Raw genomic sequence first — 56,831 nt, 5'->3', positions numbered from 1 at the left:
CGTCGCGGAGGAGAACACCGCCGTCGGCGAGGCGCTCACGATGCAGGACATCTCCACGCTGCCCTGGGCGATGCATTACCAGTCCCGCTCGGCGTTCACATCGGCGGAGCGCCAGGTGCAGCAGGTGGGTGTCGAGCCTCGCGTGGAGGTCGTGGTCGAGAGCTTCATGTCGCTGCCCCTTTTCGTCGCCGGCACCAGCCGCATCGGCCTCGTGCAGGCGGCGCTTGCACCGATCGTGGAGCGGATCGGGGGCCTTCGCATCGTCAGCCTGCCGTTCGAAGCCACGCCGCTGACGAATGCGCTGTGGTGGCATCCCGTTCACGGCCGCGACCCGGAGCACGCCTGGATGCGGGCGTTGTTCGTCGAAGCGGGGCGCATCGTCGAAGCCCAAGCGCAGCTCCCCTGAGCCGACAGGGACGTGGAGGAGACGGGTGCCGGCGGCCGCGGCATCCGTCATCGCCCGCCTCAGCGCGACTGGTAGATCTGCGAGATGTTCTCGATGAGCCGCTGCTCGTCGCTCGAGGTGCGCGCGAGGATCGCCGCCAGCTCGAAGGCGCTGACCTTCTCGCCGCTGAGGCCGTACGCGTCGCCCATCGGGTCGGCCGACGCCGCATACTCCGCGAGGCGGTCCATCTGCGCCTCGGTGAACGTCAGGGCGACGGTGTCGCCCGCCGAGACCTGACCCGGGACTGCGCCCTGCGGGAACCAGTCGCCGCTGTTGAGGTACTGCGCGGTCAGGTCGTTGGCCGTGACCTCGTAGGTGTAGGTGCGGGCCGACATGTCTTCGGCTCCCGAGGAGTCGTAGGTCTGCTGCATCCGGAAGTCGCCGGTCTCACCGTAGTTCGCCGTGGTGAGCTGCTCGGAGGTGCCGTCGGGGTAGGTCGTCATGACCTTCGAGCCGGTGTTCTGTCCCAGCTGCACCTCGGCACCGCCGACGGGCGTGTCGAAGCCGGCCTTCGCCGTGGAGTCGTAGTCGAGTCGCTCGATGCGGGTGGTGCCCGAGACGCCCGTCGACGGGTCGCTGGGCAGCTCGCCCGTGACGAGGTAGTGGTCGTACGCCGCCTGCCCCTCGGAGGTGGACAGGTCGAAGTCGGCGGTGCGCAGCGACTGGCCGCCCATCGTCGTCGTTCCGCTCAGCATGGCCTTGACGGCGTCGAAGTCGACGCCGAGGCCCGCGCTGTTCGTCAGCGCCTCGGTGGGCCCCGCGGTGACGCGCACCGTGCTGTCGTCGACGCGCTCGATGACGCTGCTCACACCGCTGGCGTCCTTGACCGACGACTCGATCGCGATGTGGTGGTACGCCGCGTTCAGGTCGGTCTTGGTGTAGTCGCCGCCGTTCATGGTCACCGACGAGCCGACCGGCATGCTGCGCGGGTCGAACGGGTTGATCGAACCGGGATCCACATCGCCGGCGCTGTCGGGAACCTTCACCTGGTACTCCGAGGTCAGGCCGGTGCTGTAGCCCCCGCTGACGCCGGTGCCGTTCTTCGAGATGCCGCCCTCGACGCCGATGGAGACGTCGGACTTCGACGTGTACGTGGTGAAGCCGTCGTCGGACTTCTCCCCCGTCGTGTACTCGGCGCCGCCCTTGACGCCGAACGAGATCTTCGAGCCGTCGGTGGTCTTCATCCAGTCCTGAAGCGAGCCGGAGCCCGAGTAGGTCGTCTCGCCCGTCTCGGGATCGTAGGTGACGCCGCCGCCGATCTTGGAGCCGCTGCCCTCCGTCGCCGGGCTGCCGGGCAGACCGTTGTCGGAGCCGGAGTCGCTGCTGCCCTTGACAGTGACCTTCGGGCCACTCGGGGCATCGTCGCCGCCGGCGTCCGACCCGCCGCCGTGGGACCCGCCGCCGTGAGAGCCGCCGTGGGAGCCACCGCCCTGCGAACCGCCTCCGCCGTGCCAGCCGCCGCCATGCGAGCCTCCGCCATCGGTGCTGGTGCGCTCCTGGTCGTCGGCGTTCGCGCGGATCCGCTGGGCCGCGGTGCGCAGGCTGCCGGCGACGTCCGCCAGCGCCGGCGCGAGCTCGCTCGACCAGCGGCCGCGCAGGTCTTCGCCGTCAGGCCCGCGCCACGGGGCGCTCGTCACCGAGGACTGCAGCGCTCGGCGCGCGTTCTCGAGCGAGTCGGAGCCGGCCGAGAGCTGCCGGGCGAACTCGCGCAGCTCGCCGATGTCAGCGCCGTAGTACGCCATGCTCTCCCCCGGGTCGGCACGTGAGCGTGCACTCGGGAGCGTAGCAGCGGGCCCGTCGCGCCCCCATGGGCCGAATTCCCCATCGGTGCGGCCGTCGACGCGGCGGCGCGGCATCCGCACCCGCCCCTCGCCCAGGCCAGAAGTCGGGTCCGTCGCGCAACACGCCGCCCGGCACGGGGCCGCCACGGCGCGGCGTCGTCACCGACCCGACTTCGCGCCGACGCGCCGCGACACGGCAGAATCGAACGGTGCCCGCCTCGCCGAATCTGAAGCCCGACCACGCCTGCCTCATCGTCCACGGCAGCGACCAGCCCGGAATCGTCGCGGCCGTTTCGGCGATGATCACCCGCATCGGCGGCAACATCGTCGCGTTCGACCAGTACTCCGACGACCCCATCGGCGGCGCGTACTTCCAGCGCGTCGTGTTCCACCGGCCCGGCTTCGCCGCCGAGCGTCCGGGGATCGAGACCGAGATCGCCGCGACCCTCGCCGGGTTCGAGCTGGAGTGGTCGCTGACCGACCAGTCGGTGCCGAAGCGCATGGCCATCCTCGCGTCGAAGCAGGACCACTGCCTGCTCGACCTGCTGTGGCGTCACCGCCGCGGCGACCTGCCGGTGACGATCCCGATGGTCATCTCGAACCACACCACGTCTGCCGAGGACGTGCGCTCCTTCGGCGTCCCGTTCTTCCACGTCCCGGGTGTGCCGGGCCCCGACAAGTCGGCGTCCGAGGCGAAGATCCTGGAGCTGCTGCGCGGCAACGTCGACGTGGTGGTGCTCGCGCGGTACATGCAGATCCTGTCCGGCGACTTCCTCCAGCAGCTCGGCGTGCCCGTCATCAACATCCACCACTCGTTCCTGCCCGCGTTCATCGGCGCGGAGCCGTACAAGAAGGCCAAGGAACGAGGCGTCAAGCTCATCGGCGCCACGTCGCACTACGTCACCGACGATCTCGACGAGGGCCCGATCATCGAGCAGGACACCGTCCGCGTGACCCACGCCGATTCCGCGGCCGAGCTCGCCCGCCGCGGCGCCGATGTGGAGCGGCAGGTGCTCTCGCGCGCCGTGCTGTGGCATGCCGAGGACCGCGTGATCCGCCACGGCAACCACACGATCGTCTTCTGAGGACGGATGCCGGGGCGGCGGCTGCCAGCCTCGTTCGGCGACGTCGAGGATTCAGGAGACACGCCGTCGCTTCGGGCGTACGGGCCGTCGCCGACGCGGAGTTTTCCTGAATTCTCGACGGCAGGCGACCGCGCCTCGCGTCAGACCAGGCGCAGCTCCGCGTCGATCTCGGCGGCCGTCGCGCGCAGCGGCGGCAGGTAGCGCTCGACGACGTGGTCGACGCTGTCGCGCGTGGCGCTGGTCGAGACGTTGACGGCCGCGACGACGTTCCCGCGGCGATCGTGCAGCGGCACGGCGACCGAGCGCAGTCCGGGCTCCAGTTCCCCGTCCACCAGCGCCCAGCCCTGCTCGGCCACCCGTGCGAGCTCGTCGCGCAGCGCGCTGGGGTTCGTCAAGGTGCGGTCGGTGAGGGCGGGGAGAGCGGATGCCTCGAGCATCGCGTCGCGCGCGGGAGCCGGCATCCCGGCCAGCAGCGCGCGTCCCATCGACGTCGCGAAGGCGGGGAACCTCGTGCCGATGGTGATGCGCACGCTCATGATGCGGCGCGTGGGCACGCGGGCGATGTAGACGATCTCGTCGCCGTCGAGCACTGCCGACGACACGCTCTCGTCGACCTCGCGGGACAGCCGCTCGAGATGAGGCTGCACGATCTCGGGGATCGACAGCGCCGACAGGTAGCTGAAGCCGAGCTCGAGCACGCGAGGGGTGAGCCCGAAGAGCCTGTCGTGGCCGCGCACGTAGCCCAGTTCCTCGAGCGTGCGGAGGAACCGCCCGGCCGCCGCACGGGTGATGTCCGCGCGTCGCGCGACCTCGCTGAGCGTGAGCTGCGGGTGGTCGGCGTCGAAAGCGCGGATCACGGCGAGCCCGCGCACGAGCGACTGCACCGTGTCGCGGCCCGAGACGGGGTCGCTGGTCACGGTCACCGGCTCACCCTATCCGTCACCCCGCCGTGCCTCGGGCGACGGCGACGCGAGCGCTGCAGTTTCGTGCGAGCGCTGCGCCGAACGACGCGGCGCTCGCAGCAAACTGCAGCGCTCGTGCCACCACTCCTCCTGGTCACCGTTCGAGCACGACCGCGAGGCCCTGGCCGACGCCGATGCAGATCGCCGCGACGGCGACGCCTCCCCCGCGGCGGCGGAGCTCGTGCGCGGCGTGGCCGATGATGCGCCCGCCCGACGCGCCCAGCGGGTGGCCGATGGCGAGCGCGCCGCCGTGGATGTTGACGCGCTCGGGGTCGAGATCGCCCCAGCCGCGGATGTCGGCGAGCGACTGCGACGCGAACGCCTCGTTCAGCTCGACGAGGTCGACGTCGGCCCAGGTGCGGCCGGCTAGCGCGAGCGCCTTGTTGGCCGCCTCGATCGGTGCCAGCGGGAAGACGTCGGGATCGACGCCGTGCGCGGCGCGCGCGGTGATGCGCGCGAGCGGCTCGGTGGGCAGGGCACCCTCGCGCCCCAGCAGCACCGCCGAGGCGCCGTCGTTGATCGGCGACGAGTTGCCCGCGGTCACGGAGCCGTCGCCGTCGGCGGCGAACAGCGCCTTGAGCCCGGCGAGCTTCTCCACCGACGTGTCGTCGCGAATGCCCTCGTCGCGGGCCAGCTCCGCGCCCGGCACCTGCACGATCTCGTCGTCGTAGACACCGGCGGCCCAGGCCGCAGCGGCGAGGCGGTGGGAGCGCACCGCGAACTCGTCCTGGTCCCGGCGCGAGATGCCCTGCTCCCGCGCGATCTTCTCGGCGGACTCGCCGTTCGAGATCGTCCAGTGCTTCGGCAGCTTCGGATTGGTCATGCGCCAGCCGATCGACGTGTTCCACAGCGTCTGGTTGCCGACGCTCGGCCACGGGCGCGCCGACTTCTCGACGACGAACGGCGCGCGGCTCATGGACTCCACGCCGCCGGCCAGCACGATGTCGGCATCGCCCGCCTCGATCGCCCGCGATCCCTGGACGACGGCCTCGACCGACGACGCACACAGGCGGTTGACCGTGACCCCGGTCACCGACGTCGGGAATCCGGCGAGAAGCGCGGCCATGCGCGCGACATTGCGGTTGTCCTCGCCGGCCTGATTGGCGTCGCCGAAGATCACATCGTCGATGCGCGCGGGGTCGAGGCCGGTGCGCTCGAGCGTCGCCTTCATGACGACGGCGGCGAGATCGTCGGGCCGGACGCCCGACAGCGCACCGCCGGCGCGTCCGAACGGCGTGCGCACGGCGTCATAGATGTAAGTGGACGACATGTCAGTTCCCTTCGACGGGGGCCGCTTCCCGCAGTTCGAGCCCGGTGAGTTCGGCGAGCGAGGCGACGGTGTTGTCGCCGAACGCCTCGCGCACGGCGAAGCCCCCGGGCGTCACATCGAAGATCGCGTGGTCGGTGTAGACACGGGTCACGCACGCGACGCCCGTGAGCGGATAGGTGCACGCTTCGACGAGCTTGGACTCGCCCGTCTTCGTGAGCAGGTCGGTCATGACGTAGACGTTCTTCGCGCCGATGGCGAGGTCCATGGCGCCGCCGACGGCGGGGATCGCGCCGGGCGCGCCGGTGGACCAGTTCGCCAGGTCGCCACCCTCGGAGACCTGGAAGGCGCCGAGCACGCAGACGTCGAGGTGACCGCCGCGCATCATGCCGAACGAGTCGCCGTGGTGGAAGTACGCCGCCCCCGGCAGTGCGGTGACCGGCTGCTTGCCGGCGTTGATCAGGTCGGGATCGATGCGGTCCGGCTCGGGCGCCGGCCCCATGCCGAGCAGCCCGTTCTCCGTGTGCAGGATGATCTCGAGCGTCTCCGGCAGGAAGTTCGCCACGAGCGTGGGCGCCCCGATGCCGAGGTTGACGTACGAGCCCTCGGGGATGTCCTGCGCGATGCGCGCCGCGAGCTGCTCGCGGCTGATGCGTGTGCCCTGCGCGTTCGGTTCGCTGACGCTCACTGGTCGACCTCGATTCCGGATGCCGCTTCCCTCGCGAGCGGACGACCTTCGATGTCCACTCCCCCGACGAATGCGCCGTCGCGCAGCCAGTCGCGCTCGCCGACGGCGACGACCCGGTCGACGAAGATGCCGGGCGTCACGACCGACTCGGGGTCGATCGACCCCAGCGGCACGAGCTCATCGACCTGCACGATCGTGGTGGTCGCGGCGGCCGCCATGATGGGGCCGAAGTTGCGTGCCGTCTCGCGGTAGACCAGGTTGCCCCAGCGGTCGGCGCGGTAGGCGCTCACGAGGGCGACATCGGCCCGGATCGGGTACTCGAGCGCATAGGTGCGCCCGTCGATCTCGCGAAGCTCCTTGCCGTCGGCCAGCTCCGTGCCGACGCCGGTCGGCGAGAAGAACGCGCCGATGCCGGCGCCTGCGGCGCGGATGCGCTCGGCGAGGTTGCCCTGCGGCACGAGCTCGAGCTCGATCTCGCCGGCGCGGTAGAGCCCGTCGAAGACCCACGAGTCGTGCTGGCGCGGAAACGAGCAGAGGATCTTGCGCACCCGCTTCTTCGCGAGCAGCGCGGCCAGGCCGACGTCGCCGTTGCCGGCGTTGTTGTTCACGACGGTGAGATCCTTGGCGCCCTGAGCGATGAGGGCGTCGATCAGCTCGACCGGCTGCCCGGCACGCCCGAAGCCGCCGATCATGACGGTCGCTCCGTCCGGGATGCCGGCCACGGCGTCCGCGACCGAGCCCACGGTCTTGTCGATCATGCGACCTCCTGGTTGGTGCGGCGTCTGTTCGCTCTGCGAACATCTGTCCGTTCTACGGCCAGTGTATCGCAGCACGCCGCGCCGCGGCATCCGTTCCGGTGTCACGAAGCGTGGCGTCGCACCGGGCGTAGCCACGCGTCGTGACACCCGAACCACCGACGCCGAGCGAGCGCGGGCGAGGCCGCACCCGGCGTTCGGGTGCGGCCTCGCTCGGCGATCGGTGCGGGTCAGCGCAGATCGCGGTCGGCGAGGAACTCGCCGGGCTTGGTCTGCACGAAGGCCGATCCGCTCTCATCCAGCGATGCCGCGAGGCGGTTCGTGAGCTCGGCCGACTGGCCACCCCAGTGTCCGCTCTCGACACGGTTCATCAGCGTCTCGATGCCGGCCGCGATCTCCGCCGGCGTGAAGTTGCAGTGCCCGACGTGGTCGACGAAGTACTGCCGGAGCAGGTTGTTGTCACCGGCCGCACGGACATCCTCCGCGTACTCCTGCTCGACCTGCACCGGAGCGAGCACGTCATCGAGCGTGTGAAGCGACAGCACGGGCATCTCGAGGTCGCCGGTGAGTCCCGACGACGCACGCAGCGTCTCGACGGAGCCCGGGTCGGCGACGACGTCCGCCGTCGCCGTCAGCGCGGCCAAGTCGGCGTTGAGATCGAGCCCGGCCTGCCGGTACAGCTCCTGGATCAGCGCGCGGTCCGCCGACTGGGCGAAGAGCTTCTGGTAGTCGACGCCCACGTTCCACGTCGCGTTGCCGCCCGCGGTCGACTCGATGTCGAAGCGCCCGGGCGTGACGAATCCGATGGTGCCGACGAGCTGGGAGAAGAGCGCCTCCTGTGCGACGGCGGGGTCGGTGGGTGCGTCCGCGGCCACGACGCCGTCCGAGAGGTGGAACAGCGCTGCTGCCAGCGCCACTCGGGCACGCCCCTCCGGAGTCTGCTGGCCGGCCTGCACCGCGGCGCTCAGCTGCGACGACGCGGCGAACGCGTCGCCGAGGGTCGCGTAGCCCTCGATGTCGATGTCCTGCGCCGGAGCGAGCAGCTGGTCGATCGCGTGCGCCCCGTCGAGCTGGTAGTTGTTCAGGTCGACGCCGCCCTCCATGAGCCCGCACGTCGGCATCGCGCCCTCGATGACGTCGCCCGCGGATTCCGCGATCCGGCCGGTGACGAGGCCGCCCATCGACGTGCCGTAGGCCAGGATGTGGTCGGGATCGAGCCCGGTCTGGTCGAGCATCGCGTCGAGCGACTGCAGCTGGTCGTCGACCGCGGTGGGCACGGCCCACCCGCTCGCGGCGTACGACGAGCCGACGAGCGCGTAGCCCTCCTCGAGCAGCAGTGCCTTCGTGGCATCGCTGGGCGCGACGGATGCCGGGTTGCCGGGGACGAACGAGGGGCGATAGCCGTGGCTGTACAGCAGGACGGTGCCGTTCCAGTCCGAAGGCACCGAGGCCAGCCACGTCGTTCCGGTGGGAAGCGAACCGGAGTACTCGCCCGGGGTGGCTGCGGCGGCGGCGGGGGCGACGAGACCGGCGGAGACCAGCGCGCCGGCGGCGACGGCTGCGGCTCCGAGAATGCGTGTGCGGACGTGCGGGGACATGGGGAAGGTCCTTCCGTTGTCATCATCGACAGTGACTCCGACGACGGCGACGGAGCTAGGACCATTATCAAGTTTCCTGATGGTGAGTCAATGGGTCAGTGCGATTCCTCCAGCGCGCGCCGGGCATCCTGCAGCCAGGTGCCCAGCCGGACGCGCTCCGACGCCGACAGTCCGGCGAACGCCTCCGCCTCGATGCGGTCGACGTCGCTGCGGCACGCCGCGAGCAGCGCGACGCCCGCAGGGGTGAGCGAGATCGTCATGCGCCGGCGGTTGTCGGTGTCGCGCACGCGCGCGATCAGGCCCGCGTCGCCGAGCGCGCGCACGATCCCCTCCATCGCCTGCGCCGACACGAACGCGTGCCGGGCGAGCTGGGCGGAGCTCATTCCGGGATGCTGCTCCAGCACGGTGAGCGCCGTGTACTGGGTGACCGTGATGCCGTGCGGTCGGACGACCGCATCGAGGCGCCCTCGCACCGCCAGCTCGACCTGCTTGACCTGATAGAGGATGCGGGGCGCGTGCTCGGCCGTCATGCGGTCCCCGGGTCCGTCATGCGATGAAGCCTACGACGTGCGAGGTTCGACCGCGGTTCACGCCGGCCGGCGGCATCCGTTCGCGTGTCACGAAGCGAGGGATCACCGACCGCGTCGCCGCGTGTCGTGACACCTGAAGCGTCACGCCGGCTCGGCGAAGACCTCGCTCGCGATGCGGAAGGCCGTGTTGGCCGCGGGGACGCCGCAGTAGACGCCGGCCTGCAGGATCACTTCCGTGATCTCGTCCACGGTCAGTCCGTTGCGCAGGGCCGCGCGCAGGTGCATCGCGAGCTCCTCGTGGTGCCCGAGTGCGATGAGCGCCGTCAGCACCGCGACCGACCGCGACCGCCGGTCGAGCCCCGGCCGCGACCAGACATCGCCCCACGCGACGCGGGTGATGAAGTCCTGGAAGTCGCCGGTGAGCGCGGTGGTGCCCGCGATCGCCCGGTCGACGTGCGCGTCTGAGAGCACCTCGCGGCGTACGACCATGCCTTGCTCGTAGCGCTCCTCGTCGGTGAGGCCCTCGCCCGCCGGGCGGCTCACGCGGCACGCTCCTGGGCGACGGCGTCGAAGAACTCCGTCAGCGTCGCGGCCGTGGCGGCCGGATCGTCCACCGGAGGCAGGTGCGAGGCATCCGGGATGCCGATGGCGCGACCGCGCCGCACGCCGTCCGCGATCTCGCGAGCGGATGCCTCGGGCGTGACGGCGTCGCGATGGCCCCACACGGCGAGCACCGGCGTCTCGATCTCGGCCAGCCGGTCGCGCACGTCGAACGCGGCGAGCGCCTCGCAGCACAGCGCGTAGCACTCGTCGTCGGTGTCCTGCAGCACGTGCAGCAGACGGCCGGTGAGGTCGGGGTCGCGCGCGATCGTGTCGGGTGCGAACCACCGCTGCGCGGATCCGACGACGAGGCTCGACGTGCTCTGCGCCCGCACCTGAGCCGCGCGGTCGTGCCACCCCTCGGGGGTGCCGATCACGGCGCCGGAGGCGATGATCGCGGCCCCCTCGATGCGATCGCCGTGGCGCAGCAGGAGTTCGAGCCCGACGCAGCCGCCGAACGAGACGCCGGCGTAGTGGAACGGGCCTTCCACGGCCGCGGCGACGGCGTCGGCAAGGTCGGCCGCCGTGAACGGCTCCGTCGTGGGTGCCGCCGCGCCGTGGCCGGGCAGGTCCCAGGCGACGACGCGGAAGCGCTCCGCGAGCAGCGGGATGACGCGCGACCACAGCAGCGTCGACGTCCCGATCGACGGGCCGAGCACGAGCGTGGGAGCGTCGGTCTCTGAGCTCGTCGAAGGGCCGACGGGCGGGCTCACGGCGATGGCGGGGATGGTCACGCGTTCTCCTCAGGGTCCGAGAGCGGGGATTGGGGCGCGTCCCGTGCGTTCGGGGCGTGCGTCGCGCGCCCCGAACGGACGTGGTGCGCCCCGAGCCGGGGACGGGCGCCGGCGCCGGCGCCGGTCAGTCCGGACAGAGCGACCGCGTCGTCCACGAGTACCCCGGCCAGGCCGGTGTAGTTCGCCGGGTCGAGCAGGTCGGCGACGAATGCCTCGGGCGTCTTTCCGCGCTCGGCGGCGAGCGCGGCGACCTCCGGCATGCCGGCCAGTGCCGACGCCAAGTGGTCGGGATCGAAGCCGTCGCCGCCCGCGGCCGCGTCCGACACGAGCCGCGACACGGCCTCGGCACCCGCCACGGGGCCGAGCACGAGCGACAGCCGCTCGGCCACGACGAGCCCGCCGGTCGCCGCGAGATTGCGGGCGACGGCGTCGGTGTCGACGTGCAGGTCGGCCACGAGCGCGGCCGCGTGGGCCGTCGCACCCAGGGCGAGACGCAGCAGCTCCCGCAGCGTCGGCCACTCCGCGTGCCACGCGCCGTCGGGCCGCTCGTCCACGGCGAGCGCGGCGGCGAGGTGCAGCGTCGCCCCCAGCTGCGGTGCGCGCAGCGCGGCGGAGCGGATGAGCACGGATGCCGCGGGGTTGCGCTTCTGCGGCATCGCCGACGACCCGCCGCCCGAGCCCTCGGCGAGCTCGCCGATCTCGGTGCGGCTGAGGGTGGCGACATCGCCCGCGATCTTGCCCACCGCGTCGATCGCCTGCACGAGCGCGTCGCCGAGCTCGGTGATGGGCCAGCGCGTCGTGTGCCAGGGCGCGTCGGGCACTGCGAGCCCGAGCTCGCGGGCGAACGCGGCGGGCAGATCTGCCGCGGCATCCGATCCGGCGATCTCGGAGAACGACGCGAGCGTGCCGGCGGCTCCGCCCAGCTGTGCCGGAAGCTGCTGCTCCACGACCTGGACGCGCTCCTTGGCACGCGTAACGCCGCGGAGCCACACGGCGGCGCGCAGGCCCACGGTCGTCGGCACGGCGTGCTGCGTGAGCGTCCGGGCGGCCGCGACCTCGTCGCGGCGGGAGCGCGCGAGCGAGCGCAGCGAGACCTCGGTATGCGCGAGCGCGGCGACCACCTTGCTGGTCGCGGTGCGGGCGAGCAGCATCAGGGCCGTGTCGACGATGTCCTGGCTGGTCGCGCCGCGGTGCACCCACGCGCGGGCGTCGTCCGACACCCGCTCCTTGAGCCGGCCGACGAGCGGGATCACGGGGTTCCCACCCGCCACGGATGCGGAAACCAGCGCCGTCAGATCGACGCCGTGGTCGCGGCATCCGCGGAGTCCGCCCCGCCAGCCGAACTCCGTCTCGATCTCATCCACGACCGCCGCGGGCGCGAGGCCGAGCTCGCCGTACGCCCGGGCCAGCGCGACCTCGGCGGTCACCAGTGCGTCGAGGTACGCGGCATCCGTCACCGTCTCGTCGTGACCCACGGTCACCGGCGAGAGCAGGCCCTCATCGAGTGGGGGCCGGTCACGGTCAGAAGGCAAGGAACACGGTCTCCTTCTCGCCCTGCAGGTGGATGTCGTGGTGCAGGTGTCCGTTCGGCAGGCGCGTCGCGATGAGCGTAGCGCGCTCGCCCTCGTCGAGCGAGGAGAGCAGCGGGTCGGCCGCGAGCAGATCGTCGTGCTCGGGAAGGTAGATGCGGGTGACGAGCTTGTCGGGAAGCCCGCGCGCGAAGACGACGACCGAGTAGAACGGGGCGCCGCCGTCGAGCGGACCGGGGTTGCGCGTCCAGAACTCGTAACGGCCGACATCCGTCGTCGCGGCACGGCCGAAGCCGGTGAAGGAGTGGTCGTCGCGGCGGAACGCGCCGTGGGCGCGCGGGATCTCGCCGTTCTCGTCGGCGCTCCAGATCTCGACGACGGCATCGGGGATCGGCGCACCGGCGCCGTCGAACACCGTGCCGCCGAGCACGATCGCACCGGGGCTGTGAGGGAAGACGACCTCGTGCTTCTTCGGATAGTCCAGGCCGAAGGCGAAGAACGGGCCGACAGTCTGCCCGCCGGTGGCCTCGTGGGTCTTCGTGCCCAGGTCGCGCTTCACGCGCGCCCCACGCTGGTTCGGCGCGGCGGCCATCAGTGCTCTCCTTCTTCGGGCTCGAACCAGGTCGCGTCGGGGCCGTCGACCACGATGTCGAAGCGGTAGCCCATCGAGAACTCCGGCACCGAGAGGTCGTGGTCGTACAGCCCGATGAGCCGGTCGCGGTCCTTCTGTCGCCAGATGGTGTTGTAGATCGGGTCGAGCGGGAACAGCGGGTCGCCGGGGAAGTACATCTGCGTCACGAGGCGCTGCGTGAAGCCGGAGCCGAAGATCGAGAAGTGGATGTGCGCGGGACGCCACGCGTTCACGTGGTTCTTCCACGGGTACGCGCCGGGCTTGATCGTCGTGAACTTGTAGAAGCCGTCGTCATCGGTCACGGTGCGGCCGGCGCCGGTGAAGTTGGGGTCGAGGGGTGCGGGATGCTGGTCCCGCTGGTGGATGTAACGGCCCGCGGCGTTCGCCTGCCAGATCTCGACGAGCTGGTTGGCGACCGGGCGCCCCCACGAATCGAGGACGCGGCCCTCGACGGTCATGCGCTCGCCCTGGGGCTCACCGAGGTGCTGCAGCGTCAGGTCGGACTCGATGGCGGCGACATCCCGCTGGCCGAAGGCCGGCGACCACAGCTCGATCGTCTCGGGGTCGACGAGCTTCGGGTTCTTGGTCGGGTGACGCAGGACGCTCGACCGGTACGGCGGGAAGTCGTGCAGGCTGATGTTCTGCCGCTCACCCGCCTCCTCGCGTCGCGCCGCGGCGGCGTGGTAGTCGACGATCTCCTGCGTGATCTCGTTCTGTGTCAGCTGGTCGGGCGAGGCGAGCAGCGACTCCGGCGCCGCTGCGTTCTGCTCGAGCACCACCGATGACGAGAACGCCTCCTCGCCCCGGGGATCGGGCTGGGTCGCGGTCATGAGGTCTCCTTCGACGACTCGGGTGGTCCCAGGTTCGCACCGCCCCGTTTCTCCTGCGTCGGTGATTCCCATCCAGTGGGAATAGCGGATGCCGCGGGCCGCGGCATCCGATGCCATCTCCCGTTTGGGGCGCGCCACGTGCGTTCGGGGCGTGCGGGGTCCGCCCCGAACGCACGGCATGCGCCCCAAACCCGGGGGGACACCGGGCGCACGGGACCGGGCGCGCGGGACCGGGCGACGCTGGCGCGGCACCGAAGCGGCACCGGCCGCTCGCGCAGCGATCCGGATCGGACGGATGGCGCGGGCCGCGGCATCCGTCGCCTCAGACGTGGCGGAGATCGCGGTGCAGCTCGGCAGCCGCCTGCACCACCAGCGGGCCGAGCCGCCGTTCGTCGGCGCGCTCGAGGTGCACGACGAGGCCGAGGGCGATGGCCGGGAGGCCCTCGACCCGCGGCAGCGCGGCCGCGACCGAGACGTTGCCGAGGGTCATCTCCTCGCGGGTCGTGGCGTAGCCGAGGGCGCGGGTGCGGGCGATGTCGGCGCGGAGTTCCGGCTCGGTCGTGATGGAGTGCACGGTCTCCCGCTCCAGCGGCGCGCGGAAGTACTCCCGCAGCCAGCCCTCGTCGCGCGTGGCGAGGAGGGCCTTGCCGACCCCCGTCACGTGCAGCGGGCCGCGTCCGCCCATGCGGCTGAGGGTCGGGATCGACTGACGGCCGGTGAGGCGCCCGACGTACAGCGCGCTCGTCGTCTCAGGCGTCGCACCGTCGAGCACGGCGAGATGGACGTTCTCGCCGGTCGCCTCGTACAGCCGCACCATGTGGGGCAGCGCCGTCTCGCGCAGGCGCAGCGACAGCGGCGACAGCTCGCCGAGCTCCCACAGGCGCGGGCCGATGGCGTAGGTGTGACCGGGACCCCGCGTCAGCAAGCCCTCGGCCACGAGTGTCGCGAGCAGGCGGTGCAGCGTCGATGAGGCGAGCCCGGTCCGCGCCGCGAGCGTCGTGGCGGTGACGGCAGGCTCGTCGTCGGTGAAGCATCCGAGCACCCGCAGTGTGCGCTCGAGCACTCCCTCGCCGTCCGCCATGGATCCTCCCCTGGCGACGTTACCCGCCTGATCAGGGTCGTCGAGAGGGCTCGGGCCGAATGGAGCCACCTCACTCCCGGTCGTTGAGCGAGCGAGGAACGAGCGAGACGAAACGCCGCACCCCGCGCATCACCTCGGCGCGCGCGTTTCGTCTCGGTCGCTGGCGTCCCGTCGCTCAACGACCGGCAACCCCGGGTCCGGTCGTTGAGCGAGGGAGGAACGAGCGAGACGAAACGCGCGGCGGGCACTCGGATGGCAGAGTGGGCGCATGGCCAACTCGCCCTCCGGCGACTCGATGACCGACCGCATCGTGCGCGTGCTGGAGACGTTCACGGCGGAGCGTTCGATGCAGTCGGCGGCCGAGATCGGGCGGCGCGCGGGACTCCCGTCGTCGACGGCGCACCGCATCGTCGACGAGCTCGTCGCCGCCGGGCTGCTCGAGCGCGACGAGGACCGCCGCGTGCACCTCGGCCTGCGCCTGTGGGAGCTCGCCCTGCGTGGTTCGACCGCGCTCCGCCTGCGTCAGGCAGCACTCCCGTACATGGAGCAGGTGCAGGCCCGCATCCGGGAGCACACGCAGCTGGCGGTGCTCGAGCAGGACGAGGCGCTCTTCCTCGAGCGCCTCTCCCATCCCGACGCCGGCGCCAACATCACCCGCATCGCCGGCCGCCTGCCCCTGCACGCGTCGTCGTCGGGCCTGGTGCTCCTCGCCTACGCCCCCTCGTCGCTGCGCGAGCGCGTGCTCACGGGGCCGTTGCGCGCCCTGGCTCCCGAGACGGTGACGGATGCCGCACGCCTGCGCCGCCTGCTCACCGAGGTCCGCCGCACCGGAGTGGTGGTGGCGCCGGGTTCGATCGAGGCGGTCTCGACCGGCGTGGCCGTGCCGATCCGCGACGCCGGAGCGGTGGTCGCCGCGCTGTCGGTGGTGCTGCCGCGAGAGACCGACCCGGATGCCGCCGTCGCCGCCCTGCGCGACGCCGCCGCGGGCATCGAGGCCGCGCTCCGCGCCGACCGCCGCTGATCCCGTCACCAGCGGAGGAGATGTGAGGAGCGGAGGACGAATTCCCGCGTTTCCCTCCTCCGCTCCTCACATCTCCTCCCCTCGTCGCACCGCGCAGGGGCATACGTCGTCCCTCAATCGGGCAGCGGCGGCGGGTCCTCAACTGAGGAGCTGCGTGCCTCGTCCTCAGCTGAGGAAAGAAGCCACCCGTCGTCGAGGGAGGAAACCGGCGCGCATCCTCAGTTGAGGAAACAAGCGGAGATGAGGAACGAGACCGCGATAAGGCTCCTCATCTCGGCGCGGGTCCTCATCTGAGGACGCGGGGACTCCCGGTCGCGGGGTGGCGAAGGACCGCCGACCGCCGCTGATCCCGTCACCAGCGGAGGAGATGTCACGGGCGGAGGACCGATCCCGCGGTTTCCCTCCTCCGCTCCTCACATCCCCTCCGCTCGTCGCACCGGAGTCGACGACGTGCACGTCCCGATCAACGGGAATCCGGCGCAACTCCGGCGCCGCGGGGCCACACTGGGGCGCAGCATCCCACACCCGGAACGTCGAAGGAGACGCTCATGTCCACGATCCGCACCCGCGTCGCCATCGTCGGGGCCGGACCCGCCGGCCTCCTGCTCTCGCACCTGCTCGGGATCGCGGGCATCGAGTCGATCGTCATCGACCAGCGCTCCCGCGACGAGATCGAGACCACGATCCGCGCCGGCATCCTCGAGCAGGGCACCGTCGAGGTGCTCGACTCCTCCGGCGCCTCGAGCCGCGTGCGCACGGTCGGCAACCGCCACGACGGCATCGAGCTCCGCTTCGCGGGCGCCGGCCACCGCATCGACTTCGCCGACCTCGTCGGCCGCGGGGTGTGGCTGTATCCGCAGCATGAGGTGCTCAAGGACCTCATCGCCGTGCGCCTCGGCAAAGGCCAGGACCTCCGCTTCGGGGTGACGGCGGTGCGCGTCGAGGACGCGGCATCCGATCGCCCCCGTCTCATCGCGACGGACGCCGACGGCGCGCCGCTCGAGATCGAGGCCGACTTCGTCGTCGGCGCCGACGGCTCCCGCAGCGTCGTGCGCGAGGCGGTCACCGGCTCGCACACCGGCGGCTACTTCCGCGAGTACCCGTTCGCGTGGTTCGGCATCCTGTGCGAAGCGCCGCCGAGTGCCGACGAGCTCATCTACAGCAACTCGCCGGACGGCTTCGCGCTCATCAGTCAGCGCAGTGCGACGGTGCAGCGCATGTACTTCCAGTGCGATCCGGATGCCGACCCCGGCGCCCTGAGCGAGGCGCAGCTGTGGGAGGCGCTGCAGGCCCGCGTGCCCGGCACGACGCTGAAGGAGGGCCCGATCTTCCAGCGCGACGTGCTGCGCTTCCGCAGCTTCGTCGCCCACCAGCTGCTCAACAATCGCGTCGCCCTCATCGGCGACGCCGCGCACACCGTGCCGCCCACCGGCGCGAAGGGCATGAACCTCGCGGTCGCCGACGTGCTGGTGCTCGAGCGGGCGCTGCGGGCGCTGCTGCTCGAGAACGACGATCGCCTCATCGAGGCGTTCCCCGAGAAGGCGCTGCACCGCATCTGGAAGGCGCAGCACTTCTCGTGGTGGATGACCAACATGCTGCACGTGGCCCCCGACGCCTCCGACTTCGACCGCCTGCGCCAGCTCGGCGAGCTCCGCTCTGTCGTCGAGTCCGAAGCCGGGCGCCGCTTCCTCGCCGAGGCCTACACCGGATGGCCGCTCGAGGGCCTGGCTTGACGACGGACGCGCCCCGCGCCACTGCCGCTCATCGGGAATCAACGGATGCCGCAGCCGCCGCTCGGCTATAGTCCGAGCCCTATGGCCCCATCGTCGCGGACTGCACCGCCCGAGCCGTCGCGTACGGCGTCGGTCGCGATGCTGCTCGTGGCCGTGTGCCTCGTCGCGGCGAACATGCGGCCGGCGATCACCGGCCTCGGACCGCTGCTGGATCAGATCGGCGCCGACACCGGCCTGTCCGTCTCGGCGCTGGGTGTACTCGCGGCCGTGCCGCTGGTCGCGTGGGCGCTGTTCTCGCCGCTCGCGCACGACCTGAGTCGGCGGTTCGGGCAGCCGCGCGTGCTGATGTGGTCGCTCATCGTCCTGCTGGCGGGCACGCTGGTGCGTTCGATCCCCGGGCCCGTGGTCAGCCTGTGGGTCGGCACGGCGATCATCGGCATCGGCATCGCGATCATCAACGTGCTGATGCCGGCCGTGGTGAAGCGCGACTTCCCCTCGCGGGTCGCGGCGGTGACGGCGGCCTACACGGCTCTCCTCGCGGGACTCGGCGCGGTGTCGTCGGGCGTCGTGGTGCCGATCTCCCACATCACCGTGGGCGGGGATCCCGCCGGCTGGCGCTTCGCGCTCCTCGTGACAGGCGCCGCTCTGCTGCCGTTCGCGATCGGCGGGTGGGGGGGGGCGCACCGGGGCGCGGAGCACGCCCACGTGCGGGCGTCCGTGCCGCGCGGCCGCACCGGAATCTGGAGCGACCCGATCGCGTGGCTGGTCGCGGTGTACATGGGCCTTCAGGCATCCATGTTCTACATGTTCGTGACCTGGCTCGCCCCGCTGTCGATGTCGATAGGCCGCAGCGAGGTGGTCGCCGGCATCGACGTCATGGTCTACCAGCTGTTCTCCCTGGCCGGCTGCCTGCTGCTGCCGCTGATCCTGCGCGGCGGACTGGAGCGGTGGGCGCCCGCCCTCATCCCCTCGCTCGCGATCGTGGGCGTGGCGGGTCTCATGCTCGCGCCGAGCGCCCTGCTGTTGTGGGCATCGCTCATCGGACTCACGGGCGGCGCGACGCTGGCGATGTCGCTCACGCTGATGGCCCAGCGGGCCCGCGACCACGACGCGTCGGCGGCGCTGTCGGGCATGTCGCAGTCCGTCGGCTACGTGATCGCCGCCCTCGGGCCGATCGCCTTCGGCTCCCTCCACAGCCTGACGGGCGACTGGATCGCCTCGCTCGCGCTGGTGCTCGCCGTGCTCGCAGCGCTCACGGTGGTCGGGCTGTTCGCGGGGCGCAACCGCTACGTGCTCGACCGCTCCTGACCCCCGCGTCGGTTCGGGGTGTCACGACACGCGGCAACGACGACCGCGTTCTCGCGCATCGCGACCCCCGAACCGCAGCTTGCAGCCTTCAGGTGTCACGACACGCGGCAACCACCCCCGCATTCGCACACATCGCGTCCCGCGAACGCAGTCACCGACACGGATGCCGCGGCCCGCGCCCCGGCCCGAGACGACGTTGCAGGCGCCCCGAATGCCGCACCTCGACGTTCGGGTGTCACGACACGCGGCAACGACGACCGCGTTCCCACACATCGCGTCCCCCGAACCTCGGCCTGCGCACTTCGGGTGTCACGACACGCCGCAACGACGACCGCGTTCCCACACATCGCGTCCCCCGAACCCACACCGGACACGGATGCCGCGGCCCGCGCCGAACCCCGAGTCGGCGTTCGGCGTGACGAACGACCGGGGCTACTCCTCGGGGAAGGCCAGCGCGCGCAGCAGCGCGCTCAGGGTCTCGCGATCCTCGGCACTGAGCTGACCGTGGACGCGCTCCTCCGCGGCGCGGGCGGACTCGCGCGCGATCACGACGAGCGAGCGCCCGGCATCCGTCGCCACGACGACGTTCGCGCGGCGGTCGGACGGATCCGGCCGACGTTCGACCAGACCGCGGGACTGCAGCTCGTCGACGAGGCTGACGACCTGGCTCGGGTCGAGACGGAGGAACTCGGCGAGCTCGCGCTGCGACGGCCGGGCATCCCCCGACGCGAGCACGAGCACGGAGTACGACCGGGCCTTGAGTCCGTGCTCGGCGAGCGCGGCGTTGCCGGCGGCGAGCGCGATGGCGTTCGCGCGGGCCAGCAGGAAGCTCACATCGTCGGTCAGCGCCGACGACCGGAGCCCTGAAGGCGCGACGGCGTCGGCGGGTTTCGGCATGGCCACGATGCTACTCGACTTCATAGACGAACGGAATGATTGACTTCTTCAACGATTAGGGATTCAATGGACCCGACACGAAGGAGTTCACGCATGTCTTCGCACGCCCCCCTCGACGGCAAGGTCGCCATCGTCACCGGCTCGGGCCGCGGCCTCGGCCTCGCCTATGCCCAGGAGCTCGCCCGGCAGGGCGCGGCCGTGGTCGTCAACGATGTCGACGACGCCACCGCTGCCGAGGCCGTCGCCTCGATCGAGGCCGAGGGCGGCCGGGCTGTCGCCGTCGTCGCCCCCGTCGGCTCCACCGAGACCGCGAAGCAGCTGGTGCAGACTGCGGTCGACACGTTCGGGCGGCTCGACATCCTGGTCACGAACGCCGGCGTCCTGCGCGACACCGTGCTGTGGAAGATGACCGACGACGACTTCGACACCGTCATCAACGTGCACCTGCGCGGCACCTTCACGTGCGTCCGTGAGGCCGCCACGTACATGCGCGAGAACCAGATCCCCGGCCGCATCATCTGCATCGGCTCGCCCACCGGTCAGCGCGGCAACTTCGGGCAGACGAACTACGCTGCCGCGAAGGCGGGCATCGTCGGCATGGTGCGCACGTGGGCGCTCGAGCTCAAGAAGGCCGGCATCACCGCCAACGCGGTCATCCCGGTCGCCGCGACGGCGATGACCGCGACCGTGCCCTATTTCGCCGCCGCCGTCGAAGCCGACGAAAAGGGCGAGCCGATGCCCGCGTTCTTCCGGCACGACCTCGGGTTCGGCACGTCGGACGACGTCGCGGGTCTGATCGCCTACCTCGCATCGGATGCCGCAGCCGGCGTCACCGGGCAGGCCATCGGCATCGGGGGCGACCGTCTGCAGGTGTGGTCGCACCCGGAGGCCGTCGCGACCGCGTACCACGACGGCGGCTGGTCGTACGACGACCTCGCGTCCGGGTTCGCGGACGCCGCCGGCGACCTGCAGACCGTCGGCGAGAAGTTCCCGCCGCTCCCGGAAGAGCTGCAGCGGCCCGCGGCGACGGCCTGAGCCGCGGCGCGCCGAGCCCAGGAGCCGCCATGACCCGCTACGAACCCGCGATCGACGTCGACGCGCTCACCGCGATCGACGTGCACGTGCACATCGAGGTCGACCATCACGGCCACTCGTCGCTGCCCGACGACCTCCGCGACGCGGCGGCGAAGTACTTCAGCACCGACAGCCCGAACCCCGACCTCGACGGCGTCGCCGCGTACTACCGGGAGCGGAACATGGCGGCCGTCGTGTTCACGGTCGACGCCGAGTCGAATCTCGGCCAGTCGCCGATCTCGAGCGCGGACATCGCCGAGGGCGCCGCCCGCAACAACGACGTCCTCATCCCGTTCGGCTCGGTCGATCCGCTCAAGCCGACCGCCGTCGACGACGCCCGCCGCCTCATCGACGAACACGGCGTGCGCGGGTTCAAGTTCCATCCCACCGTGCAGGGGTTCGACCCGTCCGACGCCGCGCACTCCGCACTGTACGAGACGCTGCAGGAAGCGGGTGTCGTCGCACTCTTCCACACCGGACAAACCGGGATCGGCGCGGGCCTTCCCGGCGGACGCGGGCTGCTGCTCGGCCTGTCCAACCCGATGCTGCTCGACCCGGTCGCCGCACGGTTCCCCGAGCTGCAGATCATCATGGCGCATCCGTCGGTCCCCTGGCAGGACGAAGCCCTCTCGGTCGCGACCCACAAGCACAACACGTGGATCGACCTGTCCGGCTGGAGCCCGAAGTACTTCCCCGACTCGCTCGTCCGCGCCGCGAACTCCTACCTGAAGAACCGTGTGCTCTTCGGCTCGGACTTCCCGCTGCTCACGCCCGACCGGTGGCTGCGCGATGTCGAGCAGACCAGTCTCAAGCCCGAAGTGATGCCCGGCATCCTCACGGCCAACGCCGTACGACTGCTGGGGCTCGGCTGACGCCGGGCCGCAGCATCCCTCATCGTCCTCACCCAAGGAGAGAAACCATGACCACCACCGTCGACTACGCCGACGTCGCCGGGCTCGCCGGCACCGACCTCGGCTTCACCGAGTGGCTCGAGGTCACGCAGGACCGCGTCAACCTCTTCGCCGACGCCACCGACGACCACCAGTGGATCCACGTCGACCCCGAGCGGGCGGCCGAGGGCCCCTTCGGCGGACCCATCGCCCACGGCTTCCTGAGCCTGTCGCTCACCGTGAAGTTCTGGTCGGAGCTGTTCGACGTCACCGGCGTCAGCACGAAGGTCAACTACGGCCTCGACAAGGTGCGTTTCGTCTCTCCGGTGAAGGTCGGCGCCCGCGTGCGCGGCGGCGCGGTCATCGCCGAGGTCACCGAGGTGCGCGGAGGCTTCCAGTTCGCCGTCGATCAGACCATCGAGATCGAGGGCGCCGACAAGCCCGCGGTGGTCGCCCGGGGGCTGTACCGCTTCTACGCCTGAGAACGCGTTTCGTCTCGCTTCGCTCGCGCAACGACCGAGACCCGGTCGTTGCGCGAGGGAGCGAAGCGACCGAGACGAAACGCCGCACCGATCACCATCCTCGAAGGAGAGGACACCGCAACGATGCACACGCAGGGAATCGGGTTCTGGCTCGCCCGGCGACGGCTCAAGAACCCGGACAAGACGGCGGTCGTCTTCGGTGACGACGAACTCACCTATCGACAGCTGGCGGATGCCGCGGACCACGTCGCGGCCGCGCTCTGGCATCGCGGCATCCGTCGTGGCGATGCCGTCGCCTACATCGGCGAGAACAGCCCGCAGTTCCTGCAGGTGATGTTCGCCGTCGCACAGCTCGGAGCCGTCTTCGTGCCGGTGAACACCCGGCTGGCGGGGCCCGAGATGGAGCACGTGCTGGTCGACTCGGGAGCCCGCGCCCTCATCCTCGACCCGGAGTTCCTCGACCGCGCGATGGCCGGCGTCCAGACCGGCCGGATCGCCCACGTCATCGTCACCGGCGAAGGCCTGCCGGAGCACCCTGGTCTCGCCCGCCTCGTCGCCGACGCCCCGGTGGGCCACACCGTCGCCGAGGTGAGCCTCGACGATCCGGCCGCGATCATCTACACATCGGGCACCACCGGACGTCCGAAGGGCGCGGTGCTGAGCCACGGCAACCTCACGTGGGTGGCGCTGAACTGCATCGTCGACTACGACGTCGTCTCGACCGACGTGTCGCTCATGATCTCGCCGCTGTTCCACGTCGCCTCGCTCGGCATGGGTGCGCTGCCGGTGGTGCTCAAGGGGGCGACGCTCGTCCTCGAGAAGGGGTTCGAGCCCGGACGCGCGCTGGCACAGATCCAGCGGCACGGCGTCACGATGCTGAGCGGCGTCCCCACCACTTACCAGATGCTGGCCGACCATCCCGACTGGGCCGCGACCGACCTCTCGACGCTGCAGAAGCTGACGTGCGGCGGCTCGGCCGTGCCCACCCGCATCCTCAACGCCTACGAGGAGCGCGGGCTGTCGTTCTCGCAGGGCTACGGCATGACCGAGACCTCGCCGGGTGCGACCTCGCTCGCCCCGTCGATGACGCGCGAGAAGCAGGGCAGCGTGGGCCTCCCGCATTTCTTCACGGAGGTGCGCATCACCGACGAGCACGGCGACGTCGTGCCGCGCGGCACCGTCGGCGAGATCGAGATCTCGGGCCCCAATGTGTTCCTCGGCTATCACGGCCAGCCCGAGGCGACGGCGGCCGCGTTCACCGACGACGAATGGTTCCGCTCCGGCGACCTCGGCTACCTGGATGCCGACGGCTACCTCTACATCGCCGACCGGCTGAAGGACATGATCATCTCGGGCGGGGAGAACATCTATCCCGCCGAGGTGGAGAACCTCATCTCCGATATCGAGGGGATCTCGGGCGTGGCCGTCGTCGGCGTGCCCGACGACCGCTGGGGCGAGGTGCCGTGGGCCGTCGTGACCGTCAAAGAGGGTGCCGAGGTCGACACCGAGATCGTGCGCTCCCGCCTCGACGGCGTGCTCGCCCGCTACAAGCTGCCCAAGAACGTCGTCGTCGTGGAGGACCTGCCGCGGACCGCGTCCGGCAAGGTGCGCAAGGCCGATCTGCGGGCGCGGTTCGGCGAGGGCCGATGACGCGCGTCCCGCCGGTGCCGTCGCTCGTGCCGGCGTTCGAGGTCACCGCCGAGCTCGGTCCGCTGGAGGACCACGGCATGACGCGCGCCGGCCATCGCCGCATCATCCCGGTGGTCGGCGGCACCATCGCCGGCGAGTTCACCGGCACGATTCTCGCCGGCGGCGCCGACTGGCAGCTCGTGCGGGCGGACGGGTCCATCGAGATCGACGGCCGCTACAGCGCCCGCGGCGACGACGGGTCGCTGCTCTACATCCGCGCCCGCGGCGTGCGCAGCGGCGATCCCGCCGTGCTCGAGGCGCTGCTGCGCGGCGACGACGTCGACCCCGACGCCTACTACTTCCGCGCCGCACTGACGCTGGAATCGGCCTCGCGTCCCGAGTTCGAGCGCGCGGTCTACGTCGCGTCGTACATCCGCGAGGCGAGCCGCGTCCGCTACGTCGCCTACCGCGTCACCTGAGGGTCCTGTCCCCCCGGCAGGACTCACGAAAGGGTAGGTCTCCGCGCGGTTCCGTGCGGAGACCTACCCTTTCGCGAATCCGCGAGCTCAGCCGAGGGCGGCGAGCCGACGCCCCGGCATCCGCGGGACGGATGCCGGGGACCTCACTGGGAGCGCGGGATCACTGTCATCCGCCGTACGAGCCCCAGTCGTCGGCATCCCACATCCGCGCGGGCATGCCGCCATGCAGTGAAGCCGTGAAGCGGGCCTCCCCCAGCGTCAGACCGCTCTGCTGGTCGATGGCGGCCGCCCTTCCCGCGAGCGCATTCGGGGACGTAGCCGGCCAACTGCCGTCGGCGATCCTCGTGAAGATCGTCTCGAACACGGCCGCCTCTTCTGCCGCGGTGAATGTGCAATGCCCTTCGGCCTGGACGAACGCCTGCCGCAGCTGCGCTCGCTCACCCGCCTCGCGCACCGTCGTGGCGTAGGCCTCGTCATCCTGGGTGGAGCCGGCACCGTCCCCGGCGGTGCTCAGCGACAGCACCGGCACCGTGAGTTCGCCCGTGAACGACGCCGTGCGCTCGACGAACCCGACAACCTCGGGGTCGGCCTCCAGCCTGTCGGCTTGAGCGAGCGTGCGCAGATCATCGTCGAGGGAGAGCCCGGCGTCCCGGTACGCGGCCGAGACCTCGCTCCACCTCCCGGAGTCGCGCAATGCGCGCTCGTAGTCGACGCCGGTGTTCCACGAGAAGGTCCCGCCGACCGTGGCTTCATAGCCCGCGCGCACGAATGAGCCGACCGCGAACGGCATGTATGCGAGGTAGCGGTCGATCCGCGCCTCGCGGTCCACGATGTCCGCACCCGTTGCCGGGTCGAGGGCGGGGATCTTGCTGAGCGCTGCCGCGAAGCTCGCCCGGGCTCGTCCTTCCGCGCTGCCCGAGGCCTTCGCCACGAGCGCGTCCAGCTCAGCCAGCTCTGCACTGAGATCCGCGATTCCGGTGATCCGCATCGACGAGGCCGGGTCGACGAGCTCGCGCAGGACGAAGGCCGTGTCGAGTTTGTAGTTCCATGTGCTCACCGCTCCGGCGCCCCCGCCGCACATCGGCACGGCGCCGTCGAGCCAGTCGGGCGCGGAATCAGCGACGATGCGGGTGACGAGTCCGCCCTGCGACCGGCCGGCCAGCACGACGTCTTCGGGTGCGCCCGCGATGTCGGTGAACGCGGCGACGGCGGCACTGGCGTTGTCTCGGTCGCGCACCAGGTCCCAGCCGTCGGAGAGGTCGTATCCGATCACCGCCGTGCCTCGCTGCAGCAGCCATCCCGCCGACGCGAAGTCCGCGGTGGGGCGACCTGGCACGACGACGAGCGATCCGTTCCAGGCGCCGGGGGCGATGGCGGTGTATGCCGTGCCGTCCGGAAGAGCACCCGAGCGGGCGGTGCGCTCTTCCGGCTGCGGCGCGAAGACGTCCGGCTCGCGCTCGGGTCGCAGCAGCGAGTCGGGCTGATGACGGGCGAACGTGCCGCCGCGCTCGAGTCCGCTGCTCTCGGCGATGTCGTCGGCACGATGGTTGAGGGCTGGCGGGCTCGCGAGGTTCTTCCACGTGCCGGAGTCGAGCCGGTCCTGCAGGGCGGTGACCAGCGCCGCCACCTCCGCGTCGGAGTATGCGCAGTGCCCCGGGCGATCGACGAAAGCCTGCTGCAGGAGCGCGGTCTGTCCGTGGGCGCGCACGCGGTCCGCGTAGGTTCCGGCCTGCGCGACCACCGGCGCCGCGTCACCCGTCTCGTGGAGCGAGAGGACGGGCCCGCGGATATCGCCGGTCGGCGTGGCGTTGCGCTGCATGTAGACGACAGCCTGTTCGTCGGCGGCGATACGCTCCCCGGCGTTGAGCGCCGTGAGATCGTCGTCGAGCGAGAGTCCGGCCTCGCGATACAGCTGACGGACGAGCTGCAGGTTGCCGGACTGCCGGAGGGCGTCGGTGTAGTCCACGCCGGTGTTCCACGAGAAGTTCCCGCCGGCCCGCTGCTCCAGCGGCTGCCGCGGCGATACGGCGCCCCACATGAAGATGCGGTAAAACTGCTCCTGCTGCGCGTCGATGTCGTGCCTGTCCGGCTGGTCGGTGCCGGGCTGCGACCATGTCGGCATCTGGGCGAGACTGGCCGCGAGTGCTATCCGCGCTCGCCCTTCCGTCGTCTGCTGTGCGGTGTCGAGCACCTCCTTGAAGGCAGCCTGCCGTGCGGGCTCGTTCGTCACATCGACGAGTTCCAGCCGCGCATCCTCGGGGGCGAGGAGCGTCTTCAGCGCGTACGTGCCGTCGAGCGAACCATTGAGCATGGGGATGGCGCCCGCGATCGACCCGCAGAGCGGAAGCGCGGCGTCGAAGATGTCGGCCTGCTGCTCCAGCAGAGCGACCGAGACCTGACCTCCCATCGAGGCGCCCCACGCGACGACGTGCTCGGGCTCACCCAGCGCCGCGGTGACGGCTTCGACGACCTGTGGCTGCGCCACGAGGAGGTCCTCGACCGCCCATCCGGTGCCGGCCGCCGCGCCGGCGAGGGCGTACCCCTGGCCGGTGAGCCACGACACGACCTCGTTCGACGGCCCGGCTGACGCTGTTCCTCCTCCACCGCCATAACCGGGGCTCCACGTCAGCAGCGTGCCGTTCCATTGCGCGGGCTCGTGGAGGACGTACTGACCGCCGCCGGGCAGCGGTCCGCGGATCTCCGCGGGCTGCGACAGCGGCGCCGCGGCCGCCGGGACGGCGGCCAGGACGAGAGCGGCGGAAGCGGCGAGGCCGATTCCGACGCGGATCGAGCGTGATGACATCGTTCCCTTTCCGCGACGCGCGCGAGCCGGGCTCACCGTCGAGCGTCGCACCATCAGGTCTTCGTCGACCGAGCACACGACACTTATGGCGCCGTGCGCAGCGGGAGGTGTAGCGGTTTGACTTTGACACGATCGATTGACGATGTCAACGGTTGCGAAACAGATCCGTTGACAATCGCAACGATGCGTGGTTTCGTTTAAAGACCACACCTCCAACGACGGACGTTGTTCAATGTGTTTCTCACCAATGTGGGTGCGAAGCGTCGCGGCCGTCTTCCCGAAGTCGAAAGGTGCCGACATGAAGAAGACCCTGGTTCTGGCCGCGAGCGTCATGGCGGCCGGGCTGCTCCTCAGCGCCTGCGGCGCGAGCCCCAACGCCCGACCGGATGACGGGGACTCGCCGTCGGATGCGCCTGCGGAACTGGTGTTCGCCGTCGTGCCGACGGATGACAGTGAAGAGCTGGAGAACAGCTTCCTGCCGCTCGTCGCGGCGATCGAGGAGACCACCGGCATCCCCACGCGCATCGAGGCCGTGAGCAGCAACGCCGGCGTCATCGAGGCGCAGGTGGCGGAGCGTGTCGACATCGCGACGTACGGCGCCTTCTCTTACTACCTGGCGGCAGACGTCGCGGATGTAGAACCCATCGCGAAGGACCAGCGCACCCCCGAAGCCGGTTCGGGCGCGGTGAACTCGGTCGGCGTCGTCGCCCCCGGCTCGGACATCTCCTCGATCGAGGACGTCGCGGGCAAGAACGTCTGCTTCACCGACCCCGCGTCCACGACCGGATACCTCACCGCCGCGGCGGCCATGACGGAGGCGGGTATGGACCCCGAATCCGACATCAACCCGCTCTTCGTCGGATCGCACGACGTCGCCGTGACGCAGATGCTGGCCGGCGACTGCGACATCGCCTTCGTGGCGGAGACCTTCGTGACGACGATCCTGCCGGATCGCGGCATCATCGCGGAGGGTGACACCGAGACGGTGTGGACTTCGGATCCGATCCCCGGCACCCCGATCGTGGTCGGCACCTGGCTGGATGAGAAGCTCCGCGACCAGATCGTCACTGCGGTGACGGAGTACAACGCCGTCTCGGCGTCCGAGGCCGGCCTCTGCGAAGAGCAGAACCGCGAAGCGCCCGCCGAATGGGGCGAGCAGTTCGCCGGGAAGACGGCATGCAAGTGGGGCGGAACCGGGGCCTTCGCGTTCGAGCCGGCAACCGCATCCGACTACGAGGTGATCAGCGCCATCTGCCAGACGCTCAAGACCGACGTCTGCCGCGGTGAGGAATGACCCGATGACGGTTCCGGTCGGGCCGAAGGCGCCTCGTAGGCCCCACAAGTCAACCGCTCCGATCGACACGGGGGCCGTGAGTGTCGCGCTCAGCGATGTCAGCATGCGCTTCGGCGACAAGACGGTCCTGAAGGGTGTCGATCTGGAGGTCGCCGCCGGGCAGTTCGTCGCCCTGGTCGGGCCGTCCGGCGCGGGGAAGTCGACACTGCTGCGTCTCATCAACGGCAGCCACCGGCCGACCGGTGGGACCTTGTCGGTCCTCGGCGTGAACCCGGCGACGTGCGGCCGGGGCGCCCTCCAGCGACTTCGCACCCGCGTGGGATTCGTGTTCCAACAGTTCGGCCTCGTCGGGCGGCTGAGCGCGATGGAGAACGTGCTCATGGGCGCGCTCGGCTCCCTGCGGATGCCGCGCTACGGCATCTCGAGCTACCCCAAGGAGCTGCGCGAGCGGGCGGCGGCGAATCTGGAGCGAGTAGGACTCCTCGACGAGCGCTACCAGCGCTGCGACACCCTCTCCGGCGGCCAGCAGCAGCGGGTTGCCATCGCACGCACGCTCATGCAGGAGGCCGAGCTCGTGCTCGCAGACGAACCGGTCGCGTCGCTCGACCCCAACGCGAGCGTCTCGGTGCTGCAGACACTGAAGAAGCTGAGTAGCGAGGACGGCTTCACCGTGATCTGCTCTCTGCACCAAGTCGAGCTCGCTCTTGCCGTGTCGGATCGCGTCGTTGCGGTGCGGCATGGCTCCTTCGTCCACGACGCCCTGACCGCGGACACCACCGAGGAGCAGATCCGCGCCGTCTACGAGCAGCCGGGATCGGCCTGACATGTCGTTGACCGTCGACCGACCCCCGGTGAAGGCGGCCCCGCGCCCGGGCTCCGGCCGTCCACGCGCATCGGCCGCGACGGTGGGAATCCCGCTCGCCTACCTGGCCGTCACGCTGTTCGGCATGTGGTGGCTCGACATCCGTCCGGCTGCCCTCATCGCCGGGCTGGAAGACATCGCAGCGCTGCTGCAGCGCATGGTGCCGCCCACCGTCGGCGACCCCGCGAACCTCGTCACGCTCGCTCTCGAGACGCTGTGGATCGCCATCGCAGGAACCGGACTCGCCACGATCGCGTCGGTCTTCTTGGGCGCAGCCGCCTCGCGGAACTTCACCGGACCGCGGGTCCTCGCCTGGCTGGCTCGCGGTGTGATCGTCGTGACCCGCGCTGTCCCCTCGCTCGTCTTCGCCCTGATCCTCGTGCGCATCGTCGGGCTCGGCCCCCTGGCCGGCGGGCTGGCCATCGCGTTCCACTCGGTCGGCATGATCGGCAAGATGTTCGCCGACGTCTTCGAAGAGCAGGATCCTGCCCCGCGGGAGGCCGTGGCGGCCGTGGGAGCGAGCCGGGCACAGAACTTCGTCGCGACGACGTTCAGCCGAGCGCTGCCGAGCATCACGTCGATCGTGCTGTACCGCCTCGACATCAACATTCGCGCCTCCGCGGTGCTCGGCCTCGTCGGTGCAGGAGGCATCGGAGTGGCGCTCCAGACTGCCATCGGATCCCTCGACTACCACCGGGCACTCGGCATCATCCTCGTCATCGTGGTGATGCTGCTCCTGCTCGAAGCCGTCGCCTACGTAGCCCAGCGTGCCCTGGCCGAGCACGCCGAAGAGCACACCACCGCCCAGCTGTACGGAGCCGGGCGCGCGCCGGCCACACCGGGATGGAACCGTTCGCGCATCCTGCGCGTGGGCTCCGGCGTCGCAGCGCTCGCCCTCTTCGTCTTCTCACTCACTCAGCTGTTCGCCGACTCTCCTCGCCTGGCGCGGATCTGGGAGAACGCGCTCGCCGTGATCTCGGGGTTCTTCCCGCCCGTCTTCACGCTGGACATCGCGTACGGGATCTTCGAGAGCGTCATCATGGCCATCTCGGCGACCACCTTCGGCGTGATCATCGGCCTCGTCATCGCCGTACTGTCGACGCGCCATCTGATCCGCTTCGCGCCGTTGTCCCTCGCACTGCGCGGGCTGATGGTGCTCGTGCGCGGCGTGCCGGACATCATCTACGCGCTTCTGTTCGTCGCCGCACTCGGCCTCGGACCGTTCGCGGGATTCCTGGCGCTCGCGATCTCGTGCACAGCGCTCGCGGCGAAGTTCTTCACGGATTCGCTCATCAAGGTCGACCCCGCGCCGCTGCGCAGCCTCGAGGCGACGGGCGCCAATCGCGTGCAAGTGTTCGTCAGCGGTGTGTGGCCCCAGTTCGTGCCGAGCTTCATCGGGAACAGCCTGTTCACCTCCGATCTCGCGCTGCGCGAGTCAGCCGTGCTCGGCATCGTCGGTGCGGGCGGCATCGGCTTCCTGCTCGAGGAGTCGGTGGCCACTCTCCACTACCAGACGACCGCCGGCATCCTCATCGGGCTCATCGCCGTCGTCGTGAGCCTCGAGTCCGTCGCGCGCTGGGCGCGCAGGAAGGTGATCTGATGGCCACCTGCCCCTTCGGCTTCACGACGCAGGACGAGAACATCTCGTCGTCCGCGGATGTGGACACGCGCACGCGCTCCGAGCGCCCCAGCGAGTGGTCGCCCGCCCTCGACGAGACATTCGGCAGCGCACACCGCGATTACGCCGAACTGCGGCTGACGGATCCCTTCCCCTGGAGCGAGGACTTCGGTGGCTTCTGGGCGGCGATGACCTACGACGACGTGGTCGCCATCGCGCAGGACGAGCGTTTCGTCACGTCGGTGCAGAATGTCGTGCCTCACGTCCCGCGGTCAGCGCGGCGCCCGCCACTGCACTTCGATCCTCCCGAGCACACCGCCTATCGTGAGGCGATCGACCCCGTGATGCGCCGGGCGGTCGTCAAGACGCACGAGTCCACCTTCCGCGCGAGCGCCGATGAGCTGGTGAGCGAGATGCTCGCCCGGGGCAACGCCGACGGCGTCGCCGACTTCGCCGCACCTTTCGTCGTCGACTGCTTCGCGGCGTTCCTCGGCGTTCCGGTGGTGCTCACCCGTCACGTGCGGGAGATCGGGGTGCGCTACGGATTCGCCATCCAGGACATGGACGACGACGTCATCGCCGCGTGCAGCACCGAGCTCTACGACATCGCGGAACGCGTGTATCGCGAGCGTCTCGCCGTCGACCCCGACCCCTCACACGACCTCGTCGCCAGCCTGCACGCCGCCGCCGTGGACCCTGCGAACCACATCACCGAGCGGACGGCGATCGCAACGATCCGTCAGATGATCGTCGCAGGCATGGGGGCGCCCCAGGCCGTACTCGGCAGCTGCGTCGTCCACCTCGCGCAGGACCGTGACCTGCAGGACCACCTGCGTCACCACCCGGAGGACCTCCCCGCGGCCATCGAGGAATTCCTGCGCCTCCACGCCCCCTACCGCGTCTTCGCGCGCACGCCGAAGGAAGACACCGTGGTGCACGGCCGCATGGTGCGCACGAGCGAACCGGTGGCCCTCGTGTTCCCTTCGGCGAACCGGGATGCCGCGGCCTTCGACCGGCCGGACGAATTCGTCCTGCATCGCAAGAACAACTCGCACCTCGCCTTCGGGCGCGGCGCACACCGATGCCCGGCCGCCACGATGGGCCGTGTCGAACTGCTCATCGCGCTGCAGACGCTCCTGGAGCGGACGACCTCGTTCGAGCCGGCCGGCGAAGTCCGGATGATGAACTGGCTCGAGTACGGCCCGCGCGCCGTTCCGCTCGCCCTCGCGCCGGCGAACGTCGCGTGACCGCCTGACTGGCACAATCGCTCCATGAGGCCAGCCGACGATCTGCTCCCGCGCGACCAGCAGGGCGCCCGCTCGCAGCAGCTTCTCATCGTCCTTCTGGGCGACTATTGGCACCTCCGCGCGGAGCCGATCCCGTCCGCGGCGCTGGTCGCGTTGCTGGAGCTGTTCGACGTGACTCCCGCCGGCGCCCGTGCGGCGATCCAGCGCCTCGCGAAGCGGGGATTCCTGGTCAGCGTCAAGAGGGGGCGGACCACCGCGTACTCCGTCTCCCCGATGAGCCAGGAGTCGGTCGACGCCCACGTGGAGCTGCTCTTCCGCAGCCACATCCCCCGTCCGTGGGACGGCTCATGGACCGTCGTCGGGTACTCCCTGGGGGAGGACCAGCGAGGCGCACGCAACACCCTGCGAGAGCGGCTGCGCCAATCGGGCTTCGGCAACGTGCACGACGGCCTGTGGATCCGGCCGGGAGATCGCCGGTCGGAGGTGGAGTCGATCGTCGGAGAACTCGCGGTGCGACCGTCAGTCGGTCAGTTGACGGTCTTCGTCGGTGCGCATCTGCCCGATGAGAGTGTCACGGTCATCGCACGCGACGCATTCGGACTGGACGGCATCGCCGCGGCGTACCGCGATTTCCTCGACCGATGGGAACCGGTCGCGGCGGAGATCCAGGCGAGTGGGCGCACACGACGTCCGGATACCCGTGACGAGCGGATGCCTCATGATGGCGATGCGCTGCGACTGCGCACCTCGATCATGCGCGAGTGGCGCGAGCTTCGCCACGCCGATCCGATGCTGCCACAGTCGCTCGTCGGCGATGACTTCCCCTTCGGGCAGGCATTGTCCGTCTGTTCGACGATCTACGACTCGACCGGGCCGGCTGCCGAGGCGGAGTTCCGCCGCCTCCTCGAGCCGCACTCGGCGGAGCTGGCGGAGCGGGTGTCGCACCACACCTTCGCCGCCTATGCGGACGCCCCCGCGCCTCGGAACACCTGACGGCTCCGTCCTCGCGAGCGCTCAGCCGACGATCGCGGCGAAGTCCCGCACCGCGGGGAAGGCGAACGCGCGGTGGCGCTGCGTGAACAGCTCCGCCGAGCGGTCTGCGGGCCAGTCCTCGCCCATGTACTGCCGGGGCAGGCGCGGGTCGGCGCGCAGCAGCGCGAGCCAGTCGGCGACCAGCAGGGTGCGCGCGGTGAGCGGAGGGAGATCGGATGCCGCATCCTCACGCTCCCAGTGCGCGATGAACTCGTCGTGGGCCTCGCGGATGCGCTCCACGTCCCACGCGACGCGCACCGCCTCGGCCATCGGGAACCCGTCCAGCTCGCCGGCCGAGAACGCGTTGACCGATCCCGGCGGCAGATCCGGGATGATCGCCCCCAGCGCGGCGGCGAGGTCGACGGCGCCGGGCGCGATCCAGAGCCCGTCGCGGAGCACCGCGAACCCCGACCAGGTCAGGGCGGCGCGCAGGCGATGGCGGAGGTCGCGGAGGTGCTCGGGCACCGTATAGGTGACGAGGGTCCAGCCTTCGCCCTGCGGCTCGAACGGCGCCGGGCCATTGACGCGGCCGGATGCCTCGCGCAGCACCTCGCTGCCGTGCGCGGTGAGCACGAAGCCGATCTCACGGCCGAGCCGGCGGCGTTCGAGCAGGCCGCTGTGCACCATGCGGTCGAGGTTGGTCCGCACCGCCGAAGCCGCGACGCCGGCGCTCTCGAGCGCGCCGATCAGCACGCTCGCGCGCAGCGGCTCGAAGTACCGGTCGCATACGTACTCGCCGAAGAACGCCAGCAGCAGCTGCCGCGGCTTGCGGGTGAGCACGGACGTCTCGACGGCCGAGAGAGGGGGCATCGCGACGGTGGTCCGCGCAGCTGCGACGCTCACGCGGCCTCCGGGCGCACGGCCTCGCCGCGCTTGGCGCGCTGGATCTGCTCGTACACGTGGGTGCGCAGCTCGGTGAAGCGCGGCAGCGCGCGCGTCGTGATCTGGTCGCGCTCGGGCGCGAGGTCGATGGCGAGGTCCTCCTGCACCCACGTCGGCGACTTCGACAGCACGATGACCCGCTCGCCGAGGTAGACGGACTCGTCGATGTCGTGGGTCACGAACAGGATCGACATCCCGCGATCGCGGTGGAGCGTGCGCACGAGGTCTTCGAGGTCGGCACGCGTCTGCGCATCGACCGCGGCGAAGGGCTCGTCCATGATGAGCACCTCCGGCTGGTACGCGACGGCGCGGGCGATGGCGACACGCTGCTGCATGCCCCCGGAGAGCTGCCACGGGTAGCTCTTGGTCGCGTGCTCGAGCCCGACTGCGGCGAGCGCGTCATCGACGAGCCGATCCCGCTCGGGGCGGCTGAGCTTCTTGTGCTTCAGCGGCAGCTCGACGTTGCCGCGGACGGTGAGCCACGGGTACAGGCTGCGGCCGTACTCCTGGAAGACCAGCGCCATATTGGGCGGCGGGGCGGTGACCTTCCGGCCGCCGAGCTCGATGACACCCGACGTCGGCTTGAGCAGCCCGGCGATGCACTTGAGCAGCGTCGTCTTGCCGCAGCCCGAGGGGCCGACGATGCACACCAGCTCGCCGGCATCCATCCGGAATCCGATGTCGCCGATCGCCTCGACGTTCCCCGTGGACGACTCGTACACCTTGCGCAGGCGCTCGACGTTCAGCAGGGGCTCACTCTTGCGCAGCGCGTCAGGCACGCTCCACCTCCTTGATTCCGTGGTACCAGCGAAGCACGCGCCGCTCGACGAAGCCGAAGATGACCGCGAGCAGGATGCCGATCAGCCCGAGCAGCACGATGCCGCTCCACATCTCGGCGATGAGGTAGTTGCGCTGGAAGTAGACGATTCGATAGCCCAGGCCCGATGACGAGAAGAACATCTCGGAGATGACCATCAGGATGAGCGCGATCGAGAGGCACTGCCGCACGCCCGTCATGATGCGCGGGCTCGCCGACGGCAGCACGAGGTACCGCAGGCGCTCGCCCGAGGTGACGGCGAACGACCGCGCTGTCTCGGTCATCACCGAGTCGGTCGCGCGGACGCCTTCGATCGTGTTCAGCAGGACGGGCCAGATCGCGCCGGCGACGATCACGACGACCTTCATGAGGTCGTTCGCGCCGACGAGCACGGCGACGATCGGAATGAGCACCGGCGGCGGCACCGCGCGGAAGAACTCGAACACGGGCTCGAGCAGTTCCCGCAGCCACTGCACCAGGCCGATGACGATCCCTGCCGCGATGCCGAGGCCGACGGCCAGCACGATGCCGATCGCGAGCCGGCCGAGGCTCGGCAGCACATCGGCGAAGAACGCCGGTCCGACCCACGTCTCGATGAACGCCTCGGCGATGACGAGCGGGCTCGGGAAGAACGGCGCGGGTGAGATCGACGACCAGATACCCCAGATCACCAGGAGGATGATGGGCAGTCCGAGCGCATAGGCGGTGTTCTCGCCGAACTTCGCCCACACCCGGGACGGGCGGCGGGGTGTGACGACGGTGCTCGTGTAGAGGGTCACAGGACCTCCTCCCCTCGGACGGACTGGTGCCACGACAGCGAACGGCGCTCGATCCCTCGGAAGATCAGGTTGACGAGCAGTCCGAGCATGCCGGTGACGATGACGAGGGCGTACACCGTCGTCCACTGCCCGGATTCGCGGGCGAGCATGATCGCGCGGCCCAGTCCCGGGATGCTGATGAACATCTCGGCGGTGATCGCGAGGATCAGCGCGACGGTCGCGGCGAGCCGCAGGCCCGTCATGAGGTACGGCAGGGCTGTCGGGAAGACGAGGTTGACGATCCGCGATCCCCGCGACAGGCCGAAGCTCCGCGCCGTGTCGCGGGCGACGGCGTCGACGTCGGCCACCCCGTAGAGCACCTGGATGAACACCTGCCAGAAGCTCGCGTACACGATGATGAGGAGCGCCGCCTGCAGCTGATAGCCGAACATGAGGATCGCGAGCGGAATCAGCGCGACGGAAGGGATCGGACGCAGGAACTCCACCGTGGTGTGCGTCGCCCGGCGAAGGAACGGCACCAGGCCGATGATCGTTCCGAGCACGACGGCGAGCACCGTCGCGATCAGCAGGCCCAGAGCCCAGGAGGTCAGCGTCCGGCCGACGTTGCGCCAGAACTCCAGATCGCCGAACAGCACGAACAGCTGCAGGATGGTCTCGGTCGCCGTCGGGAAGTAGGCGGGGTTGACGATTCCGAGCGTCGGCAGCAGCTGCCACGTCGCCAGGAACCCGAGGATGCCGGCGACGCCGAGCACCAGCTTGCGCATGGTGCGGTGCTGCCGGGCGCGCGGTGCGCCGGCGACGGTCGTGGGAGCGTCAGCGGTGGCGGTCACAGTGCCTCCGATCGGTGCGGTCGGGTCGCGCGGGCGTCGGCGCGAGGCTCCACGAGGGAGCGGGGAGGGAAGAGGGCGAGCGGATGCTGCGGAGCGAGGTCGGCCGCAGCGTCTGGGCTGCCGGCCGCGATGCGTGGGGGTGAACGGATGCCGCGAGCCGCGGCATCCGCTCACCACTCCACGCTTCGCGGCCTACTGCTGCTGGAGCAGCCGGTCGAAGTCGGGCTCGGCGTCGATGTAGCCGAACTCGACCGCGAGCGTGCCGAGGTCCTCGATGCCGGCATCGGCGAGATCCCACGTGAAGGTCGGCAGCGTGATGCCGGCGGCCGCCTGCTCGGGGATGTCGAGGTTGGTGGCGATCGCCGCGCGCACGGCGTCTTCGTTGTCACTCGCCCACCCCAGCGCCTCCTCCATGGCGGCGGAATAGTCGGCGACGAGGTCGGGGTCCTCGTCGAGGAGCGCCTGCGTCGTGATGTTGGTGAGCACCGACAGCCCGGGGATGGTCGCCTGGTACGGCGCGACGACCGAGACACCGCCGTCGCCGAGGACCATGCCGCGGAACGGGTCGGGCGCCCACGCGGCGTCCATGGTGCCGGCGGCCAGCTGCGCGGGAACGTCGGGGAACGCGACCTCGACGAACTCGATCGTCGAGGGATCGCCGCCGTCGTCCTGCACGGCCTTGCGGATGGTCAGGTCGCCGGCGGCGCCGATGGTGTTCACCGAGACCTTCTTGCCCGCGAGGTCGGCCGGGCGGGTGATGCCGGAGTCGCCCAGCGCCACGACAGCGTTGACGTCGTCACCCTCGGCGAGGCTGTTGGCGTAGTTGCCGACGATCACGACGCCGAGGTCCTGGACGTCGGCGCGGATGGGGCCGAACGGCTGGCCGATGGCGAACTGGATGTCGCCGCTCAGCAGCGCGGGGATGGCGTTGGCGCCGCCCTGCGCGGGAACGACCTCGATCTCGAGGCCGTGGTCTTCGAAGATGCCCTCGTCGATCGCGGCCCAGAGGGCGCCGGTCTCGGCGATGGGCAGCGCGGCGACGCGGACCTTGGTGAGCTCCCCGCTACCGGCGGCGTCGTCGGTCGAGGTGGAGGACGGGGTGACGGCGGAATCGGTGCAGCCGCTGAGCGCGAGTGCGGCGGCGGCGAGAACGCCAAGGACGGCAAGACTCTTCTTCATTGACGGGCCTCTCAAAGGACGGGTGCTGTGGGTGCCGGCTGCCGCGTCCGGCCGACCGGAGTCGGCGTCGGCACCGCGGCGTGCCGGACAACAGTCATGGTGCGCCACTGCGGATCGATTGTCAATGCTTTTGTGACGCCCGTCACGAAACACGTGAACTAGGCGCACCCCTAGGGGGCCGGCATCCGCTCAATGGAAGTCGCCGCCTCCGCCGCGCGTCGGCCCCCTGAAGATGGGTGCGCACGCACAGCGTGCCTATTGCCATTACCTATGGCGATAGGTATTCTCTGGTTACCGCGGTGCAGAGACGCACCCGGAAGAGGAAAGGACCTCCCCTCATGGCCCACGCGACCCCCGCATCGCCCTCGGCGGCCGCCCTCGTCGACGGCTTCTCGCTCGAGATGACCGGCAAGGACATCGCCGGCCTGGAAGAGGCGCGCGACACGATCCCCCAGGGAACGAAGGTCAACGTCACGTTCCTCGGCAATGAAGACCTCGAGATGCGGGTCGCTGCCGCGAAGGCGGTCAAGGAGATGGGCTTCGTGCCGGTCCCGCACCTCTCGGCGCGGCGGCTCAAGTCGCAGGGTGAGCTCGAGGAGTTCCTCGGCCGCCTGCAGGAGGTCGGCGCGACCGAGCACGTGTTCGCGGTCGGCGGCGACCCGGCCGAGCCGGAGGGTCCGTACCCGGACGCGTTGACCGTGATCCGCTCGGGTGTGCTGCAGAAGTTCGGAGTGCGTGAGGTCTCGATCGCGGGCTACCCCGAGGGTCACCCCGACATCCCCGCCGACGTGCTCTGGCGTCACCTGGACGAGAAGGCGCTCACCCTCGCACAGGAGGGGTTGGATGCCGTCATCCTGACGCAGTTCGCGTTCGACACCGATCCGGTGATGACATGGATCGACGCCGTCCGCGAGCGGGGCATCGACGCGCCCATCCGCATCGGCACGCCGGGACCGGCCGGCATCAAGCGCTTGCTGGGCTTCGCGCGACGGTTCGGCATCGGCGCGAACGCGATGATCGTGAAGAAGTACGGGTTCTCGCTCACCAACCTCATGGGCACCGCCGGCCCCGACCGCTTCGTGTCGGACCTGGCCGCGCTGCTCGCCGACGAGCCGAAGTCCGGCGACGTGAAGCTGCACTTCTACACGTTCGGCGGGCTGCTCGCGACGTCGACCTGGGCGCGGGAGTTCGTCGCGTCCCAGTCCTCCGGGGCGCGCCGATGACGACGCACCTCGACACTCATCGCGACCACGCCTGCCTGATCGTCCACGGCCCCGACCAGCCCGGCATCGTGGCCGCCGTGACGGCGCTGGTCACCCGCGTCGGCGGGAACATCGTCACGCTGGACCAGTACTCCGACAATCCCGAGGGCGGCGAGTTCTTCCAGCGCGTCGTCTTCCACCGCCCCGAGCTGCAGGCCGCGCTGCCCGACATCGAGGCCGACCTCGACAAGACCCTCGGGCCGCTGAAGCTCGAGTGGCGCGTCACCGACCAGTCCATCCCGAAACGGATGGCCGTCCTCGCCTCCACCTCCGATCACTGCCTGCTCGAACTGCTCTGGCGGCACCGCCGCGGCGAACTGCCGGTGACCATCCCGATGGTCATCTCCAACCACACCAACACCGCCGAAGACGTCCGCTCCTTCGGCATCCCGTTCTTCCACGTGCCTTCGCAGGGCGCCGACAAGTCCGCCGCCGAGGCCAAGATCGTCGAGCTGCTGAAGGGCAACGTCGACTTCGTCGTGCTCGCCCGGTACATGCAGATCCTCTCCGACTCGTTCCTCGACGAGGTGGGCGTGCCGGTGATCAACATCCATCACTCGTTCCTGCCCGCGTTCATCGGCGCCGCTCCCTACCGCAAGGCGAAGGAGCGCGGCGTCAAGCTCATCGGCGCGACGAGCCACTACGTCACCGCGGACCTCGACGAGGGGCCGATCATCGAGCAGGACGTCGCGCGCGTCACCCACGCCATGTCCGCCGCCGATCTGCAGGCCCGCGGCGCGTACGTCGAACGCGCCGTGCTCTCCCGCGCGGTCGAATGGCACGCCGAAGACCGCGTCATCCGACACGGCAACAGCACCATCGTCTTCACCTGACCCCGGCATCCGTCCCCGAAACCACAACCCCACGAACAGAGAGGTTCCCCATGGCGAAGAATCTGCAGGAGCTGCTCGACGGCAACAACGCCGTCGAGATGCTGCGCAACTCGCAGATCGGCTCGTACATCTATCCGGTGGTCCCCGCGGACTTCCAGAACTGGATCAAGGAGCAGAAGGCGTGGCGCGACACCGCCGTGCTCTACGACCAGTCGCACCACATGGACAACGTGTTCCTCAAGGGCTCGGATGCGATCCGCCTGATCTCCGACACGGCGATCAACTCGGTGGCGACCTTCCCGGTGAACCGCGCCAAGCAGTACGTGCCGACGACCGCGTCGGGGCACGTCATCGGCGACGGCATCCTCTTCCACGAGGCCGAGGACGAGTACGTCTACGTCGGCCGCGCGCCCGCGTCGAACTGGCTGCTGTACCACGGTGAGACCGGCGGCTACCAGAACCTCGACATCACGGTCGACCGCCGCTCGCCCTCGCGTCCCTACGGCGACGCGGTCAGCCGCCGGTACTACCGGTTCCAGATCCAGGGGCCGGCTGCGTGGCAGGTCATCGAGAAGCTGAACGGCGGACCGCTCGAGCAGCTCAAGTTCTTCACGATGTCGACGATGCAGGTGGGCGGCGCGAACGTCCGCACCCTCCGCCACGGCATGGCGGGCGCCCCGGGCCTCGAGATCTGGGGACCGTACGAGGACCACCACCGCGTGCGCGACATCATCGTCGAGGCGGGCGCCGAGTTCGGCCTCGTCCCCGTGGGCTCGCGCGCATACCCGTCGAACACGCTCGAATCGGGCTGGATCCCGTCGCCGCTTCCCGCCATCTACTCCGGTGAGGCCGAGCGCGGCTACCGCGAGTGGCTCGGCGTCGACAGCTACGAGGCCACCGGCACGCTCGCCGGCTCGTTCGTGTCGGACGACATCGAGGACTACTACCTGACGCCCTGGGAGCTCGGCTACGGCTCGTTCGTGAAGTTCGACCACGACTTCATCGGCCGCGACGCGCTCGAGAAGATCGACCCTGCGACGCAGCGCCGCAAGGTGACGCTCGCGTGGAACGCCGAGGACGTCACGAAGATCTTCGCGTCGCTGTTCGACGTCGAGGGCGAGAGCTACAAGTTCTTCGACCTGCCGCTGGCGAACTACGGATCCGCGAACTACGACTCGGTGACGGATGCCGGAGGCGACGTCGTCGGCTTCTCGATGTTCACCGGATACAGCGCCAACGAGAAGCGCGCCCTCTCACTCGCCACCGTCAACCCCGATGTGCCCGAGGGCGCCGAGGTGACGGTCGTCTGGGGCGAGCCGAACGGCGGCACCACGAAGGCGTCGGTCGAGCCGCACCAGCAGCTCGAGGTACGCGCCGTGGTCTCCCCGGTGCCGTACTCGACGGTCGTCCGCCAGAGCTACCACGGCGGCTGGCGCACGGGGTACAAAGAGCCCGCCTGACCTGCTCCGGTTCCCGGGCAGTACGGGGGTCACGATGTGCGACATCCATCCACGTGTCGCCGCGTGTCGTGACCCCCGACCAGAGGGTGGCGGAGCTCAAGTGTCACGACGTGCGGCCTCGCTGCGTGTGTTGCCGCGTGTCCTGACACACGAAATGGGGCGGCCCTTGGACGCACGAGGCGCGGGCGGTCGCTACCCTCGGGAAGGCGAAGGGAGACGGATGAGCCTGAGATACGCGCTGCTGGCGATCCTGCGCGTCGGCCCGCTGTCGGGGTACGACCTGCAGAAGCAGTTCCACCAGTCCGTCGGACACGTCTGGCACGCGCCCGACTCCCAGATCTACCCCGAGCTGCGCAAGATGGAGGAGCTCGGCCTCATCGAGGGCGAGGAGCAGACCCGCGGCGAGCGCGGCACGCGCCGCATGTACCACGTGACGGATGCCGGAGACCGGGCCTTTCTCGACTGGATGGCCTCGCCCCTCGACTACCAGCGGGTACGCGACCCCGCGCATCTGCGTGCAGCCTATCTCGAGACGACCACACCGGAGGCCGCGCGAAGCTTCCTGGAACGGCACATCGCCCAGTGGGCGGGCGAACTGGCGCAGTGGGAGGGCGAGCTGGAGCGCATCGACGCCGTCGCCAACCCCATGCTGGCGCGCCGCCTCGCAGTGACCGCTGACGCCGACCGTGAGCGCACCATCGCCTACAAGCGCTTCGCCTACGAGGGTCTCGTCGAGCGCGCCCAGGGCGAGATCGCATGGGCCCGCCGCGGCCTCGACCTCGTCGACCGCCTCGAGGGCGCGTCGACAGGCTCAGCGACCGGCACCGCTGGGCACTGACCACCGGTTCCTGAGCTCGTCGAGGGCGCTTCCCGAGCCCCGCTGCGTCAGTCCTGGTCGTCTGAGTCCTCGAGGTCGAACGCCAGTCGCTGCAGTGTCGTCATCGTGGCGTCGAGCTCCGTCGCACTCAGCCGCCGCAGCAGCTGCGCGAAGGCCTCGTCGAGCGCACGTCCGGCCTCCTCCGCGACCTCGGCACCACGCGGGGTGGCCCGGATCAGCCAGACGCGGCCGTCGCGGGGGTCCCGCGTGCGAAGGACGAGCCCCATCGCAGCGACCTGATCCACGAGTCGCACGACGTGCGCCTTGTCGAGGCAGAGGATGCGCCCGATGTCCCGTTGCGAAAGGCCGCCCGACGCCGCGGCCACCTCGACGAGGGAGTAGCTGCGGGCGCGCAGTCCGAAGGGGGCGAGCACCCGGTTGGACACGGTCGCAGCGACCGAGGTGAATCGAGCGGAGAGGAAGCCGGGATTGCCGGCGAGGCGCCCCGCAGCGCGCGCGTCGCTCCCCTGTGCCAACGAATCCCCGTTCCGTGCCCGGACCTGTGGCTCGAAGTCTAGCCACGCGCACACCCGGTCACTGAGAAAACAGTTGCAGTATGCAACTAATTTCCCTAGCGTGTCAGCACACCCGCAGCGAAGCGGGCACCCGATCGTCCGGTGAGAACGACCTCCCCGGACCGGACCCGGAAGAGGACTCCATGTCACGCTTCTTCGACGGCACACGGGGCGGCATCCCCCGAGACCCACGATCTCAGCACGCCCGTCGGCGACACCGCGTGTCGGCGCTCGTCGGCGCGGCCGCGGCATCCGTCGTCCTCGCTCTGGGCCTCGCGATGCCCGCCGCGGCCGTGCCGCCGGGGAGCCCGAGCCCGCTGCCCCAGCTCTCGGCCGCCCAGCCGGGCACGCTGCAGGCGTGCGAGAGCCTGGTGGACTTCGCCTTCCCCTCGACGAAGATCACCCAGGTCTCGCGGGTGGCGGCGGGCACGGTCAGCAACGGCGGCCAGCCGATCGGCGAGCACTGCCTGGTGCGCGGCACCATGAACGAGCGCGTGAGCACCTTCGACGGCCAGACGTACGCCATCGGGTTCGAGATGCGCCTTCCGTCGGCCTGGGCGGGGCGCTTCCTCTACCAGGGCAACGGCGGCCTGGACGGCTCGATCGCCCCCGCGCTCGGCGCCACACGCGGCGGCGAGAGCGGACTGCAGATGGGATTCGCCGTCATCAGCTCCGACGCCGGCCACAACGGCAGCCAGAATCCGCTGTTCGGTCGCGAGCCGCAAGCGCGTCTGGACTACGGCTACCAGGCCGTCGGCACCCTGACGCCCATGGCCAAAGCGCTGATCACGAATGCGTACGGCCGCGGGCCCGATCGCTCCTACATCACGGGCGGCTCGAACGGCGGGCGCCACACGATGGTGGCCGCGGCGCGCTACGCCGACCAGTACGACGGCTTCCTCGCCATCTCGCCCGGCTTCAATCTGCCGCAGGCCGCGGTCGCTCAGCTGTGGGGTGCGCAGCAGTGGGCGCAGGTCGCCACGACACCGGCCGATCTGAGCACGGCTTTCACCCCCGCTGAGCGCACGCTCGCCGCCCAGGCGATCCTGGCCCGCTGCGACGGCCTCGACGGTCTGGCCGACGGCATGGTCCAGGACAGCACGGCCTGTCAGCAGGCGTTCTCGATCAAGCGGGATGTGCCGCGCTGCACGGGCGAACGGAACGGAACCTGCCTCACCAAGGAGCAGCAGGCCGTGATCGATGAGATCTTCGCCGGTGCCCACACGAGCAACAACAAGGACATCTACTCGTCGTTCCCCTTCGACCCTGGCCTGACGCAGAGCGGCTGGGCCGGCTGGAAGTTCGGCTCCCCGATCACCCGTGATGCTCCGGCCGTCGGCTTCATCTTCACCACGCCGCCGGCGGACCCCAGCATCCTGGCCGATCTGCAGGGCTATGCGCTCGGTTTCGACGTCGACACCGAGGCGGCGAAGATCTACGCCACCTCCGGCATCTACACCGAGAGCTCGATGTCGTTCATGACGCCGCCCGACCCCACGCACCTCGACACGCTGCGCGACCGCGGCGCGAAGATGATCGTGATCCACGGCGCCTCGGACGGCGTGTTCTCGCCCGACGACACCGCCGCCTGGTTCGACGAGCTCGACCGGAACAACGGCGGGAACGCCGAACAGTTCGCACGGTACTTCGAGGTTCCCGGCATGGGCCACGTCGCCGGCGGTCCCGCGACCGACCAGCACCACGGGCTCGCCGCGCTGGTCGACTGGGTCGAGCAGGGATCCGCGCCCGACCAGCTGACCGCATCGGTCAACCCCGCCAACCCCGAAGTGCCTGCGGACTGGTCTCGGACCCGCACGCGCCCGTTGTGCGTGTACCCGCAGGTGGCGCAGTACGTCTCCGGCGACCCCGAGAGCGCGTCCAGCTTCGCCTGCGAGACGCCGCACCCCGGCCTCGCCTACGGCACCCGCTGACCCGTCGACCCGCGCGCGGCGAGAGGGTGGGTCCCATCGGGAGCCAACCTCTCGTCGTCGCGGCTCGACGAGCAGCGACGTTCTACGACCCGCGACGGCGCGAGGCTGCCGGTCGGCGGGGAGCGGGTCCGGACTAGGCTGGGAGTGTGCCGATGGAGAGCCGAGATCCGCGCGGAACCCCCGCCACCGACCGGCTCAACTACACGGCCTACCGTCTGGCCCGCGCCCTCAACCGCGCCGCCGAGAACACCGGCCTGGCGCACGGCGTGACTCTTCCCCAGCTCCTCATCCTGCAGGTGCTGGGCGAAGGCGTGCCGTTGTCGAACGCGCAGGTCGCCCGGCGCACGTTCGTCAGCTCTCAGGCGGCGCACGTCGTGTCGGCCGAACTGCTCGAGTCGGGTCTCATCGAGCGGGTCGAACATCCCACGAACCGACGCGTGCGGCTGGTGCAGCTGACCGAGACCGGCTGGGACACGCTGGCCAAGTGCGAGGCCGAGATCCGCGAGCGCGAGGATCGGCTTGCCGAGATCATCGGCCCCGACCTCGGGCGCTCGCTCGCCGAGGTCTTGGACCGGGCCGCTGACACCCTCGCCGGCGGCTACTTCGGAGATGCGGAGGCCGAGGCCGAGGCGGTCGCCCAGCGCCGACGCCCCCGAAAGGGATCGGGACTGGCCCCGTCCTGACCCGCCGACGCGGGCGCACCTGGGGCCGCGGCATCCGTCATCGCTTGCGCAGCCGGACCGCGACGAAGGCCGCACAGGCGAACCCGGTGAGGGCGCCGATCGCCAGTGCCACCCTGCCGCCATGCGCGTCGATCACCCACCCCATGAGCAGGGCCCCGAACGGCACCATGCCGTAATTCCCGAGCGTCACGAGCGACATCGTCCGGCCGATCTGGTCAGGAGCGACGCTGACCTGGGCCGCCGCGTTGAGGATGCCCTGGTAGTACCCGACGCCGAGGCCCAGCAACGGCCCGAGAGCGAGCAGGATCGCCAGTGTCGGGGCGGCGGCGTTCACCAGGAGAGCCGCTCCGAGTCCCGCGCACGCGACGATGAGCGAACGCACCGTGACGCGATCGCGGCCGGCGGCGATGATGCCGCCCGCGATGGCACCCAGGGCGTTCAGCGTGTGGGTCGCGCCGACCGCCGTCGCGTCGCCCGCGAAGGTGAGACTCACGGTCGATGTCAGCACGAGCATGAGGTTGAGCGCCAGCAGGGCCACGAGCGCGTTGACGATGAGGAGCGTCACCAGTTCGCGACTGAAGAACGGAGGACGGATGCCGCGGCCCGGCCGCTCCGGCCGTCCCGGCCGCGGAAACAGCCGCGCCGGGCGGATGGCTGCGATCGATGCGAAGACCAGCAGGAACGACGCCGAGTTGACGAGCATGCAAGCCGTCGCACCCAGTCCCTGGAACGCGATACCGGCGAGTCCTGGACCGATGGAACGGGCGGACGCGAGCGCGATGGTGCTGAGCGAGACAGCGCGGCCGAGGGCCTCCGGTCCGACGATCTCGAAGATGATCGCCTGCGCCGCGACCCTCTCGAACGCGTGCACCGTGCCGAGCGCGGCCACCAGTGCGTAGATCGCCACGATCGGGGGCTCGGAGGCGAGGGTCACGAATGCGAGCCCCGCCACGACGAGCGCCGATGCGAGGGAGGTCACGAGCAGAATCGTGCGCGGTCGCACCCGATCGGCGAGGCGGCCGGCCGGAATACTCAGCACGAGGAGCGGCAGGAACTGCGCGACGGTCACACCGCTGAGCGCCTGGGCGCTGCCGGTCGCCTCGAGCACGACGAGCGACAGCGCGAGGTTCTGGAACCACGTGCCGGTGTTCGAGATCACCTGGCCGCTGAAGTACAGCGAGAAGCGGCGGTTGCCGAACGGCTCGAAGACGCGCAGGCGCGGCGCCCGGCTCATCGGTCGGCGGGAACGCGCTCCCGCACGAAGTCCGCGATCCGCTCCCGCACGCCGACCGTCGCCCGCGGATCGGCGTTGCTGGCGCGGATCTCGAGGACCGGGATGCCTCGCTCCTCGAGCGCCGCCGTGATCACGCCCGGCGCGGGGGTGTCGTCAGCGACGAGGTGCACCACGCCGTCGGCGCCGTGCGCGAGCGCCTCCTTCACGTACCACGAGGACGACATCGGCGGCACGTAGAGCAGGTCGGTCAATCCCACGAAGCGTGCCGCGAGCGTCCGCACCGGATCGTCTCCGTACCGGGCATAGCCGTCCGCGGCGATCGCGAGGTACATCGACCACACGAAGACCGCGCCGAATTCTTCCTGGAACGAGCGGTACATCTCCAGGTCGGACCACAGACCGCGGCCGATCCACATCAGGCGCCGCCTCTCACCCGGGAAGACGGCATAGCCGTCGTCGATGCGGCGTGCGACTTCGTCGTGGAGGCGCCTCGCTGCGGCCACCGCCCACGGCGTCCCGCGATGCCACTGCGGCACCATGACCGCCGGGATGATGTCGGTCACGGCAACCGGAAGCGGCCGGGCCGTCGCCAGCAGGTCGCGCGTTCGACGGTTCCACTCCGCCTGCTCGTTGGCGAGCGCCATGATGCCGGCGAGTTCTTCGAGGTCGAGGGTGCGACCTACGCGCTGCGCGAGCGTGGCGGCCAGCATGCGGATCTCGCCCTCGAGCAGATCGATGCGGGCCGCCCCGAAGATGTCCTCCCAGTCGTTCGCCGCGCGGTCCCACCAGCCGGCAGGCGCCGGCACGGCGGCCGTGCGCGAGAGCAGGAACGTCTCGGTGCCCGGGCGGCGACCCCACTGCTCGAAGATCTTGTGGGTGACGTCGCCGCTGCGCTCGGCGATCGCGAAGCGCGGTTCGGGCAGTCCGCCCCACGGCGCGATCTCGGCGGCAAGCCCCTGAGCGCCCAACGGCAGCACGTCGTACTGCCGGCTGTCGTCGGGCAGGCCCCGTTCCGCGACGACGGCGAGGCTGGCGGGCCCGGCGCGCTTGGCGGAGATGATCGAGGACCACCACTGGTTGACGACGTACGGGATGCCGAGAGCCCGCAGCACCTCGTGCGGTGCATCCGCATTCGCCAGGGCGATCGGCTCGCCATCGCGCGCCCGGCCGGCAAGACCGAGGAACCACTCCTTCTGGAACGCTGTCGCGACGGCGGCGCTCTCGAGCCGCGGCGAGCCCCCCGCGCCCCGGCCGCTCACGCGGATACCCGCCGCTCGACGAGGTCGCGCTGCAGGTCTCCGGCCGAATCGTGCTCACCGCCGGGCTGCACGCGCACGCTGACGAACGCGGTGCCCTCGAGTGCCTCGCGCTGGTCGGCGAGGTCCCACAGCGGGGCCTCGTCGAGCTCGCGGATGATCGCGGCCACCGCATCCGCGTCCGCGGCCCGTGCGACGTCGCGGGTGAGCGCCGCGCGGTCCGCGCTGGCAGTGGTGGCCGAGGTGGTGATCCGTGCGAAGTGGGCGTCGATCAGCCCCTCGAGCACGTGTTCGGTCGTCTCGCCGTAGACCGCCTCGCCCAGCCACGCCGCATCACCGGTGTCGTGGTCGTCGCTGACGACCACGACACGGCTGTCGGCTTCGAGCAGGCGGTAGAACGTGGCGTCGGGGTGCGACGAGCCGGTCGCGTGAACCCGCGTCGCCCCCGACACCGCGGGCGTCAGCGCCGCGTCGAGGCGTGCCACTGCATCGGCCGGCGCCATGCGCGCGGCATCCAAGACAGCGTCCAGGGCATCCGCGCCCGCGCACAGCGGGGGGTGGGCGCGACGGCGGGCGCGCAGCCGCCGCAGCGCGTGGCCGAGGGCTGCTTCGGCGTCGGCCGCCGCAGCGAGGGAGGCCGCGCTCAGCTCGCCTCCCGTCACGGTGGCAAAGAAGGCGGCCAGCGCCTCGAGCTGGAACAGCGCGAAGCGGCGCGCGGGCGAGGAGGGCTCGCGCGGCATGTCGAGCAGGTGCACCGGCAGCTCCGAACCGGTGGCCCGGAGCACATAGAAGAGGCGGAGGTGGGCCTGCGAGTCGTTGCACACGATCAGCCCGTCGAGCTGATGCGCACCGCTGCGCAGCTCCGTGAGCAGCCGCACCACGGCGGCGTCCGTCGCCCCGAGAAGCTGTTGCGCTTCGGGATCGATCACACCGGTCCACGATCCGGTCAGGCGTACGGGCCGGGCACCGAACGCGAGGAGCAGCTGCCGTGGCGCATCGTTGCCGACGACGCCGATCACCGGGCCGCTCGGGGTCACAGCACGCCGTCCTGGCGCAGCTGCGCCACGCGCTCGGCGTCGTAGCCGAGCAGGTCTTCCAGCACTCCGTCGGTGTGCTCGCCCAGGCCCGGGGCCGGCCGCGAGAGATCGGCGCGGCTGCGCGAGAAGACCACGGGAAGCCCGGTGCCGTAGAGCCCCTCGAAGTGCCCGAATCGCGGATGCACCAGCGGGACCACCTCGCCGCGTCCGGTGACGATGTCGTCGCGCACGGCGGTCGCCGTATCCCGCACCGGTGCGGCAGGGACGCCGTTGTGCTCGAACGCCGACAGCACCTCCGCCGACGAGCGGGTGCGGGCCCACTCGCTCACGAGGGCATGAAGCTCGTCGGCGTTGTCGACGCGCGCGTCTCGAGTCGAGAAGCGCGGGTCCTCGATCAGGTCCGACTGCCCGATCGCGGTGAGCGTCCCCTCGGCGAAGGCGTCGGTGGGGGCGCAGATCGCGAACCATCCGTCGACGGACTGGAACGTGCCGAACGGCGCGAGCCGGGGCACGACCGCCCCCGTCCGGAGCGGGAACCCGACCGACTCCAGGGCGTCGAACGGCTCGCACGCGACGAGCGACGTGAGACTGCCGAGCATCGAGACGTCGACGTGCTGACCTTCACCGGTGCGCTCGGCATCCATCACGGCGGCGAGAGTCCCGATCACCGCGAACAGCGGCGCGACGAGGTCGCCGATCGGCAGACCGAACCGCACCGGGGCGTCGCCCGGCTCGCCGGCGGTCATCATCACGCCGCTGAGCGCCTGGATGATGGTGTCCATCGCCTTGCCCTCGCCCGGGACGCCCTGAGCCCCGAAGCCGCTGATCGAGGTGTAGACGATGCGCCGGTTGATCTGCTGCACGGCGGCGAAGTCGATGCCGAGGCGCCGCGTCACACCGGCGCTGTAGTTCTCTACGACGATGTCGGCGTGGCGGACGAGGTCGAAGAACACCTCCCGACTGGCGGCGTGCTTGAGGTTGAGCGTGATGCTCTCCTTGCCACGACCGCGCGCCATCATCGAGACCGACATGTCGTCGGGACCGGTGCGCCGCAGCTGCAGTCCGTCGGCGGTCACGTACGGCGAGTTGTTCCGCGACGAGTCGCCGCCACGCTCAGGGTTCTCGACCTTGATCACGCGGGCGCCCAGGCTCGCGAGCAGCAGCGTCGCGTAGGGCCCCGCGAGTGCGGTGGTCAGGTCGATCACGGTCTTGCCCGCAAGCGGGGCGTCAGGATGGCTCATCGTGTGCTCTCCCCCGCGCGGACGACGAGTCGATCGCCGTCCCATGCGAGATCAGTGGTGAAACCGGCAAGCGCCGTGATCGTGCGCAGGTAGTGGGCGACCTGCTCGCCGCGCTCGGAGCGCCCGACGGGCACGGGGCGCGCCTCGTCGTCGATCCAGCACGGCAGGAGCGCCGCGCCGACCTCGCCGTCCTCGACGACCAGTTCGGCGATCGTGGTGTGCCGGCTCTCGGGGTGGAACGGATAGTCGGGCATCGCAGCATCCGGTTCGAAACCGAACAGGCGCCGCCGCTGCCGCGCCCACTCCACTCGCTCCGGGGATCCCTCCGCAGACACCGACAGGGCGCGCGTCACGGTGGCGAAGTTGCCGAGGCCGTGGAAGATCGCTCGGCCACGGTAGACCTCCACGCCCTTCGCGATGTGGGCGTGGTGTCCGATGACGGCATGGGCACCGGCATCCACCACCGCATGCGAGATCTCTCTCTCATAGTCGGCGATGTCGACGGGAACGTGGACGAGTCCCTTGTGCAGCGCGACGACGACGACGTCGGCGTGCGCGGCCGCGACCTCGACTGCTTCGCGCAGGCGGCCCAGACTCGTGGACTCCGCGTAGGTCCGCACGCGGGGCGGTCCGCCCGGGTTCGCGCCCCGCACCTCGTAATGCGTGATCACCTCGACGTATGCGGCGCCCGGTTTGAGGCTCGACGCCCACGTCTCACGGGGACCGACGCAGTTGACGCTCAGCACCGCGATGCGGGTGCCGTTCACGTCGGTGATCGCCGGCGTGAACGCCTCGTCGAGACTCTCGCCCACTCCCACCGTGCGCAGCCCTCGCGCGGCGCAATGGCGCACGGTGTGGCGGATGCCTTCCGGGCCGAAGTCGTAGACGTGGTTGCCGGCGAGGGTGAGGATGCCGAACCCGGCGTCGGCGAGGGCATCCAGGGCCGACGGCGGCCCGGGCAATGCCGGGACATCGGTCGTCTGCACCACGGCCCCGTCGACGTCGGCGTCGATGTGCGGGATCTCGAGCTGCCCGATGAGCAGGTCGCTTGCGCGCAGCACCTCGCGGGCGGGCGCGAGCAGCGGGCGGGCGTCCTCGCGCTCGAGCACCAGGTCGCCGACGGCACGGATGGTCGTCACGCGCCCCCCTCGCGCGCCGGCGTCGCCGCCGTGCGCGTCAGGAACGTCCGCAATCGCGTCGACCGCGGAGCGTCGAAGAACTCCGTCGACGGGCGGTCTTCGATCACCTGCCCCTCCGCCATGAACACGCACCGGTCGGCGACGTGCCGGGCGAAGTCGAGCTCGTGCGTGACGACGATCATCGTCATCCCGGCCTCGGCGAGGTCCTTCATGACCTGCAGCACTTCGTCGACGAGCTCGGGGTCGAGCGAACTCGTCGGCTCATCGAAGAGCAGGATGCGCGGATTCGTGGCCACCGCGCGGGCGATGGCCACGCGCTGCTGCTGCCCGCCCGACAGCTGGCGCGGGTGCGCCTGCGCCTTGTCGGCGAGCCCGACCCGGGCGAGCAGCTCCATCGCGCGGGCCTTCGCCGCGGCGGGAGGCACACCGTGCACCTTGATCGGCGCCTCGGTGATGTTGCGCAGCACCGTCCAGTGCGGGAACAGGTTGAACTGCTGGAACACCATGCCCATGCGACGCTGCTGCCGCTTCACGTCGGCGTCGGCGAGGGGGCGGATGCCGTCACGATGGCGTTCGTAGCCGAGCAGTTCTCCGTCGAGATACATCGCACCACCCTCGATCGACTCCAGCTGGTCGATGCAGCGCACCAGCGTGGACTTGCCCGACCCCGACGGCCCGAGCACCGCGACGACCTCCTGTGCGTGGACCTCGAAGTCGACCCCGTCGAGGGCGACGTTGTCGCCGTACTCCTTGCGCACGCCGACGACCTGCAGGACGGGCGTCATGGTCGCGCTCTCGCCGGTCATGCCACCGCCTCCGTCCGCTCGGCGACGCGGCGGGCGACCGCGGCTCGCGACATGCCTCTGCTGAAGTGCCGTTCCACCCTGCGCTGCACGAGCGTGAGGGCGGTGACCAGCACCAGGTACCAGATCACGGCGACGATCAGCATGGGGACCACCTCGTACGTGCGGTTGTAAATGACCTGCACCGAGTGCAGCAGATCGCCCATCGCGATGACGCTGACGAGCGACGTGCCCTTCAGGAGCGCGATCACCTGCGACCCCGTCGGCGGGATGATGACGCGCATCGCCTGCGGCAGCACGACGCGGGTGAACGAGTGCCACCGGCTGAATCCCATCGCGGCGGCGGCGTCGCGCTGCCCGGAGTCGACCGACAGGATGCCGGCGCGGATGATCTCGGCCATGTACGCGGCCTCGTGGAGAGACAGCCCGATGATCGCCGCCGTGAGGGGCGTGATGAGATCGTTCGTGGGCCAGCTGAACAGCTCGGGGCCGAAGGGCACGCCGACCGCGAGGCGCGGCAGCAGGTAGGCCAGGTTGTACCAGAAGATCAGCTGCACGAGGGGCGGGACTCCTCGGAACACCCCGACGAACACGATGCACGCCCACCGCAGCGGCGCGAACTCGGCGAGCTGTCCGGCCGCCAGGGCGGTGCCCAGAAGCGAACCGAGGATCATGCCCACGATCGTGAGCATGATGGACATGCCGAGCCCCATGAGCACGCTCGGGTTGAAGAGGTACTCCGCGACGACCGGCCACTCGAACCGTTCGTTTGTGACGAGGAAGAACGCGATCTGCACCGTGACGAAGGCCAGCAGGATGCCGACCACCACCCGCCACGGATGGATCCGGCGTCGTGCGCGCGCGGCATCGATCGATCTGTCGGCCGATGGGTTGCGGACCGGCTGGGTGGTGAGGTCGGTCATCGTCACTCGCTGGTCATCGGGTTGAGCGTGGGTGCGTCGACAGCGGTGTCCTCGATGCCCCACTCGGTCATGATCCGCTCGTACTCGCCGTTCTCGAAGATCGCCTCGAACGCGGCGAGCATGGGCTCTGCCAGCCCGTTCCCCTTCGGCATGAACATCGCGAGCTGGTCGACGCCCGCGCCCTGCTCGTCGGACTGGACGATGAACTCGTACGTGTCGGGATCGGAAGCCTGCAGATCGATGGCGGCCGACTGCGTCGTGCCGGCGTAGTCGGCGCGGTCGGAGTTGACCGCGAGGAACGTCGCGTTGCTGTCCTCCAGGCCGATGAACTCAGCGGGGTCGAGCCCTTCGTCGGCGCACCACTCGTTGTAGCGGGCCAGCTGACTCTCGGTCACCGAGCCGGTCACGCCCGCGACGCGCGCGCCGCACAGGGCCTCCGGATCGCTCAGCTCATCGGCACGCTCGGCGAGGTACACGTACGACGTGCGCGTGGTCATCCACACGACGGCATCGAACTCCGCCTCACGCTCGGGCGTCGTGCGGACCGGCCCGTTGAACGCGTCGAACCGACCAGACAGCATGCCGGTGAGCATCGCATCGAGTCCGGACGCGGTGACGATCTCGAACGGGACACCCAGCTGCTCCGACAGCGCCGCTTGGAGGTCCGGATCGATTCCGGTGATCTCTCCGCCCTCTTCGATCGTGCGGTACGGCGGGTGAGTGTCGCCGGCGATCTTGATGGCACCGGCGTCCTTGATCGCGTCGGGCAACTGGTCGTACAGCGGTGCTTCGGTGGCGGCTTCCGTCTGTGCCGGCTCAGCATCGGGCGCCGCCGAGGAGCAGCCGGCGACGAGGCCGAGGACGAGAAGCGGGGCGAGGGCGGCGACGCTCTTGGTGGTGCGCATGAGGACTCCACATCGTTGTGCAGATCGGGTCGGTGTCAGTCGATCACCGTGGATAACATCATAAAAGTTGATGATTGAGAATTTCAACTATCAATTCGGGACAGCCGATTGACGCCCACACGACGGCCGCGTTAGCGTTCCGAATATCAATTTCTATGATATTTCTTCGAAGGGGAAGAAGCCATGGTCCACCTCTCTCCTCACCGGCAGGCAGGAGCTCCGGCGAAGGCGCGGCGCACGCGAACCGCACCCGCCTGGCTGATCGGCACCGTCACTGCAGCCGCAGTGCTGGCGGTGTGCCCCATCGCCGCGGCGCCGGCGACCGCCGAGCCGACCGCGGCCCACCCGAACGCGGCGCAGCCGACCGCGGCCCACGGGACACCTGGGCTTCCGCCCGACATCCCCGCCGCGGGCACCGCGCCGGAGCCCACGCTGCCCCGCGCCGAAGGCTGGCCGTTCTCGGAGCAGTTCCCCCGCACGTCGGGAACCGGACGCTACGACGCCGGGGCGCTGCTGTGGACCGACTGGCTCTACGACGACATGGGCCGCGGCGACTTCACCTACGCATCGCCGGAAGCGGGAGCCAACGGTGCGGACGTGTTTCGCGCCGGCATCGCGGGCGACGCCACGCACACGTACTGGCGGGTCGACTGGAACACCCTCCTCGACTCCGACGTACCCGTCGCGACGTGGGCGTTCGACACCGACGCCGATGCGACCACCGGGGCCGCCTCGTGGCCGGCCGACGCCGGCGTCGCGTCGCCGGGCACCGAAGCGGCGATGATCGTCTCGTCGCGCGGCGCGTGGCTCATCGACGCGACATCGGGAGCCCGCACCGATCTGACGGCGTCGGGTGCGACCGTCACGGTCGACGAGGCCTCCCGGTCGTTCGTCGTCGCGGTGCCTCGCGACCTCATGACCGCCGACGACGAATGGACCGTGCGACTCGCGGCCGGCGTCGCGAACGCGTCGGGCGACGGGTTCGCTCCGGCACCCGAGGGCGGCGACGGTTCGCGCGTCTACAACGCCGTCTTCCGGGATCGCGACGACGAGCCGTTCCTCGCCGGCGGCTGGACCGACTCGTCGACGCGATGGAACAACGGCGCCCAGTCCGCCGCGCTGACGGCTGGCGACGTCAGCGACTTCGCCGTCGAGGTGGATTGGAGCCGGATCGCCCAGCGGGCCTCGACAGCGGAAGCCACCCCCACCGGATACTCGACACGCTGGTACGTCTCGTCACTCGACCTCGGCCAGGGACTCGACGCGCAGGCACGTGACACCTATGGTCCCGCCCTGCGGGACCCCTCGTTCTACGGCCGGGTCCAGCCCTACACCGTCTACGTGCCGACCGGGTACCAGCCCGGCGAGCCCGCACCGCTCACCCTGCTGCTGCACGCCGGCGATCGCAACCACAACGGCTTCGGTGGCGCGACTCAGGATGATGTCTACGGCCCCATGTGCGAAGACCGCGGCTCGATCTGCGTGACGCCCCTCGGCCGCGGCAACACCACCTGGTACATCAACGAGGGCGAGCTGGACGTCTGGGAGGCCTGGGGGTCCGTCGCACGGGCGTACGCTCTGGACCCGGATCGGACCGTCATCGGCGGGTGGTCGATGGGTGGGGTCGGCACCACGAGGATCGCGGCGAACCATCCGGATCTCTTCGCCGGGGCCGTGATCGTCTCAGGTGCGGGCTACTACGACACGCAGGGCCGACGGGATCAGGCGGGAGACGACAGCAGGATGGAGAATCTTCGCAACCTCGTCACCTTCATGGATTCCGGATCGGCCGACGTGGCGCTGAACAACACGCGCCGCTGGGATGCCGCGGCCGATGCCGCCGACATCCGGTACCGCGCCAACTACTACGAGGGTGCGACGCACGGCGAGCTCGGAGAGTCGCTCGGGTGGAGCGACGTGGCGGAGTACGTGGAACAGCATCCGGAACGCACCCACTCTCCTGCCCAGGTGACGTTCCGCTGGGAGCCGGGAGACGCCCGGCCCGACCTCGGGATCACGGTCGACCGCGCCTACTGGCTGACCGACATGGCGGTTCGCGACGCGTCGGCCCGCTGGAGCCGCGTCGCGGCCACATCGCACGCCTTGACCACGGCATCCACTGAGCCGGTGCTGACGGATCAGATGCAGGTCATCGACGGCCGCAACGTGCAGGTGCGCGACCAGGCATGGGCATCCATCGGCCAGCAGGACCCGCACAACGCGCTCGACCTCTCGACGGAGAACGTGGCGAAGCTGCGGGTGGACCTAGACCGGGCGGGTCTCGACCCGTCAGAGCCGGCCCAGCTGAGCGTCACGTCGGACGGCGAGGTCACGATTCAGCTCACCCGCGATGGCGCGACCCGCGTCGCTCATGTCTCCGCCGGAACACACGCTCTGGCAAGCCCTGAGGCGCCGGTCGATGTGACGGCGCAGCGCATCGGCGGCGGCGCAGTGCGCGTCAAGTGGAGGGCCCCCGCATCAGACTTGCCACTGGACCGCTACATCGTGCGGGACTCGTCGGGTGACGTCGTGTGCGAGACGCGTGCGACAACGTGCCGGCTCACCGGCGACCGCAACGGCGGGTCTCAGGACTACACAGTGACCGCAGTCAGCGTCCTGGGGTCGTCCGAGCCGGCGACGGCATCCTGGCGGTGACGCGGCGGCTACGGCCCGGTGCGTGACGAGGAGGGCGGGCCCCCGGTTCTGGGCCCGCCCTCCTCGTCACGCTCGTCTACGCGCCCCGGTCCTTGAGCGAGCGAGGACGCTTCGTCTCGTCGCTGGCGCTCCTCGCTCAGCGACCGACTCGCGGGACGGAACCCGCACCCGGCGCACACGCCGGTTGGCCGACACCGCGGTTCCTCCACAGGTGCCGCGAGCGGGCCTCGTCGGGGAGTTCTCCACAGGCCGGTTTCGGCACCTGATCTGGGACTTCGAATGTCGGTGGCCCTCGTCAGAATGGGGGTATGCCGAACCTCGCCGACGCTCTCACGGAGCTCGGCGACGCGCTGGCGAAAGTGACCGTCGCGGCCGTTGCGGACGGCGGGCTGCGGGGGCTGGATGACGCCGCGGTGCTCGGCGCGCTGGCGGCGGCGGGCCGGATCCGCCGGCACGCGGAAGCGGTGATGGTGGAGGCGGTCGCCGTGATCACCGACCGCGATGGCGGTGTCGGTCACGCGGACCGCATCACGACGCGGTATGGATGCCGCACCATGAGCGAACTCGTGCAGCGTGCGACACGGGTGTCGCGGCGCACCGCAGGCGAGGTCATCGCCGCCGCGGGTGCGGTGCAGCAACAGGTTGCGCTGTCCACGGGGGAGGTGTTGCCGGCGCAGTTCCCCGCCATGCGGGCCGCGTTCGCGG

General features: G+C 70.5%; 51 protein-coding genes and 1 pseudogene (1 of these 52 running past the window's edge). 23 read left to right on the top strand and 29 right to left on the bottom strand.

Going from position 1 to position 56,831, the window contains the following annotated elements:
* On the top strand, positions 1 to 406 hold the 3' portion of the coding sequence (locus ACI3KY_RS08655) for a LysR family transcriptional regulator (RefSeq protein WP_404929769.1). Its footprint begins 533 nt before the window's first position; only the last 406 of its 939 coding nucleotides appear in the window; the start codon falls outside the window, past its left edge; it ends in the stop codon at positions 404 to 406.
* A 59-nt stretch (positions 407 to 465) separates the two neighbouring features.
* Here ACI3KY_RS08655 and ACI3KY_RS08650 read toward each other — a convergent pair whose 3' ends face one another.
* Positions 466 to 2,187 (bottom strand): WXG100 family type VII secretion target, encoded by a 1,722-nt coding sequence (locus ACI3KY_RS08650; RefSeq protein ID WP_404929768.1) that lies wholly within the window; start codon positions 2,185 to 2,187, stop codon positions 466 to 468.
* Between the two features lie 248 nt (positions 2,188 to 2,435).
* On the opposite strand from ACI3KY_RS08650, the gene purU (ACI3KY_RS08645) reads away from it, so the two are divergent.
* Positions 2,436 to 3,311, top strand: a complete 876-nt coding sequence (gene purU / locus ACI3KY_RS08645; RefSeq protein ID WP_404929767.1) for a formyltetrahydrofolate deformylase — start codon at positions 2,436 to 2,438, stop codon at positions 3,309 to 3,311.
* 140 nt (positions 3,312 to 3,451) lie between these two features.
* Here the strand turns inward: purU (ACI3KY_RS08645) and ACI3KY_RS08640 are convergent, their stop codons facing one another.
* The 12 genes from ACI3KY_RS08640 to ACI3KY_RS08585 form a co-directional block, all read right to left on the bottom strand.
* Entirely contained in the window at positions 3,452 to 4,234 is a 783-nt protein-coding gene (locus ACI3KY_RS08640) for an IclR family transcriptional regulator C-terminal domain-containing protein (protein ID WP_404929766.1), read from the bottom strand.
* Between the two features lie 133 nt (positions 4,235 to 4,367).
* Entirely contained in the window at positions 4,368 to 5,543 is a 1,176-nt protein-coding gene (locus ACI3KY_RS08635) for a thiolase family protein (RefSeq protein ID WP_404929765.1), read from the bottom strand.
* Position 5,544: 1 nt separating this feature from the next.
* Entirely contained in the window at positions 5,545 to 6,228 is a 684-nt protein-coding gene (locus tag ACI3KY_RS08630; RefSeq protein ID WP_404929764.1) for a 3-oxoacid CoA-transferase subunit B, read from the bottom strand.
* Positions 6,225 to 6,986, bottom strand: a complete 762-nt coding sequence (locus ACI3KY_RS08625; RefSeq protein ID WP_404929763.1) for a 3-oxoacid CoA-transferase subunit A — start codon at positions 6,984 to 6,986, stop codon at positions 6,225 to 6,227. The genes ACI3KY_RS08630 and ACI3KY_RS08625 overlap by 4 nt, the downstream gene beginning before the upstream one ends.
* 227 nt (positions 6,987 to 7,213) lie before the next feature.
* Entirely contained in the window at positions 7,214 to 8,581 is a 1,368-nt protein-coding gene (locus ACI3KY_RS08620; RefSeq protein ID WP_404929762.1) for an alpha/beta hydrolase family protein, read from the bottom strand.
* A gap of 95 nt (positions 8,582 to 8,676) precedes the next feature.
* Complete coding sequence (locus ACI3KY_RS08615; RefSeq protein WP_194412484.1) at positions 8,677 to 9,111, bottom strand: MarR family winged helix-turn-helix transcriptional regulator; 435 nt, start codon at positions 9,109 to 9,111, stop codon at positions 8,677 to 8,679.
* A gap of 141 nt (positions 9,112 to 9,252) precedes the next feature.
* Positions 9,253 to 9,654 carry a 4-carboxymuconolactone decarboxylase gene (gene pcaC / locus ACI3KY_RS08610; protein WP_404929761.1) on the bottom strand — a complete coding sequence of 134 codons (402 nt, stop codon included), beginning with the start codon at positions 9,652 to 9,654 and terminating at the stop codon, positions 9,253 to 9,255.
* Positions 9,651 to 10,445, bottom strand: coding sequence for an alpha/beta fold hydrolase (locus ACI3KY_RS08605; protein WP_404929760.1), 795 nt, complete (start codon positions 10,443 to 10,445; stop codon positions 9,651 to 9,653). Before ACI3KY_RS08605 ends, pcaC begins: the two co-directional genes overlap by 4 nt.
* Positions 10,442 to 11,977 carry a lyase family protein gene (locus ACI3KY_RS08600; protein ID WP_404929759.1) on the bottom strand — a complete coding sequence of 512 codons (1,536 nt, stop codon included), beginning with the start codon at positions 11,975 to 11,977 and terminating at the stop codon, positions 10,442 to 10,444. Before ACI3KY_RS08600 ends, ACI3KY_RS08605 begins: the two co-directional genes overlap by 4 nt.
* On the bottom strand, positions 11,967 to 12,566 hold the full coding sequence (pcaG, locus tag ACI3KY_RS08595; RefSeq protein WP_404929758.1) for a protocatechuate 3,4-dioxygenase subunit alpha: 600 nt from the start codon (positions 12,564 to 12,566) through the stop codon (positions 11,967 to 11,969). Before pcaG ends, ACI3KY_RS08600 begins: the two co-directional genes overlap by 11 nt.
* Positions 12,566 to 13,435, bottom strand: coding sequence for a protocatechuate 3,4-dioxygenase subunit beta (gene pcaH, locus ACI3KY_RS08590; protein ID WP_404929757.1), 870 nt, complete (start codon positions 13,433 to 13,435; stop codon positions 12,566 to 12,568). The genes pcaG and pcaH overlap by 1 nt, the downstream gene beginning before the upstream one ends.
* Before the next feature lie 322 nt (positions 13,436 to 13,757).
* The gene (locus tag ACI3KY_RS08585; protein ID WP_404929756.1) at positions 13,758 to 14,516 is read right to left on the bottom strand and encodes an IclR family transcriptional regulator; all 759 of its coding nucleotides are present in this window, start codon (positions 14,514 to 14,516) and stop codon (positions 13,758 to 13,760) included.
* A 268-nt stretch (positions 14,517 to 14,784) separates the two neighbouring features.
* Here ACI3KY_RS08585 and ACI3KY_RS08580 point away from each other — a divergent pair, with 268 nt between their 5' ends.
* The 3 genes from ACI3KY_RS08580 (at position 14,785) to ACI3KY_RS08570 (ending at position 18,578) form a co-directional block, all read left to right on the top strand.
* A complete protein-coding gene (locus ACI3KY_RS08580; RefSeq protein WP_404929755.1) occupies positions 14,785 to 15,537 on the top strand; it encodes an IclR family transcriptional regulator in 753 nt (250 codons plus the stop codon).
* A gap of 548 nt (positions 15,538 to 16,085) precedes the next feature.
* Complete coding sequence (locus tag ACI3KY_RS08575) at positions 16,086 to 17,270, top strand: 4-hydroxybenzoate 3-monooxygenase (RefSeq protein ID WP_404929754.1); 1,185 nt, start codon at positions 16,086 to 16,088, stop codon at positions 17,268 to 17,270.
* A gap of 81 nt (positions 17,271 to 17,351) precedes the next feature.
* Positions 17,352 to 18,578: an MFS transporter gene (locus ACI3KY_RS08570; RefSeq protein WP_404929753.1), complete on the top strand. Its 1,227-nt coding sequence runs from the start codon at positions 17,352 to 17,354 to the stop codon at positions 18,576 to 18,578.
* Between the two features lie 432 nt (positions 18,579 to 19,010).
* Here the strand turns inward: ACI3KY_RS08570 and ACI3KY_RS08565 are convergent, their stop codons facing one another.
* Complete coding sequence (locus ACI3KY_RS08565; protein ID WP_404929752.1) at positions 19,011 to 19,475, bottom strand: MarR family winged helix-turn-helix transcriptional regulator; 465 nt, start codon at positions 19,473 to 19,475, stop codon at positions 19,011 to 19,013.
* A 93-nt stretch (positions 19,476 to 19,568) separates the two neighbouring features.
* Between ACI3KY_RS08565 and ACI3KY_RS08560 the strand changes: the two genes are divergently transcribed.
* The 5 genes from ACI3KY_RS08560 to ACI3KY_RS08540 all read left to right on the top strand — a co-directional run bounded on the left by ACI3KY_RS08560 (position 19,569) and on the right by ACI3KY_RS08540 (position 24,029).
* On the top strand, positions 19,569 to 20,510 hold the full coding sequence (locus ACI3KY_RS08560; protein WP_404929751.1) for an SDR family NAD(P)-dependent oxidoreductase: 942 nt from the start codon (positions 19,569 to 19,571) through the stop codon (positions 20,508 to 20,510).
* Between the two features lie 29 nt (positions 20,511 to 20,539).
* On the top strand, positions 20,540 to 21,421 hold the full coding sequence (locus ACI3KY_RS08555) for an amidohydrolase family protein (protein ID WP_404929750.1): 882 nt from the start codon (positions 20,540 to 20,542) through the stop codon (positions 21,419 to 21,421).
* Positions 21,422 to 21,468: 47 nt separating this feature from the next.
* Positions 21,469 to 21,921 (top strand): MaoC family dehydratase, encoded by a 453-nt coding sequence (locus tag ACI3KY_RS08550; protein ID WP_404929749.1) that lies wholly within the window; start codon positions 21,469 to 21,471, stop codon positions 21,919 to 21,921.
* A gap of 123 nt (positions 21,922 to 22,044) precedes the next feature.
* A complete protein-coding gene (menE, locus tag ACI3KY_RS08545; protein WP_404929748.1) occupies positions 22,045 to 23,571 on the top strand; it encodes an o-succinylbenzoate--CoA ligase in 1,527 nt (508 codons plus the stop codon).
* Positions 23,568 to 24,029 carry a DUF3237 domain-containing protein gene (locus ACI3KY_RS08540; protein WP_404929747.1) on the top strand — a complete coding sequence of 154 codons (462 nt, stop codon included), beginning with the start codon at positions 23,568 to 23,570 and terminating at the stop codon, positions 24,027 to 24,029. Before menE ends, ACI3KY_RS08540 begins: the two co-directional genes overlap by 4 nt.
* A gap of 166 nt (positions 24,030 to 24,195) precedes the next feature.
* On the opposite strand, the gene ACI3KY_RS08535 is transcribed toward ACI3KY_RS08540, so the two are convergent.
* Complete coding sequence (locus ACI3KY_RS08535; protein WP_404929746.1) at positions 24,196 to 26,832, bottom strand: hypothetical protein; 2,637 nt, start codon at positions 26,830 to 26,832, stop codon at positions 24,196 to 24,198.
* A gap of 298 nt (positions 26,833 to 27,130) precedes the next feature.
* On the opposite strand from ACI3KY_RS08535, the gene ACI3KY_RS08530 reads away from it, so the two are divergent.
* The 5 genes from ACI3KY_RS08530 (at position 27,131) to ACI3KY_RS08510 (ending at position 32,846) form a co-directional block, all read left to right on the top strand.
* Positions 27,131 to 28,126, top strand: a complete 996-nt coding sequence (locus ACI3KY_RS08530) for a phosphate/phosphite/phosphonate ABC transporter substrate-binding protein (protein WP_404929745.1) — start codon at positions 27,131 to 27,133, stop codon at positions 28,124 to 28,126.
* 76 nt (positions 28,127 to 28,202) lie between these two features.
* Complete coding sequence (locus ACI3KY_RS08525; protein ID WP_404929744.1) at positions 28,203 to 28,949, top strand: phosphonate ABC transporter ATP-binding protein; 747 nt, start codon at positions 28,203 to 28,205, stop codon at positions 28,947 to 28,949.
* Between the two features lie 82 nt (positions 28,950 to 29,031).
* On the top strand, positions 29,032 to 30,588 hold the full coding sequence (gene phnE / locus ACI3KY_RS08520; RefSeq protein ID WP_404929743.1) for a phosphonate ABC transporter, permease protein PhnE: 1,557 nt from the start codon (positions 29,032 to 29,034) through the stop codon (positions 30,586 to 30,588).
* Positions 30,588 to 31,853: a cytochrome P450 gene (locus ACI3KY_RS08515; RefSeq protein WP_404929742.1), complete on the top strand. Its 1,266-nt coding sequence runs from the start codon at positions 30,588 to 30,590 to the stop codon at positions 31,851 to 31,853. The genes phnE and ACI3KY_RS08515 overlap by 1 nt, the downstream gene beginning before the upstream one ends.
* A gap of 24 nt (positions 31,854 to 31,877) precedes the next feature.
* On the top strand, positions 31,878 to 32,846 hold the full coding sequence (locus tag ACI3KY_RS08510) for a PaaX family transcriptional regulator C-terminal domain-containing protein (RefSeq protein WP_404929741.1): 969 nt from the start codon (positions 31,878 to 31,880) through the stop codon (positions 32,844 to 32,846).
* Positions 32,847 to 32,867: 21 nt separating this feature from the next.
* Here the strand turns inward: ACI3KY_RS08510 and ACI3KY_RS08505 are convergent, their stop codons facing one another.
* The 5 genes from ACI3KY_RS08505 to ACI3KY_RS08485 form a co-directional block, all read right to left on the bottom strand.
* Positions 32,868 to 33,728 (bottom strand): PaaX family transcriptional regulator C-terminal domain-containing protein, encoded by an 861-nt coding sequence (locus ACI3KY_RS08505; protein WP_404929740.1) that lies wholly within the window; start codon positions 33,726 to 33,728, stop codon positions 32,868 to 32,870.
* Positions 33,725 to 34,546, bottom strand: coding sequence for an ABC transporter ATP-binding protein (locus ACI3KY_RS08500; RefSeq protein ID WP_404929739.1), 822 nt, complete (start codon positions 34,544 to 34,546; stop codon positions 33,725 to 33,727). The genes ACI3KY_RS08505 and ACI3KY_RS08500 overlap by 4 nt, the downstream gene beginning before the upstream one ends.
* On the bottom strand, positions 34,539 to 35,363 hold the full coding sequence (locus ACI3KY_RS08495; protein ID WP_404929738.1) for an ABC transporter permease: 825 nt from the start codon (positions 35,361 to 35,363) through the stop codon (positions 34,539 to 34,541). Before ACI3KY_RS08495 ends, ACI3KY_RS08500 begins: the two co-directional genes overlap by 8 nt.
* Positions 35,360 to 36,193 (bottom strand): ABC transporter permease, encoded by an 834-nt coding sequence (locus tag ACI3KY_RS08490; protein WP_404929737.1) that lies wholly within the window; start codon positions 36,191 to 36,193, stop codon positions 35,360 to 35,362. The genes ACI3KY_RS08495 and ACI3KY_RS08490 overlap by 4 nt, the downstream gene beginning before the upstream one ends.
* Positions 36,194 to 36,385: 192 nt before the next feature.
* Positions 36,386 to 37,372 carry an ABC transporter substrate-binding protein gene (locus tag ACI3KY_RS08485; RefSeq protein ID WP_404929736.1) on the bottom strand — a complete coding sequence of 329 codons (987 nt, stop codon included), beginning with the start codon at positions 37,370 to 37,372 and terminating at the stop codon, positions 36,386 to 36,388.
* A 338-nt stretch (positions 37,373 to 37,710) separates the two neighbouring features.
* On the opposite strand from ACI3KY_RS08485, the gene ACI3KY_RS08480 reads away from it, so the two are divergent.
* The 4 genes from ACI3KY_RS08480 (at position 37,711) to ACI3KY_RS08465 (ending at position 41,765) form a co-directional block, all read left to right on the top strand.
* Positions 37,711 to 38,595: a methylenetetrahydrofolate reductase gene (locus ACI3KY_RS08480; RefSeq protein WP_404929735.1), complete on the top strand. Its 885-nt coding sequence runs from the start codon at positions 37,711 to 37,713 to the stop codon at positions 38,593 to 38,595.
* Positions 38,592 to 39,467 carry a formyltetrahydrofolate deformylase gene (purU, locus tag ACI3KY_RS08475; protein WP_404929734.1) on the top strand — a complete coding sequence of 292 codons (876 nt, stop codon included), beginning with the start codon at positions 38,592 to 38,594 and terminating at the stop codon, positions 39,465 to 39,467. The genes ACI3KY_RS08480 and purU (ACI3KY_RS08475) overlap by 4 nt, the downstream gene beginning before the upstream one ends.
* Before the next feature lie 50 nt (positions 39,468 to 39,517).
* A complete protein-coding gene (locus tag ACI3KY_RS08470; RefSeq protein WP_404929733.1) occupies positions 39,518 to 40,927 on the top strand; it encodes an aminomethyl transferase family protein in 1,410 nt (469 codons plus the stop codon).
* 220 nt (positions 40,928 to 41,147) lie between these two features.
* A complete protein-coding gene (locus tag ACI3KY_RS08465; RefSeq protein ID WP_404929732.1) occupies positions 41,148 to 41,765 on the top strand; it encodes a PadR family transcriptional regulator in 618 nt (205 codons plus the stop codon).
* A 47-nt stretch (positions 41,766 to 41,812) separates the two neighbouring features.
* Here the strand turns inward: ACI3KY_RS08465 and ACI3KY_RS08460 are convergent, their stop codons facing one another.
* The gene (locus tag ACI3KY_RS08460; RefSeq protein ID WP_404929731.1) at positions 41,813 to 42,280 is read right to left on the bottom strand and encodes a MarR family transcriptional regulator; all 468 of its coding nucleotides are present in this window, start codon (positions 42,278 to 42,280) and stop codon (positions 41,813 to 41,815) included.
* Positions 42,281 to 42,462: 182 nt separating this feature from the next.
* Here ACI3KY_RS08460 and ACI3KY_RS08455 point away from each other — a divergent pair, with 182 nt between their 5' ends.
* Complete coding sequence (locus ACI3KY_RS08455; RefSeq protein ID WP_404929730.1) at positions 42,463 to 44,250, top strand: tannase/feruloyl esterase family alpha/beta hydrolase; 1,788 nt, start codon at positions 42,463 to 42,465, stop codon at positions 44,248 to 44,250.
* A 152-nt stretch (positions 44,251 to 44,402) separates the two neighbouring features.
* Positions 44,403 to 44,933 (top strand): MarR family winged helix-turn-helix transcriptional regulator, encoded by a 531-nt coding sequence (locus tag ACI3KY_RS08450; RefSeq protein ID WP_404929729.1) that lies wholly within the window; start codon positions 44,403 to 44,405, stop codon positions 44,931 to 44,933.
* 37 nt (positions 44,934 to 44,970) lie between these two features.
* Here the strand turns inward: ACI3KY_RS08450 and ACI3KY_RS08445 are convergent, their stop codons facing one another.
* From ACI3KY_RS08445 to ACI3KY_RS08410, 8 genes are read right to left on the bottom strand one after another with little or no spacing between them, the layout of a single operon-like run.
* Complete coding sequence (locus ACI3KY_RS08445; RefSeq protein WP_404929728.1) at positions 44,971 to 46,167, bottom strand: MFS transporter; 1,197 nt, start codon at positions 46,165 to 46,167, stop codon at positions 44,971 to 44,973.
* Entirely contained in the window at positions 46,164 to 47,426 is a 1,263-nt protein-coding gene (locus ACI3KY_RS08440; protein ID WP_404929727.1) for a 2-hydroxyacyl-CoA dehydratase, read from the bottom strand. Before ACI3KY_RS08440 ends, ACI3KY_RS08445 begins: the two co-directional genes overlap by 4 nt.
* Positions 47,423 to 48,460 (bottom strand): 2-hydroxyacyl-CoA dehydratase, encoded by a 1,038-nt coding sequence (locus ACI3KY_RS08435; protein WP_404929726.1) that lies wholly within the window; start codon positions 48,458 to 48,460, stop codon positions 47,423 to 47,425. The genes ACI3KY_RS08440 and ACI3KY_RS08435 overlap by 4 nt, the downstream gene beginning before the upstream one ends.
* Positions 48,457 to 49,701 (bottom strand): CaiB/BaiF CoA transferase family protein, encoded by a 1,245-nt coding sequence (locus ACI3KY_RS08430; RefSeq protein WP_404929725.1) that lies wholly within the window; start codon positions 49,699 to 49,701, stop codon positions 48,457 to 48,459. The genes ACI3KY_RS08435 and ACI3KY_RS08430 overlap by 4 nt, the downstream gene beginning before the upstream one ends.
* Positions 49,698 to 50,840: a CapA family protein gene (locus ACI3KY_RS08425; RefSeq protein ID WP_404929724.1), complete on the bottom strand. Its 1,143-nt coding sequence runs from the start codon at positions 50,838 to 50,840 to the stop codon at positions 49,698 to 49,700. Before ACI3KY_RS08425 ends, ACI3KY_RS08430 begins: the two co-directional genes overlap by 4 nt.
* A complete protein-coding gene (locus ACI3KY_RS08420) occupies positions 50,837 to 51,646 on the bottom strand; it encodes an amino acid ABC transporter ATP-binding protein (protein WP_404929723.1) in 810 nt (269 codons plus the stop codon). Before ACI3KY_RS08420 ends, ACI3KY_RS08425 begins: the two co-directional genes overlap by 4 nt.
* Positions 51,643 to 52,566, bottom strand: a complete 924-nt coding sequence (locus tag ACI3KY_RS08415) for an amino acid ABC transporter permease (protein WP_404929722.1) — start codon at positions 52,564 to 52,566, stop codon at positions 51,643 to 51,645. The genes ACI3KY_RS08420 and ACI3KY_RS08415 overlap by 4 nt, the downstream gene beginning before the upstream one ends.
* 2 nt (positions 52,567 to 52,568) lie before the next feature.
* Positions 52,569 to 53,471 carry a transporter substrate-binding domain-containing protein gene (locus ACI3KY_RS08410; RefSeq protein WP_404929721.1) on the bottom strand — a complete coding sequence of 301 codons (903 nt, stop codon included), beginning with the start codon at positions 53,469 to 53,471 and terminating at the stop codon, positions 52,569 to 52,571.
* A gap of 183 nt (positions 53,472 to 53,654) precedes the next feature.
* Between ACI3KY_RS08410 and ACI3KY_RS08405 the strand changes: the two genes are divergently transcribed.
* Positions 53,655 to 56,126 carry a prolyl oligopeptidase family serine peptidase gene (locus ACI3KY_RS08405; RefSeq protein WP_404929720.1) on the top strand — a complete coding sequence of 824 codons (2,472 nt, stop codon included), beginning with the start codon at positions 53,655 to 53,657 and terminating at the stop codon, positions 56,124 to 56,126.
* Positions 56,127 to 56,434: 308 nt separating this feature from the next.
* Positions 56,435 to 56,831, top strand: a pseudogene (locus ACI3KY_RS08400) (HNH endonuclease); the annotation flags it as partial.

Origin of the sequence: Microbacterium sp. ZW T2_14 (assembly GCF_044987405.1) — a bacterium.
In the GTDB taxonomy this organism is placed as follows: domain Bacteria; phylum Actinomycetota; class Actinomycetes; order Actinomycetales; family Microbacteriaceae; genus Microbacterium.
This window is presented reverse-complemented; position numbering and strand designations above follow the sequence as displayed.

Excerpts from the sequence above, each read along its gene's own strand:
- ACI3KY_RS08650 (WP_404929768.1), bottom strand. The coding sequence starts at position 2,187 with ATGGCGTACTACGGCGCTGACATCGGCGAGCTGCGCGAGTTCGCCCGG.
- ACI3KY_RS08635 (WP_404929765.1), bottom strand. The coding sequence starts at position 5,543 with ATGTCGTCCACTTACATCTATGACGCCGTGCGCACGCCGTTCGGACGC.
- ACI3KY_RS08625 (WP_404929763.1), bottom strand. The coding sequence starts at position 6,986 with ATGATCGACAAGACCGTGGGCTCGGTCGCGGACGCCGTGGCCGGCATC.
- ACI3KY_RS08620 (WP_404929762.1), bottom strand. The coding sequence starts at position 8,581 with ATGTCCCCGCACGTCCGCACACGCATTCTCGGAGCCGCAGCCGTCGCC.
- ACI3KY_RS08615 (WP_194412484.1), bottom strand. The coding sequence starts at position 9,111 with ATGACGGCCGAGCACGCGCCCCGCATCCTCTATCAGGTCAAGCAGGTC.
- pcaG (WP_404929758.1), bottom strand. The coding sequence starts at position 12,566 with ATGGCCGCCGCGCCGAACCAGCGTGGGGCGCGCGTGAAGCGCGACCTG.
- pcaH (WP_404929757.1), bottom strand. The coding sequence starts at position 13,435 with ATGACCGCGACCCAGCCCGATCCCCGGGGCGAGGAGGCGTTCTCGTCA.
- ACI3KY_RS08585 (WP_404929756.1), bottom strand. The coding sequence starts at position 14,516 with ATGGCGGACGGCGAGGGAGTGCTCGAGCGCACACTGCGGGTGCTCGGA.
- ACI3KY_RS08580 (WP_404929755.1), top strand. The coding sequence starts at position 14,785 with ATGGCCAACTCGCCCTCCGGCGACTCGATGACCGACCGCATCGTGCGC.
- ACI3KY_RS08575 (WP_404929754.1), top strand. The coding sequence starts at position 16,086 with ATGTCCACGATCCGCACCCGCGTCGCCATCGTCGGGGCCGGACCCGCC.
- ACI3KY_RS08570 (WP_404929753.1), top strand. The coding sequence starts at position 17,352 with ATGGCCCCATCGTCGCGGACTGCACCGCCCGAGCCGTCGCGTACGGCG.
- ACI3KY_RS08565 (WP_404929752.1), bottom strand. The coding sequence starts at position 19,475 with ATGCCGAAACCCGCCGACGCCGTCGCGCCTTCAGGGCTCCGGTCGTCG.
- ACI3KY_RS08560 (WP_404929751.1), top strand. The coding sequence starts at position 19,569 with ATGTCTTCGCACGCCCCCCTCGACGGCAAGGTCGCCATCGTCACCGGC.
- ACI3KY_RS08555 (WP_404929750.1), top strand. The coding sequence starts at position 20,540 with ATGACCCGCTACGAACCCGCGATCGACGTCGACGCGCTCACCGCGATC.
- ACI3KY_RS08550 (WP_404929749.1), top strand. The coding sequence starts at position 21,469 with ATGACCACCACCGTCGACTACGCCGACGTCGCCGGGCTCGCCGGCACC.
- menE (WP_404929748.1), top strand. The coding sequence starts at position 22,045 with ATGCACACGCAGGGAATCGGGTTCTGGCTCGCCCGGCGACGGCTCAAG.
- ACI3KY_RS08540 (WP_404929747.1), top strand. The coding sequence starts at position 23,568 with ATGACGCGCGTCCCGCCGGTGCCGTCGCTCGTGCCGGCGTTCGAGGTC.
- ACI3KY_RS08535 (WP_404929746.1), bottom strand. The coding sequence starts at position 26,832 with ATGTCATCACGCTCGATCCGCGTCGGAATCGGCCTCGCCGCTTCCGCC.
- ACI3KY_RS08530 (WP_404929745.1), top strand. The coding sequence starts at position 27,131 with ATGAAGAAGACCCTGGTTCTGGCCGCGAGCGTCATGGCGGCCGGGCTG.
- ACI3KY_RS08515 (WP_404929742.1), top strand. The coding sequence starts at position 30,588 with ATGGCCACCTGCCCCTTCGGCTTCACGACGCAGGACGAGAACATCTCG.
- ACI3KY_RS08510 (WP_404929741.1), top strand. The coding sequence starts at position 31,878 with ATGAGGCCAGCCGACGATCTGCTCCCGCGCGACCAGCAGGGCGCCCGC.
- ACI3KY_RS08485 (WP_404929736.1), bottom strand. The coding sequence starts at position 37,372 with ATGAAGAAGAGTCTTGCCGTCCTTGGCGTTCTCGCCGCCGCCGCACTC.
- ACI3KY_RS08480 (WP_404929735.1), top strand. The coding sequence starts at position 37,711 with ATGGCCCACGCGACCCCCGCATCGCCCTCGGCGGCCGCCCTCGTCGAC.
- purU (WP_404929734.1), top strand. The coding sequence starts at position 38,592 with ATGACGACGCACCTCGACACTCATCGCGACCACGCCTGCCTGATCGTC.
- ACI3KY_RS08470 (WP_404929733.1), top strand. The coding sequence starts at position 39,518 with ATGGCGAAGAATCTGCAGGAGCTGCTCGACGGCAACAACGCCGTCGAG.
- ACI3KY_RS08465 (WP_404929732.1), top strand. The coding sequence starts at position 41,148 with ATGAGCCTGAGATACGCGCTGCTGGCGATCCTGCGCGTCGGCCCGCTG.
- ACI3KY_RS08455 (WP_404929730.1), top strand. The coding sequence starts at position 42,463 with ATGTCACGCTTCTTCGACGGCACACGGGGCGGCATCCCCCGAGACCCA.
- ACI3KY_RS08450 (WP_404929729.1), top strand. The coding sequence starts at position 44,403 with ATGGAGAGCCGAGATCCGCGCGGAACCCCCGCCACCGACCGGCTCAAC.
- ACI3KY_RS08445 (WP_404929728.1), bottom strand. The coding sequence starts at position 46,167 with ATGAGCCGGGCGCCGCGCCTGCGCGTCTTCGAGCCGTTCGGCAACCGC.
- ACI3KY_RS08430 (WP_404929725.1), bottom strand. The coding sequence starts at position 49,701 with ATGAGCCATCCTGACGCCCCGCTTGCGGGCAAGACCGTGATCGACCTG.
- ACI3KY_RS08420 (WP_404929723.1), bottom strand. The coding sequence starts at position 51,646 with ATGACCGGCGAGAGCGCGACCATGACGCCCGTCCTGCAGGTCGTCGGC.
- ACI3KY_RS08415 (WP_404929722.1), bottom strand. The coding sequence starts at position 52,566 with ATGACCGACCTCACCACCCAGCCGGTCCGCAACCCATCGGCCGACAGA.
- ACI3KY_RS08410 (WP_404929721.1), bottom strand. The coding sequence starts at position 53,471 with ATGCGCACCACCAAGAGCGTCGCCGCCCTCGCCCCGCTTCTCGTCCTC.
- ACI3KY_RS08405 (WP_404929720.1), top strand. The coding sequence starts at position 53,655 with ATGGTCCACCTCTCTCCTCACCGGCAGGCAGGAGCTCCGGCGAAGGCG.